The organism is Aeromicrobium sp. REDSEA-S38_B2, from assembly GCF_001628525.1.
In the GTDB taxonomy this organism is placed as follows: Bacteria; Actinomycetota; Actinomycetes; order Propionibacteriales; family Nocardioidaceae; genus Aeromicrobium; species Aeromicrobium erythreum.
Map to the genome: position 1 here is coordinate 1 of NZ_LUNH01000005.1, position 57218 is coordinate 57218.

Here is a 57218-nt window from a genome sequence, read left to right on the forward strand (position 1 = left end):
GGACGGTATAGTGTAGGTCGTGGTCCGGGCGCTGCCCGGACCGTTCCACGTCCGCCGAGAGGAGGCCCCGCCATGACCACCATCGACCCCCGCTTCGACGACGCTCGTCCGTCGAGCCCCCACGCATCGGCACTGCCCGAGGTGCCCCCCGTGCGCGCGGGCCTGCGCGAGTGGTGCGCCCTCGCCGTCCTGATGATCCCCGTGCTGCTCGTCTCGGTCGACAACACCGTGCTGAGCTTCGCGCTGCCGTCGATCAGCACCGAGCTGCGCCCGACCGGCTCCCAGCTGCTGTGGATCGTCGACGTCTACGCCCTCATGCTCGCGGGTCTGCTCATCGCGATGGGCAGCATCGGCGACCGCGTCGGTCGGCGCCGGCTGCTGGTGATCGGCTCGATCGGCTTCGGCGCGGCCTCCCTGGTCGCCGCCTACGCGAGCAGCGCCGAGATGCTGCTCACGGCTCGTGCACTGCTCGGCTTCTTCGGCGCCACGCTCATGCCGTCGACGCTCTCGCTGCTGCGCAACGTCTTCCACCACGCCCACGACCGCCGGCTCGCCATCGCCGCGTGGGCGGCCATGTTCTCCGGCGGCGCGGCCCTCGGGCCGGTGCTCGGCGGCTACCTGCTCGAGCACTTCTGGTGGGGCTCGGTCTTCCTCATCAACGTGCCGCTGATCGTGCTGCTGGTGCCGCTGGCGCTGTGGCTCGTGCCGGAGTCGAAGGACCCGAACCCGGGCCCGCTCGACCCGACGTCGATCCTGCTCGCCGTGGTCGCGATGCTGCCGGTGGTCTACGGCATCAAGCACCTCGCGAAGGCCGGCCTCGACGACGTGACGCTCGCATCGTTCGGGCTCGGTGTGGCCGCCGGTGTGCTGTTCGTGCGTCGTCAACGGCGCAGCGTGTCGCCGATGCTCGACCTCACGCTGTTCCGGAACCCGGTCTTCAGTGGGGCGCTCGCCGCGAACCTGCTGAGCCTCATGGGCCTCACCGGCTTCCTGTTCTTCGCAGCCCAGCTGCTGCAGCTGGTGCTGGGGCTGTCGCCGATGATGTCGGCGATGGTGCTGCTGCCCGGTCTGCTCGTCACGATGGCGTGCGGCTTCGTCGCGGTGCGGCTGGTGCGCCGCTTCCCGGTGCGCGTGCTCGTGAGCCTGAGCTTCGTCGCGTCGTCGCTCGGCTACGCCGTGGCGGCGTTCACGGGGCACCCGACGGTCGTGAGCGTCCTCGTCGCCTTCGCGGTGATGGGCGTGGGCATCGGACTGGCAGAGACCCTGACGAACGACCTCGTGCTCGCGGCCGTCCCGCCGCACAAGGCAGGGTCGGCGTCGGCGATCTCCGAGACCGCCTACGAGATCGGCGCCGTGCTCGGCACGGCGGTGCTGGGCAGCATCCTCACGGCCACCTACCGGGCCGAGCTGACCGTGCCGGCCATGCTGCAGCACGGTGAGCGCGACCACGCCTTCGAGACGCTCGGCAGCACGTTGACGATGGCCGACCGGTACCCGAACGAGATGGGTGCGGCGCTCGCGGAGTCGGCGCGTGCCGCCTTCGACCTCGGCGTCCAGCGGACGTCGGGTCTGGCGATCGGCGTGGCTCTGCTGGCCGCCCTCGTCTCGTGGCGCACGCTCAAGCACGCTCCGTCGGTGGAGAACGTCTCGCACTGAGGACGGCTGCGTCCCCGTTCATCGGGGACGCGGTCGCCCAAAGTTCCAGACCAGGAAGAGGACGAGCGTGCCCAGGAGCACGATCGACCCGGCACGGTCCCAGTCCGGTGTCGGGTCGACGCCCACGAGGTGTCGGGCGTACACGTAGGCGAGCGCGAGCAGGGTCATCTCCGTCCAGTGGACGAGGATGCGGGGGATCGTGGTCCAGCTGCGGGCGGGGTAGCGCACGGATACCTCCGGTGGTCAGTCGTGGTGATCGCGGTGGGGGCGTCGGTAGATCGCTCCGAGGACGGACGCGAAGGTCGTGAACAGCACGAGCTGGCCGAAGAGGCTCCAGTTCATGACGGGGTCGACGTCGAGCGCGCGGCGTCCGGCGACGAAGACGAGGGCGAGCACGGCCAGCGCGACCGCCTGGGCGACGAAGCCCAGGACGACGCGGCGGCGTGGCGAGGTGGAAGGCATCGGGTGGTCCTCTGGATCGTCGATGACTCGACCCTCTCGACGTCCGTGGTCGAGGACCAGACCTCTTCACGATGTCGGTGGATGGGGTTGACAGCGGGAGGAAGGGGTGTGGAGAACCTTCCGAGAGGTCGGGACCGGCGGGTCAGGAGATGGCTGCGACGAGGGCGTCGCGGAGGGCTCGGCGCGCCGGGTTGCCGGTGGTCGCGCGTCGCCAGACGAGGCCCACGCGGCGCTCCGGGACGGGGTCGACGACCGGCACGCACACCACGTCGTCGGGCAGCGGGCCGCGACCCAGGCGCGGCACGAGCGCGACCGCCACGCCCGCAGCGGCCAGCGCCACGTGCGACGCGTACTCGTTGTCGGTGAAGCGCAGGTCGGGTCGCAGGCCGTGCCGCGCGAACATGACGAGCAGCCAGTCGTGGCACAAGGTCCCGGCAGGCGTGCACACCCAGCGCTCCCGGACGAGGTCGCGCGGCGTGACGGTCTCGCGGTCGGCGAGGGCGTGCCCGCGGTGGACGACGAGGTCGGCGCGGTCGAGCAGGAGGTGCTCCTGCTCGACGCCGGGCGGGACGTCGAGGTGCACGCTCTCCCAGTCGTGGACGATCCCGGCGTCGGCGGCACCGCGGGCCACCTGCAGCACGACGTCGCGCGGGTCGGCCTCCGTCACCGTCACGCGCAGCTGCGGCGCCGACGCCTCCAACGCCGCGAGCGCGGGCGCCAGCAGACCGCGGTGCGCGGTGGTGAACGTGGCGACGTGGAAGGAGCCCTGGGGACGGTCGACGTCGTGCCCCAGGTGGCTGAGCGTCTCGAGCTCGTCGAGCACCCCCGCACCGCGCTCGGCGAGGAGGCGGCCGACGTCGGTGAGCACCACGCCGCGGCCGACGCGCTCGAGCAAGGGACGGCCCTGCTGGCGCTCGAGCCGCTTGACCTGCTGCGACACGGCCGACGGCGTGTAACCGAGCGCGTGCGCTGCGGCGACCACGCTGCCGTGCTGGTGCACGGCGAGCAGCGAGCGGAGCGCACTCAGGTCGATCATGCACGAAACGTACATCGAATCGTGAAGAAAGCATCGCTGGACCTACATCGTCGGTCCGACGAGACTGAGCCGGTGACCCGTCGTGACAGCCTCCTCGCCGTGCTCGTGGCCGTGCTGTGGGGGTGCAACTTCGTCGCCATCCACCTGGGTCTGCGCGACGTGCCGCCGTTCCTGTTCCTCGCGATCCGGTTCGTGCTCGTCGCGTTCCCGCTCGTCCTGCTGGTGCCGCGACCGAAGGCGTCGTGGCAGGCGGTGGTCGCGGTCGGCGTCTTCATGAGCCTGGGCCAGTTCGGGCTGCTCTACCTGGCGCTCGCGATCGGCATGCCCGCCGGGTTGGCGTCGCTCGTGCTCCAGGCGCAGGTCGTGCTGACGATGGTCATCGCGTCGCTCGCGCTGGGCGAGCGGGCCACGCGTCGCCAGGTCGGCGGGGCGCTCGTCGGCACGGCCGGTCTCGCGACCGTGGCCGTCGGCTTCGGTGCCGGCGCGTCGATCGTGCCGCTGCTCGTCACCGTCGGCGCAGCGCTCTCGTGGGCGGTCGGCAACGTCGTGGCCCGTGCGGCGAAGGTCGAGTCGGGGCTCTCGCTCGTCGTCTGGTCGGCGCTGGTCGTGCCCCTGCCCTGCCTGGCCGTCTCGCTCGTCGTCGACGGACCTGCCGCGATCGGGGCCGCCCTTGCCGGGTTCGGCTGGACCGCGCTGCTCAGCACGCTCTACACGGTCGTCGGGGCGTCGCTCGTGGGCTACACCATCTTCAACGGGCTCATGGCGCGTCACCCGGCGTCGTCGGTGGTGCCGTACATCCTGCTCGTGCCGCCCGTCGGCATGCTCGCGGCGTGGCTCGCGCTCGACGAGGTGCCGAGCCTCGTCGAGGCCGTCGGGGGGCTGGTCATGCTCGTGGGGGTCGCCGTGGCGGTGACGTCGGCGCGACGTCCCGCGGTGGTGGCGCCGGCGGTGACCGGCTGACTCAGGCGAGGAGGGCGGCGCGGGCCATGCGCGCGAGCAGGGTGCGCAGGGCGTCCTCGCCGATGCGCGCGCTGTGCGGGGTGGAGTTCAGCAGCCCGAAGACCGCCTGGACGACGGCGCGGGCCTCGGCGCGCTGCAGGTCGTCGCGCAACGAGCGGACGACGTCGACCCAGAGGTCGACGTACGCCAGCTGCAGGGTGCGGACCTCCGCGCGCGCGTCGGCGTCGAGCCGCGACCACTCCCGCTCCTGCACGACGATGTAGGCGGGGTGGCTGACGGCGAAGTCGATGTGCCAGTCCACCAGCGCGTCCAGCCGGTCCGACGCGTCGTCGTGCGCCGCGACCCTGGCGCGCCCGGTGTCGAGCAGCTCGGTGCTGATGTCGACCAGCGCCTGCGCCAGCACCTCCTCCTTGCCGCGGAAGTGCTTGTAGATCGCGGGGCCGGAGATGCCCGACGCGGCGCCGACGTCGCCCACGCTCACGCCGTGGAAGCCCCGGTCGGCGAAGAGCTCCACGGCGCTGCGGGCGATCTCGCGACGTCGGGTGCTCATGGCGGCACGATACCGCACGAGGTTAATGGGTGTTAACCTCGCCGCATGACGTCCTCCCCGACGATGCGCGACCTGGTCGACCAGCTGCACGAGCGGCTCGCCGTGGTGCGTCGCGGCGGCAGCGAGGCGTCGCGCGAGCGGCACGTCTCGCGCGGGAAGCTGCTTCCCCGTGACCGCGTGGACCGCCTGCTCGACCCCGGCTCCCCGTTCCTGGAGATCGCGCCGCTCGCCGCGTACGACATGTACGGGGGCGAGGTCCCCTCCGCGTCGCTCGTCACCGGCATCGGCCGGGTGGCGGGCCGCGAGGTGATGGTCGTGGCGAACGACGCGACCGTGAAGGGCGGCACCTACTACCCGCTCACGGTCAAGAAGCACCTGCGCGCGCAGACGGTGGCGCTGCAGAACCGCCTGCCCTGCGTGTACCTCGTCGACTCCGGCGGTGCGTTCCTGCCGATGCAGGACGAGGTGTTCCCCGACCGCGAGCACTTCGGCCGCATCTTCTTCCACCAGGCGCAGCTGTCGGCGCGTGGCATCGCGCAGGTCGCGGCGGTGATGGGCTCGTGCACGGCCGGCGGTGCGTACGTGCCGGCGATGAGCGACGAGACCGTCATCGTGAAGGAGCAGGGCACGATCTTCCTCGGCGGACCGCCGCTCGTGAAGGCCGCCACCGGCGAGGTCGTCACGGCCGAGGACCTCGGCGGTGGCGACGTGCACGCCCGCACCTCCGGGGTCGTCGACCACCTCGCCGACGACGACGCGCACGCGCTCGACATCGTCCGCTCGATCGTCGGCACGCTGGGCCCGGCGCGCACCCACCTCGAGCCGCAGCCCGCCCTGCCGCCGCGCGAGGACCCCGAGACGTTGCTCGACGTCGTGCCTGTCGACGGCCGCACCCCCTACGACGTGCGCGAGGTGATCCGGCGGGTCGTCGACGACTCCCGGCTGCACGAGTTCAAGCCGCTCTACGGCGACACCCTCGTCTGCGGGTTCGCGCACGTCGAGGGCTACCCCGTCGCGATCGTCGCCAACAACGGCATCCTGTTCAGCGAGTCGGCGCTCAAGGGCGCGCACTTCGTCGAGCTGGCCAACCAGCGGGGCATCCCGCTGCTCTTCCTGCAGAACATCACCGGATTCATGGTCGGGCGTTCGTTCGAGAACGGCGGCATCGCGAAGGACGGCGCCAAGCTCGTCACCGCGGTCGCGTCGAGCGTCGTGCCGAAGCTGACCGTGGTGATCGGCGGCTCGTTCGGCGCCGGCAACTACGGCATGTGCGGCCGCGCCTTCGACCCGCGGTTCCTCTGGACGTGGCCGAACGCGCGCATCTCCGTGATGGGCGGCGAGCAGGCCGCCTCCGTGCTCGCCACCGTCCGCCGGGACGGCATCGAGGGGCGCGGCGAGGCGTGGTCGGCCGAGGAGGAGGAGACGTTCAAGAAACCCATCCGCGCCCAGTACGAGGAGCAGGGCAACCCCTACTACGCCACCGCACGCCTGTGGGACGACGGCATCATCGACCCGCGGGAGACCCGGCGCGTGCTCGGCCTCGCCCTGCAGGCCTGCGCGAACGCGCCCGTCCCGTCCTTCGCCGACCGACCCGAGACCGACGCCGGTGCGCCCGGCTTCGGCGTCTTCCGGATGTGAGCCGACCATGACCGAGACCACCGCACGCCCGATCGAGACCGTCCTGGTCGCCAACCGCGGCGAGATCGCGCGCCGCGTCGTGAGTGCCTGCCGGGCCGCGGGACTGCGGAGCGTCGCCGTCCACACCGACCTCGACGTCGCCTCCTTGCACGTGGCCGAGGCCGACGACGCCGTGCGCGTCGGCTCCTACCTCGACGTCGCGGAGGTCGTGGCCGCGGCCGTCGCGTCGGGTGCCGACGCCGTGCATCCCGGCTACGGCTTCCTGTCGGAGAACGCCGGCTTCGCGCGGGCCGTGCAGGAGGCCGGCCTCGTGTTCGTCGGACCGTCGCCCGAGGTGATCGAGCTGATGGGCCGCAAGGACCGTGCCCGCGACGTGGCCGAGCGTGCCGGCGTGCCGGTGACCCCGCGGCACGACGTCGACGACGTGCCGCCCGACGCGTACCCCGTGCTCGTGAAGGCGGCCGCCGGTGGCGGCGGCAAGGGCATGCACGTGGTGCGTCGCCCCGAGGACCTCGCCGGCGCGGTCGCCACCGCCCGACGCGAGGCGGCGTCGTCGTTCGGCGACGACACCCTCCTGGTCGAGGCGTACGTCGAGGGCGGCCGGCACGTGGAGGTGCAGGTCTTCGGCGACACCCACGGCACGGTCGTGCACCTCTTCGAGCGCGACTGCTCCGCCCAGCGCCGCCACCAGAAGGTCGTCGAGGAGGCACCCGCGCCCGACCTCGACCCCGCGCTCCGCGACCTGCTGCACCGCTCGTCGGTGGCGCTCTGCGAGGAGGTCGGGTACGTCGGTGCCGGGACGGTCGAGTTCCTCGTAGCTGGTGCCCCGGGCGACCAGACGGCGTACTTCCTGGAGATGAACACCCGCCTGCAGGTGGAGCACCCGGTCACCGAGCAGGTGACGGGCCTCGACCTCGTGCAGTGGCAGCTCGACGTCGCCGCGGGCCGGCCGCTCCCGCTCACTCAGGACGAGATCACCTGCACCGGCCACGCCGTCGAGGTGCGCGTGTACGCCGAGGACCCCTACACGGGGTTCCTGCCGCAGGCCGGCCACGTGCTCGACGCGCGGTGGGGCGGGCAGCAGGGGCACGAGGTCCACGCGGCGATCGAGGGGGAGGCGCACGTGTCGTCGGCGTACGACCCGATGCTCGCCAAGCTCGTGGCCCACGGCCCCGACCGCGACGCGGCGATCGACACGCTCCTGGACGTCGTCGACGGGTCCGCCGTCGAGGGCATCGCCACCAACCTCGGGTGGGTGCGTCGGCTCGTCGACTCCGCGCCGTTCCGCTCCGGGGAGGTGCACACGGGCTGGCTCGACGCCTACGAGGGTCCGCTCCTCGCGCGACCTGACGTCGCACCCGAGGCGCTGCGTGCGGCCGCGCTGCTGCTCGGCGAGCCCGAGGACACCTCACCGTTCGGCCGGGGCGACGGCTGGCGCTCGGCCGGACCTCCGAACCCCCTCGTCGTGCACGTCGCCGAGCCCGACGGCACGACCCACGCCGTCACCGTGGACCGCGGGCACGAGCACGCCGACGCCACCGCGCGCGGACGTCGCGTCTGGGCCACCTGGCAGGGCCAGACCTGGGTCCTCGAGCAGGCCGACGCCATGCGACGCACCTCGTCGGCCGCGGCCGGCGACGCCGCCGTCGTCGCGCCCATGCCCGGGTCGGTCGTCGCGCTCGACGTCGAGGTCGGCGACGTCGTGGTCGAGGGCCAGCGACTCGGTGCCGTCGAGGCGATGAAGATGGAGCTCGCGCTCGTGGCCCCCCACGCCGGCACGGTCACCCACGTCGGCGCCACGGTCGGCGACCAGGTCGCCATGGGCCACGTGGTCGTGCACGTCGAGGAGTCCGCGTGAGACTCCCCATGGTCGTGCCCGAACCGGGCCTTCCCGACCGGGTGACGATCTACGAGGTCGGACCCCGCGACGGGCTGCAGAACGAGAAGACGGTCGTCCCGCTCGACGTGAAGGCCGCGTTCGTGCGCCGGCTGGTCGCCGCGGGGCTGCCCGTCGTCGAGGCCACGAGCTTCGTGCACCCGCGGTGGGTGCCGCAGCTGGCCGACGCCGCCGACCTCGTCGAGGAGCTGCGCGAGGGTCCCACGTTCCCGTACCCCGTCCTCGTGCCCAACGAGCGCGGCCTCGACCGTGCGCTCAAGGCCGGCTGCGCCCACGTGGCCGTCTTCGCCAGCGCCACCGAGACCTTCGCCGCGAGGAACCTCAACAGCACCGTCGCCGACCAGATGACGATGTTCGCGCCCGTCGTGCGTCGCGCCCTCGACGCCGGCGCCGACGTGCGCGCCTACGTGTCGATGTGCTTCGGCGACCCGTGGGAGGGTCCCGTCGACCCCGACGCGGTGGTGCGGGTCGGGTGCGAGCTGCTCGAGCTCGGCGCGACCCAGCTGTCGCTCGGCGACACGATCGGCGTCGGCACCGCGGGCCACGTCACCGCACTGGTGGAGGCGTTCACGGCGGCGGGCACCGACGTCGACCGCCTCGCGCTGCACTTCCACGACACCTACGGGCAGGCGCTCGCCAACGTCCACGCCGGGCTGCAGGCGGGGGTCACGACGTTCGACGCCTCGGCGGGCGGGCTCGGCGGCTGCCCCTACGCGAGGAGCGCGACCGGCAACCTGGCCACGGAGGACCTCGTGTGGTTCCTCACCGGGCTCGGGATCGGGCACGGGGTCGACCTCGACGCGCTCGTCGCCACCAGCACCTGGATGGCCGAGCGGCTCGGCAAGACGCCCGCCAGCGCCGTGGTGCGCGCGCTCGGCGGCGCCTGAGCGACGCGCTGCATCGTCCGGCCGGTGCGAGGATGAGGACATGACGTCGGCAGTGGTGGTGGGCAGTGGTCCGAACGGTCTGGCGGCGGCGGTACGGCTCGCGCAGGAGGGCCTCGACGTCACCGTGCTGGAGCGGTCGGACCGGGTCGGAGGCGGCACGCGCACGTCGGAGCTGACGGTGCCCGGCCTCCTGCACGACGAGTGCTCAGCCTTCCACCCGATGGGCGTCGCCTCGCCGTTCCTCGGCTCGCTCGACCTCGAGCGGCACGGACTGCGCTGGCTCTGGCCCGAGATCGACCTCGCCCACCCGCTCGACGACGGGCGTGCCGGGGTGGTCAGCCGCGACATGGAGCGCACGGCGGCGTCGCTCGGCGTCGACGCGCGCACCTGGCGTCGGCTGTTCGAGCCGCTCAGCGACGGGTTCGACGACCTGCTCGCCGACGTCCTGCGCCCTGTCGTCCACGTGCCGTCGCACCCGTGGGCGCTCGGTCGGTTCGGGCTCAACGCCGCCCTCCCCGCCACGCTCCTCGCCCGACGCTTCGACGACGAGCCGGCGCGGGCACTGTTCATGGGAGTCGCCGCGCACGTGTTCGGCCGCCTCGACACCCCGCTGAGCGCGTCCGTCGGTCTCATGCTGACCGCCGCGGGCCACCGCTACGGCTGGCCGGTCGCCGAGGGCGGGTCGCAGGCCATCGCGGACGCCCTCGTGTCGCTGCTGGAGGAGCTCGGCGGCACCGTGCGCACCGGGGTGCAGGTGACGAGCCTCGACCAGCTGACCGACGCCAGCGGCGCACGTCCGGACGTCGTCATGCTCGACACCTCGCCGCGTGGCGCCCTCGGCATCGTGGGCGACGCGATGCCGTCGATCGTCGCGCGGGCGCTCCGCGCGTACCGGTACGGTCCGGCGGCGTTCAAGATCGACCTCGCGGTGGAGGGCGGCATCCCCTGGACCAACGACGACGTGCGCCGCGCCGGCACCGTGCACGTCGCGGGTGACGCGGCGGAGGTGGTCGAGGCGGAGGGTCGCACGGCTCGCGGCACGATGCCCGAGCGTCCGTTCGTGCTGCTGGGCCAGCAGTACGTGGCCGACCCCAGCCGCTCGCAGGGCGACGTGCACCCGATCTGGGCCTACGCGCACGTGCCGCACGCGTGGCCCGGCGACGCGACCGAGCAGATCATCGGCCAGGTCGAGCGCTTCGCGCCCGGCTTCCAGGACCGGATCGTGCAGGTGGTCTCGAAGAGCACGGCACAGCTCGAGGCGTACAACCCGAAGTACGTCGGCGGAGACATCGGCACCGGCGCGAACACGTGGCGCCAGATCCCGCTGCGCCCGCGGCCGACGCTCGACCCGTACTCCCTCGGGGTCGAGGGCGTCTACCTCTGCTCCGCCGCCACCCCGCCCGGCGGCGGCGTGCACGGCATGGGTGGCTTCAACGCCGCCGAGACGGCCCTGCGCCGCCTCTGACCCTCCTCTCCCCTCCCCCGCTGAACCCACCCCCGCTGAGTGTGACGTTTGCGGGCCGAGAACCACGCTTTCCGCCCGCAAACGTCACACCCAGCGGGGAGGGGGAAGGGGTCAGCGGCGGGTGGCGACGAGGATGCTGTCGCGCACGACGTGGGCGCCCATGCCGGTGTGGGTGCGCTCGACGACCTCGGCGCGCGCGTCCCACGTCTCGTCGAGCGCGGGCAGCAGAGCCTCGGGCTCGAAGAGGTCGTCGCGTGCCCTGACGCCCGCCGGCACGTCGCCCGGGTGGTGCCCGACGACGAGCAGCGTGCCGCCGGGTGCCACGGCCGACGCGAGCCGGCGCACGACGTCGAGCATCGGCTCCGGAGGCAGGTGGAGGTAGTGCGCCGTGACGAGGTCCCACCGCTCGTCGCCCGGCTCCCACGTGCGGACGTCGCCGACGCGGAACGACGTCCGCTCGCCCACCCCGGCGTCGTGCGCGTGCTGTCGTGCGCGGTCGAGCCCGTTGGGCGAGAAGTCCATGCCGGTGACCTCCCAGCCGTGCTGCGCGAGCCAGATGACGTCGCCGCCCTCGCCGCAGCCGACGTCGATCGCGCGACCCGGCTCCAGCGCCTCCGCCTTCGCCGGCACCTGCGGGTTGACCCGGCCGCTCCAGACGGCCGACGGGGAGCCGTAGCGCTCCTCCCAGGCCTCCGGCTCGCGCATCGCCTCGCGGGCTCGCTCGACCGCGGCCTGGGTGTCCTCCTCGACCAGACCGGCATTGAGGAACGCCCCGGCCTGCACGCCCGCTGCGGCGGCCGCCGCCACCGTGGCCAGGGGCGCTGACGCGTTGCCGACCGCCAGCACGCCGGGCACCGGCGTCACGCCGTTCGCGTCGGCCACGAGCCCGACGGCGAGGGTGGTGCCGTGCATCTCCATCGGCCGGGTCGGCACGCCGAGCAGGTCGGCGACCTCGGTCCGGGCGCGGGGGAACGACTGCACGGCGATCGCGTCGAGCTCGACGGTGGTCCCGTCGGCCAGGCGCACGCCGACCAGGCGGTCGTCGGCGGACAGGACCTCCTCGACCCGGCCCTCGACCACCGCCTGGCCGCGAGCCCGTAGCGGCTCGCGCTCGCCGTGCCCCAGCGCGACGTCGTGCGCGAGCACCGTGAGCTCTTCGGTGAGCTGGCCGAACAGCCCGGCCTGGTGCAGCCCCATCGGCGACGTCAGCAGCACGCCGACGCGCTGGTCGCGCACCTCCCACCCGTGGCAGTAGGGGCAGTGCAGCACGTCGCGTCCCCAGCGGTCGGCGAGGCCGGGCACGCCGGGCAGCTCGTCGACCACGCCGGTCGCGAGCACGACACGACGTGCGCGGAAGCGGCTGCCGTCGTCGAGCGTCAGGCCGAAGCTCGGCACGTCGCCGGGCAGCGCCTCCGCGTCGACGACCCGACCGGCGACGACCGTCGCGCCGTACGACTCGACCTCCTCGCGACCGAGCCGCGCGAGCTCGAGCGGCGGCGTGCCCTCGCGCCCGAGGTAGTTGTGCATGTGGTCCGCGGGCGCGTTGCGCTGCTCGCCGGCGTCGACCACCACGACGGATCGGCGGGAGCGGGCGAGCACCAGCGCTGTGCTCAGCCCGGCGGCGCCTCCTCCCACCACGACGACGTCGACGGGGGTGCCGGAGGAACGGGGAACCTCGATGTTCGTGCTCATGGGTCGAGCATGCGCTCCGTGGCGTTCAGACGACAAAGAACTTTGCTGTTCTGGCAACCCCGGGGCGCTGCAGCGTCTGGCACGATGGGTTCACGACTTCGGTGCTGCGTGAGCGGCCACACCCTGGGGGAAGACATGACCGACCAGCCAGATGGACGCCGGCAGATTCCGCCGGTGCTGTACCTGCCTTGCCGTCCGACCATCCCGGGCGAGTCCCCGCAGGTCGAGCTCCGCACCCTCGAGGACGGTCGGCTCGCCCTCCTCGCATACACCGCGCTCGACCGCTTGGCGCGCTGCTGCGGGGACCACCAGCCCTGGACGCTGATGGAGACCGGCCACCTCTCCACCCTGCGTGAGCAGGCGCGTTACGACGTCGTGCTGCTCGATCAGGAGCTGCCCGCCGAGGTCCGGCACACCGGAGGTTCCTTGTGAGCGACCTGCGGATCGAGCCCGGTGCCGGCGAGGCGATCCGCGACCTCCACCTCGAGGGAGCCGAGCTGATCGAGGGTACGGGGGAGTCGGCGCCCGGCACCGTCGACGCCGGTCCCGGGTCCTCGGCGATCTCGGCGATCCTGTCGAACGTCATGTCCGAGGCGAGCGACCTCGCGGCCGTCCACCGGGCCGTCGCGACCGTGATGGGCCAGGTCGTCGACCAGTACGACGCCACCGACGAATCCATCCGCGACGCCTTCGACCAGGTCACGCGCGGGCTCCCTGCCGACGAGGGCGGACGATGATCGAGACGAAGCTGGAGGGGGACCCGGCGGCGGTCCGTGCCGCCGCCACGTGGGTCTCGGACACCCTGCGCGCGAAGGTCGGCGAGGCGGGCGAGCGGGGCACCTCGGCCCGGCAGCGCGCCGGTCGCGACTGGGAAGGAGCCGCCGCCGAGGCCTACCGTGACGTCGCGAGCCAGGTGATCGACGCCGGTGACGAGCAGGAGGAGCACCTCGGTCGCGTGGCGGAGAAGTTCCGCACCTACGCCGTCAAGCTGACGCACGCCCAAGAGCACATGGCCGATCGCCGTGCCGAGGCCACGGAGGGCGGGCTCACCGTGGCCGGCACCGTCATCCAGACCCCGCCGGAGCCGCAACGTCCCGCCGACCTGCCCGCCGGGTCGACGGAGGCGGAGCGCACCGCGTGGGACGCGGAGAACGACCGGTTCGAGCAGGCGAACGACAAGGTCGAGCTCTACAACCGGCTGCTGGGGGAGGTCGAGCAGGAGCGCACCACCCTCGATGAGTGGATCGACGCGAACCTCACCCACATCGCGACGGCCGACGACCCGACTCTGCTGTCCTACCTCGTCAAGCAGCTGCAGAAGCTGCCCGCCACGGCCATGCTCTTCACGATCGACCTGCGCAAGGGTCGGCTCGAGGAGCTGGCGAACCATCACGGCAGCGAGGCGGCACGCCTGCGTCGCGAGGCGGCCGAGGCGCGCCGTGCGCAGCGCTCCGGCAACCCCGCCCGACGCGCGGCGGGCGACGCCGTGGACGTCCGCGGCAACCGTCAGGCCGCGCGGGGCCTGGACGCGCTCGCCGAGGGGTCGGAGCGGATCGCCCGGCGACTCCCCATCGTCGGGGGGCTGCTCACCGTCGGCCTCGCGGGCAACGACATCGCCAACGGCGACTCGCCCGGTCAGGTCATCTCCAGCGAGGTGCTCGCGACGGGGGCCGGCATCGCCGCCGGGGCCATCGCGGTCACGGCAGGTGCTCCCGTCCTGGCCGTCGCCGCGGTCGGCACCGTCGCGGCCGTCGGCGTCGGCATGCTGGCGGAGTACGCCTGGGACCACTGGGTCCCCGAGGACGTCACCGAGGCGATCGACGAGGGTCTGCGCGACTTCGGCGAGGGCGTGAAGGACACGGCGAGCGACGTGTGGGACGCGGTGACCCCGTGGTGAGCGGCGCGGAGGCGCGGCCGTCGTCGCCGAGACCGCCGGTGGGCCAGGTGCTCGGCATGGGTGCGGCCGCTGTGCTGCTCGGGCCGGCCCTCCTCGCGGCGTCGGTGCTGCTGCTCACCCGTGGCGACCTGCTCCTCGCCCTGGCCGGTGCCGCCATGGCGGCGACCGCCGTCCTCGCGGTCGGATACCTGCTGCGCTTCCTCGCCACGCCGCGAGGCGCCCACGCGTCGACGCTCGTCGACGCCGCCACCGTGCTCCCGGAGTCGCGCCTGGCGCGGTTCCTCGCGTGGGGCACCACCGGGGCCGCCGTGCTCTTCAGCGCCCTCCTGGTCCTCTCGGCGGTCGCGGGGTCGGGCTCGACGGGGCCGTCGGTCGGGCTCGTCGGTGCGGCGGTCGTGCTGGTCCTCGCCGTGCCGACCGTGGTCGCCGTGCTTGCAGGTCGCCGCCCTCGGGGCGCCCTGGTGCTCACCCCCGACACCGTCCGGTTGCGCACCTGGAGCTCCGAGCGCGAGATCGCGTGGGACGACGTCGTCGAGGTGGTTGCGCTGCGGCAGCCGCGTCGTACGCTCGTCGTCTACGCACGCACGGCGGACCAGGTGCGGGTGCTGCGCGCCCCGACCGGGTTCGGCGAGCAGCAGGCACGACCGATCCCGGAGGCCGAGAGGGCGCTGGCGATCTCGTTCCCGCACCTGAGCGGCGACCCGACCGTCCTCATCGCCGCGCTCGACCACTGGCGTCGTGTTCGCCGTGACCGTGCCGAGCTCGGCACCGAGGCGTCGCTGCGTCGACTGGAGCCCGGCGCATGACCGCCCCCTCCGACCTCGGCGAGGTGCTGGCGGGCGTCGGGCCTCGGCTGCGGCAGCTGCGCCTGGAGCGCGACGCGACCCTCGCCGACGTCGCGGAGCAGACCGGCATCTCGGTGAGCACCTTGTCGCGACTGGAGTCGGGGCAGCGCAGGCCGACACTCGAGCTCCTGCTGCCCCTCGCCGCCGCGCACGGTGTCGCACTCGACGAGCTCGTCGACGCGCCCGAGACCGGCGACCCTCGCGTGCGGGCGCGCCCGGTGGTGCGGCACGGTCGCACGTTCGTGCCGCTGACGCGACGTCCGGGCGGGCTGCAGTCGTACAAGATCGTCATGCCGGTGGAGGCCGACGCCGAGCCGAGCCTGCGCACGCACGACGGCTACGAGTGGATGTACGTCCTCTCGGGGCAGGTGCGTCTGGTCCTGGGCTCGCGCGACCTGACGATCGGGCCCGGCGAGGTCGTCGAGTTCGACACCCGCACCCCGCACTGGGTGAGCAACCCCGGCCCCCACCCCACCGAGGTGCTGGCCATCTTCGGCCCGCAGGGCGAGCGGATGCACGTCCGCACCTGACCTCGCCTCGGGTGCGCGTTTGCGTGGGGGCCCCACCCAAGCGTGCAGATCCGGCGCATCTTTGCGTGGGGGCGAGCCGGTTTGCGTGGGGTCCCACGCAAACGGGCGCTGCCGGTGAGGGTGGGGCGGGCGCTCAGGTCGGCGGCAGCGGCTCGACGGTGGGCGACGTCGCCCCGTGCTCCTCGACGTGCCGGGGCTCGCCGACCTTGACCAGCACGACGCCGGCCAGGACGAGCAGGCCGCCGAGGAGCTGGGCCGTGGTCGGCAGCTCGTCGAGCAGCAGCCACGCGAACAGCACGGCCATGAGCACCTCCGACAGGGCGACGAACGACGCCACGCGCGACCCGAGCCGACGTCCGGCCGCGATGCCCGTGACGTAGGCGAGCGCCGCGGTCACGACGCCCAGCAGACCGACGAGCAGCCACCAGGGGAGCGCGACGTCGCCCAGCGTCGCGTCAGCGGTCGACGCGGTCATCGGCAGCACGCCGACCAGACCGCCGAGACCGAGGGCGGCGCTGCCGACGAGCAGGCCGCCGCCGGCCAGCGCGACCGGCGGCAGCCCGACGCGGTCGTCGGCCGACAGCAGGAAGTAGGTCGCGGCGCCGATCGTCGCGCCGAGGGCCCACAGGACCCCGACCCCGTCGAGGGAGACCCCCGACAGCAGGCCGAGCACGAGCGCGAGACCCGCCATCGCGACGACGGCGCCGGCGACGGTGAGCCTCCCGGGGCGCTCCCCGCGGGCGACCCACAGGAACACCACGACGGCGACGGGCGCCATGTACTCGATGAGCAGCGCCACGCCGACCTGCAGCGTCTGCACGGCGTAGAAGTAGCAGAGCTGCGCGCCGGCGACGGCGAGCAGGCCGTAGAGCAGCACCGTCGGCGCGGCGCGGCGGACCAGGCTCCAGCGACCGCGCATCGCGAGGGCCGTCGGCAGCGCCACGACCGCGGCGGCGACGCCCATCCGGACGGCCGCTGCGGCGCCGGCGCTCCAGCCCGACTCCAGCAGTCCGCGGGCCAGGGACCCGGAGAGCCCGAAGGCCGAGGCCGACACCAGGGCGAACGCGAGGCCCGACGCGGTGCGTCCGCTCCCGGCGTTCGGGGAGCGTCGCGACGGCGCCGAGGCGCCCGCCAGCGATGCTGCGTCAGGAGCGTTGCTGGTCATGGGTCCTGACGATAGGGGCGAATGTCGTAAGGTGTCAACATGGTCTTCGCTCATGACACCGAGGCGAACCTGCTGGCCGCCGTCGAGCTGGCGAACTCGGCCGAGGAGCCCGACACCCTCACCTCCGTGGCGGAGCTCGACGGCTACTACGAGCGGCACGGCTACACCGGCCGGCACGACCGCGACCGCGCGGAGCTCGACGAGGTACGCGCGCTGCGCGCGACCCTGCGTCGACTGATGACGGCCGAGCTCGACGAGGCCGTCGCCGTCGTCAACGACCTGCTCGCCGCGTTCCCCGCGCAGCCCCGACTCGTGAACCACGGGCCCCTCGGCTGGCACCTGCACGTCGTCGACGACGACCGGCCGCTGCACGAGCGGATCGCCCTCGAGACCGCCGTCGCGTTCAGCGAGGTGGTGACCGCCGGCGAGCTGTCCCGCTTCGCGACCTGCGCCGACGACGGCTGCGACGGCATCGTCCTCGACCTCTCTCGCAACCGCTCCCGTCGCTTCTGCAGCACCACCTGCGGCAACCGTCACGCCGCCGCGGAGTACCGGGCGCGCCAGCGCGAGCAGGAGCAGGCGTGACCCTCGACCGCAAGCGCACCCTGACCCACTACCGCGCGCGGCGCGGGGTCTTCGACGTGCTCGAGGTGCCGCCGCTGACGTACCTGGCGGTCGACGGCCAGGGCGACCCCAACACGTCCGCCTCCTACGCCGAGGCGCTCGCCGCGCTCTACCCCGTCGCCTACGCCCTGCGGTTCGCGGGGAAGGCGCGCGGCCACGACGAGACGGTCATGCCGCTCGAGGCGCTCTGGTGGTCCGACGACATGGCCGCGTTCACGAGCGCGCGCGACAAGAGCCGCTGGAGCTGGACCACGCTCGTCCTCGCGCCCACCTGGGTCGACGACGCCGCGTTCGCCGACGCCGTCGCGACCGTGGCGCGCAGGAAGCCGGAGCTCACCGGCCTCGACCGCGTCGACCTGCGGGTGCTGCACGAGGGTCTGTGCATCCAGACGCTGCACGTCGGCCCCTACGACGACGAGGGCCCAGTGCTCGCGCGGATGCACGACGTCGAGATCCCGTCGGCAGGGCTGCGCCTCACCGGCCGCCACCACGAGGTCTACCTCGGCGACCCCCGGCGCACCGCCCCGGAGCGCCTGCGCACGATCCTGCGCCAGCCCGTCGCGCCGGTCGAGTCCTGACCCGCGGTCACCAGTCAGGCCGCTGATTCCCATGAGGTCATGGGAATCCCCCACTCACCCTCGGAATGATTCGCAGGTGAGTGAGGAAGAACCATGGTCAGATGCTGGTTCCCATCAACTGATGGGAACCAGTGACGGGCTGCGCGGCTAGGCCTGCCGCTTCGGGATGTTGCGGTCCTTCAGCTCGCGCGCGGCGTACTGGCCGATCTGCCGCGTCGACCAGCCGTCGGACCCGCCTGCGACGGCACCGCCGATGAGCGGCACGCGCCGGGCGACGAGGGTGACGGCGCGGCGGCCGACGGTGCGGGTGATGAGCTCGGCGGTGACCTCGTGGGAGATGATCCGGTCGAGCTCCGGGGAGTGCACCGGCGACGTCGCGAGCGTCATCGGCGGCGACGGCAGCTTGCCCGACTTCAGCAGGTCCTTCACCGCGTCCTCGCCGAGCATGCAGACGAGGATCGCGTTGCGCACCCGCGGGTCGGTGAGGTCGTAGCCGCGGAGCGCGGCCACCCCCGCGACCATGTGCGCCTGCACCAGCGTGACGCCGACGACGTTCGCCGGCACCGACACGGCCACCGCCGCGATGCCGCCCAGGTTCGTCACGAACCCCTGCGCGCCGGCCAGCGCCGTGTGGCGTCGCACGAGACGCGTGATCGCGGCCTCGACGTCGCCATCGGTGTCGACCAGGTGGGCGTCGGCGGCCTTGCGCGCCGACGGGAGCGGCCCGACGCCGTCGATCGCGCGGTCCAGCACCTGGCGGACGAACCCGCCTGCCACCTGGGGAGCGAACTTGTTCGTCGCCGCCACCGCGGCCCTGCCTCGAAGTCCAGCCATGCCCACAATCCTAGGGACGCGCTCGAGGTCCGCCCCCCGAACGGCGGCGGGCCCTACGCTCAGCGCATGGACGAGGCGTTCAGCCGGCAGGTCACGTCGCCGGGCTGGCTCGAGGAGGCGCACGCCTGGATCCACGCCCGCGCCGAGGAGGCGGGGCACGCGCTCGCCGGCCCGATCGAGCAACGTCGGGTGCGACCGTGGTCGACGCAGCTGGTCGTGCCCACCGACCGCGGGCGCCTCTGGTTCAAGGCGAACTGCCGGTCGATGGCGTTCGAGCCGGCGCTGCACGCCCTGCTGGCCGACGTCGCGCCCGACCAGGTGGCCGCACCGCTCGCGGTCGACCCCACACAGGGGTGGATGCTCACCGCCGACCGTGGCGTGACGCTGGGCGACTCTCGCGAGCCCACCCTCGCCGACTGGCGCGGCGTCATGATCGCGACCGCGCGCCTGCAGCGTCGCCTCGTCGACCGTCGCGACGCCGTGCTCGCCACCGGCGTCCCCGACTGCTCGCCCGAGACCGTCCCGGCCCGTTTCGACGCCCTGCTCGAACGCCTCGCGACGCTGCCCGCCGAGCACCCCTCGGCCCTCGACCACGCCGGCGCCACCGCGCTCGCCGGACGTCGCGACCAGCTGCTCGAGGCCGTCGCGCGTCTCGCGTCGTCGAGCGTCCCGGTCACCGTGCAGCATGGTGACGTGCACCCCTGGAACGCCTTCGCCGACCTGCGCGTGTTCGACTTCGGCGACCTGCAGTGGTCCCACGCGCTCGAGGTCCTGAGCGTGCCCTACGGCTGGATCACGACCCGCAGCGCGCTGGCCTGGGACGACGTGCTCGCCACCTACTCCGAGATGTGGTCCGACGTCGCCGACCCGCGCGACCTCGCCGAGCTGCGCGCCGCCACGGCCTTCACGCAGCCCGTCAACCGTGCCCTGACCTGGTGGGACTCCCTCGAGGGGGCCACCGACGAGGAGTGGCGCGAGTGGGGCGAGATGCCCGCGCACCACCTGAGCCGCGTGCTGGAGGCCTGACGTGCCCGCCGTCCCGCTGCCGCCGTCCCCCTGGGAGTTCCGGCCCGAGCTGTGGCCGCGGTCCGACTGCGTCGCGGCCGGAGCCGACCTCGAGCCGTCGACGGTGGTCGAGGCCTACCGGCACGGTGCGTTCCCGATGCCGGACGAGGGCGACCTGCTGTGGTGGTCGCCGATCGAGCGTGGCGTGCTGGAGCCGTCGGCGCTGCGGGTCTCACGGTCGCTGCGCCAGGCGGTGCGCCGGCTGACGGTCACCGTCGACACCGCGTTCGCCGAGGTGGTCGACGCGTGCGCCGACCCCCGTCGGCCCGGCGCCTGGATCGACCGCGGTATCCGCGACGCGTACGTGCGCCTGCACGAGCTCGGCTGGGCGCACTCCGTCGAGACCCGCGACGCCGACGGGACCCTCGTCGGCGGGCTGTACGGACTCTCGGTCGGACGCCTGTTCGCGGGGGAGTCGATGTTCCACCACGCACGCGACGCCTCGAAGGTGGCCCTGGTGGCGCTCATCGACGCCGTCGGGCCCGAGGGGCTCGTCGACGTGCAGTGGGCGACCCCGCACCTGGAGTCGCTGGGGGTCGTGCGGTGGCCGAGGGAGCGGTACCTGGAGGCGCTGCGGGGGCTCATCGACGCTCCCGGCCCCGACTGGGACGCCCTCCGAGGCCCGATATCACGGGCAGAAGGCACGCCGTAGGGGCCGGGGTGCACCGGAATGTCGGGGTTTCCTGCCTAGACTGCTGAGCGCACAACATCCGAACTCTCTAGGAGTCCCCGTGGCTATCTCCCGCAGCGACCTCGTCTCGGCCCTCGCCGAGAAGGCCGACACCACCAAGTCCACCGCCGACGACGTCCTCAGCGCGCTGGCCGACGTCCTGATCGACGCCGTCAGCAAGGGCGAGAAGGTCGCCATCCCCGGCATCCTCTCGGTCGAGCGCGTCTCGCGCGCCGCTCGCACGGGCCGCAACCCCGCGACCGGTGAGACCATCGACATCCCCGCCGGCTACGGCGTGAAGGTGAGCGCCGGCTCGAAGCTCAAGGCTGCCGCCAAGTGAGCTAGGCCCCTCAGCCACGGAGAGGCCCCCCGGACCACACGGTCCAGGGGGCCTTTCCGCGTCCAGGGACGCTCAGCTCACGGTGGGTCGGCCCGCCGCCTCCCACGCGTCCATCCCGCCGGCCAGGTTGACGACGTCGTGGCCCTGCTGCCCGAGCCACGCCGTGGCCCGCGCCGAGCGACCGCCGAGGTGGCAGACGACGAGCGTGCGTGCTTGCGGGTCGAGCTCACCGACGCGCGTCGGGAGGTCGCCGAGCGGCACGTGCACGGCGCCCGGGACGTGCCCCGCGTCCCACTCGTGGGGCTCGCGAACGTCCAGCACGACGAGGTCGTCGGGCAGCGGGTCGGGCAGGTCGGCAACGGTCGTCGTGGGCACGTCCACAGGGGGCTCCTGGAAGGTCTGGCGCCCGTGCGGAGCGGGTCTCACGCGGCGTCCGCGGCGGGAGGTGGGCCACACGGGCTGGATTATCGGCTGCTGACTGGTTACTTTGGACTATATGCACCCGGGCGGAGAACAGGTCGACGGCAACGCCGCAGCGACCACCCGTCCGTCCGCGACCGTGCGTCTGCCGTTCGAGCCGTCGACGCCGAGCATCGCCCGCACCAAGCTCGCCGGCTTCCTCACCGTGCACCGTGCCTCGTCCAGCGTCATCGACGACGCGCTCATCGTGATGAGCGAGATGGTCGCCAACGCCGTCGCGCACGGCCAGCCGTCCGACGACGGCACGATGGAGCTGGCGTGGACGATCGACCCCGAGCGGCAGCTGCTCGAGATCAGCGTCCACGACGACGGCCAGGGCGGGTCGCTCAAGCCGATCGACTTCGACGAGGACTCCCTCAGCGGCCGCGGGCTCTCGATCATCAACCGCGTCGCCGATCGCTGGTGGGTCGACATGTCCGCCGGCACCCGCGTCGGCGCCGAGCTGCCGCTCGCCCGCTGACTCGATCGGTCAGGAGCGACCCTGCGGCCTGCCGCCGCCCGCACCTCTGGCTAGGGTGCGACCCATGGGAAAGAAGTCGCGCCGCACTAAGGCGCCGAAGCCGGCCCGCATGCCCTTCGTCGCCCGCACCTTCGAGGGGCTGCCGCACGAGGGTGACTGGATCGCGCTGCGCGAGTTCGTGCCGTCCGCGACCGCCACGGTCACGCTCACCGACGGCGAGCGGGTGCGCGTGTGCTCGCTGCTGCCCGGTGGTGGCGCCGGCATCCGTCGCCCCGACGGCGAGATCTGGCTCGGCCTGCAGGTGCTGCACAACTACGGCGACGTGAGCCGCGACCTCGCCGGCGCCATCGAGGCCGCCCGCGAGACCGAGCCCGGCAACCCGGTGCGCCTGACCGACCCGGGCGTGGGCGACCGGCTGCAGCAGATCGTCGATCCCGCGTCGTCGTTCGACGTGGAGGTGCACGACGGCTTCGACTTCTGGGTCGAGGGCACCGACGCCGAGGGCTCCGACGCGCTGGCCGCCGCCAACGAGTCCATCGCCCCCACCGAGCGGCTGACGTCGGTCGAGGCGGCCTACTGGGTGCGCATGGGCGACAAGCGCTACCTGCGCTGGGTCGTCACGCAGAGCGAGGCCACGGTGCTCGACGGCTTCGCCCGTCTCGCGGCCGCCGGCGAGGAGACCCTCGGCGAGGGCACGAAGCTCATCGGCATGTTCCGCGCCCACGGGCTGCTGGTGCCGGTGTGGGAGATGGACCCCGCCGTCGTCGACGACGGCGCGGCCGCGCTCGAGGAGCCCGTCGCGGCCCTCGCCCAGCGGCTGGAGGCTGCGATCGCCGACGACGCGCCCCTCACCCAGGAGCAGCGCAACGCCCGCGCCAACCTCACCAGCCGTCAGCTCACCATCCGGTGACCCCGGCCCGTTTGCGTGGGGCCCCACGCAAACGGGCTCGCCCCCACGCAACGGTGCGCATGATCCGCACGTTTGCGTGGGGGAGACGCGCCGCCCCCGACGTGGGACGCTGACCCCATGAGCGAGCTGGACGCGGTCCGACGGGCCGGCATCGAGGTCACCGGCATCGAGATCGTCGACGAGGCGGAGCGCACCGCGAAGCCGTCCGACCTCTTCTGGCCGTGGTTCGCCGCGAACGTGTCGGTGTTCGGCATCTCCTACGGCAGCTTCGTGCTCGGCTTCGGGCTCTCGCTGACGCAGGCGGTGCTCGTGACCGTCCTCGGTGTCGTGGTGTCGTTCGCGGCCTGCGGCCTGGTCGCGATCGCCGGCAAGCGCGGCTCGGCGCCGACGATGATCCTCAGCCGCGCACCGTTCGGCGTCGTCGGCCAGAAGCTGCCCGGCGTCTTCAGCTGGCTGATCTCGATCGGCTGGGAGACGTTCCTGGCCATCACCGCGACCCTGGCCACCGCCACGGTCCTGCGCGAGCTCGGCTGGGGTGGTGGGACGGCCACGAAGGTCGTCGCCTGCGCCGTCATCGCGGCCCTGATCGTCGCCGCGTCGGTCGCCGGGTACCACGTGATCATGCGGATGCAGTCGGTGCTGACCTGGCTCACCGGCGCCGCCACCATCGGCTACATCCTGCTCACGTTCGACCAGATCGACCTCGACCGCGTCACGTCGCTGCCCGGCGGGTCCGGCCAGGCCGTGGTCGGGGCGTTCGTCATGGTGATGACCGGGTTCGGCTTCGGCTGGATCAATATCGCCGCGGACTGGTCGCGGTACCAGCGGCGCGACACGTCGGGCGCGCAGATCGTCGCGTGGAACACGCTGGCCGGGGCGCTCGCACCTGTCGTGCTCGTGGTCTACGGCATCCTGCTCGCGGGCTCGTCGGACACCCTCAGCGCGGGGATCGTGAACGACCCCGTCGGCACGCTCGCGTCGGTCCTGCCGACCTGGTTCCTCGTGCCGTTCCTCGTCGCGTCGGTGCTGGCGCTCGTGTCGGGCGCCGTGCTCGGCATCTACTCCTCCGGCCTGACGCTCCTGAGCCTCGGCGTGCGCATCCCGCGCCCGGCGGCCGCCCTCGTCGACGGCGTCATCCTGACGGCCGGGACGGTGTACGTCGTGTTCGTCGCACAGACGTTCCTCGGGCCGTTCCAGAGCTTCCTCATCACGCTCGGCGTCCCCGTCGCCGCGTGGGCCGGCATCATGATCGGCGACATCGCCCTGCGGCGTCGCGACTACGACGAGGCGGCGCTGTTCGACGCGTCGGGACGCTACGGCGCAGTCGCGTGGACGTCGGTGGCGACGATGGTCGTCGCGTCGGTCGTGGGCTGGGGCCTCGTCGTCAACCAGATCTCCGGGACCGCGTGGAACGACTGGCAGGGCTACCTGATCGAGCCGTTCGGGCTCGGCACCCGTCTGCCTGACGGCGCCGGCTGGGACGGTGCGTGGCCGTACGCGAACCTCGGCGTGCTGGCCGCGTTCGCGATCGGGCTGCTCGTCACCCTCGTCGCGCGACGGTCGGCCGTGCGTCGCCAGGAGGCCGGTGCCGCGTGAGGGTCGGGGCATGACGCGGACCTGGCTGGTCGTCGTCGACCCGCAGCGGGTCTTCGCCGACCCCGGCTCGCCCTGGGGATCGCCCATGTTCGCGGCGACCCTCGAGCCGGTGCGCGCGCTGGCGGCGAGGCTGCCGACGATCGTCACGCGCTGGGTGCCCGCGCCCGACGCCGAACGGGTCGGCTCGTGGCGTGCCTACTTCGACGCGTGGCCTTTCGCCGACCGCCCGGCCGACGACCCGATGTTCGAGGTCGTCCCCGAGCTGGCCGACGTCGCGGCCGCGGCGACCGTGGTCGACGCGCCGACGTTCGGCAAGTGGGACGTCGTGAGGACGGTGACGGGCGAGGCGCCCGACCTCGTCGTCGCCGGCGTCTCGACCGACTGCTGCGTCCTGTCGACCGTGCTCGCCGCCGCCGACGCGGGAGCGACCGTGCGGGTGGCCGTCGACGCGTGCGCCGGCTCGACGCCCGAGAACCACCGTCGCGCCCTCGACGCCATGGCCCTCTACGCGCCCCAGGTCACCCTCGCCTGACCCTCACCCTTGGGGTGGGGCCCCACCCCAAGGGTGACCTCCCACCCCAGCGCTGGGGTGGGACGCATCCTCTGGGTGGGGCCCCACCCAGAGGATGGCCGCCCGTTGTCCGCCGGGGGCTGACCGACGTCACCACCGACCGTCGCCCCCACCCGAAGGATTCACCCCACCTCAGCGCTGGGTGGGTGAGTCACCCTTTGGGTGGGGCCCAACCCCAAGGGCGGCGAGGGGGGAGGGGCGGGTCAGTCGCGGAGGACGGGGCAGGACATGCAGCGGGGGCCGCCGCGGCCGGAGCCGAGCTCGGAGCCGCTGATGGCCACGACCTCGATGCCGTGCTCCTCCAGGCGGGCGTTGGTCTGCTCGTTGCGCTCGTAGGCGACGGCGAGGCGGGCGTCGATGGCGAGGGTGTTGTTGCCGTCGTCCCACTGCTCGCGCTCGGCGGTCACCGGGTCGAGACCGGTGTCAATGCGGTGCAGGCGCTCGATGCCCATCGCGTCGGCCGCGGCGTCGAAGAACGACCGCTCCGGCGCCACCGACAGCGAGCCGTCCGCGTCGAGCGTGACCGCCAGCGCCCGCAGCTCGTCGGCCATGTTCGGGTAGATGACGACGGTGTCGACGTCGACCATCGTGACGATCGTGTCGAGGTGCATCGTGGCGCGTTCCTGGGCGATGGGCACCGCCAGCACCGACTCGGCCAGACCGGCACGCAGTGCGGTGGCCGCGAACCGCTCGAAGCCGGCGGGAGTCGTCCGCTCCCCGACGCCGACCGCGACGACACCGGGCGCGAGCAGCAGCACGTCGCCGCCCTCGAGGTGCTCCAGGTGCGGACCGTGGACCCGTTCGACGCCCGCGAAGCGCGGGTGGTGGGCGTACACGAGACCGGTCAGCTGCGTCTCGCGGACGCGCGCCGGCATCGCCAGGCTCGTGACGGCGACCCGGTCGAGCAGCCACACGGAGGAGTCGCGCGTGAAGAGCAGGTTGGGCAGCGGGTCGACGAGGAAGTCGTCGGGGCGCAGCAGGCTCGTGACGATGCTGCGGTGCGCGACCTCGTCGTTGCGCAGGCCGGCCGTCACGACGGCGGCGAGGTCGGCGGGGGCGAGGTCCGACAGCGCGGCCACCAGGTAGCGACGCAGGCTGTCGCCGAGGTGCAGCGTCGACGTCGTGCTCTCGACGATCTCGGCCCGGGCGTCGGCCTGCTCGAGCGTCTCGGTGAGCAGCTCGACGAGGTACAGCACCTCGACGTCGTGGTCGCGCAGCGCCTGCGCGAACGCGTCGTGCTCGTCCTGCGCGCGCCCCAGCCAGGGGATGCCGTCGAACAGCAGCGAGTCGTTGTTGCGCGGCGTCAGCCGCGCGAGCTCCTGGCCCGGCCGGTGCAGCAGCACCGTCCGCAGGCGGCCGACCTCGCTCGAGGCACCCCACGTCGTCATGGGGCCCACCCTAGGTGGCGTCGGGCTCCAGCCAGAGGACCCCGGCCGGGGGCAGCTGGACGAGGGCTGACGCCGCGAACCCGTGGTGCGGGATCCCCTCGGCCTCGACCGACCCCAGGTTGCCGACACCCGAGCCGCCGTACGCCTGCGCGTCGGTGTTCAGCACCTCGCGCCACCGGCCCAGGAGCGGCAACCCGACGCGGTAGTCGTGGTGCGGCGCTCCGGAGAAGTTCGCCAGGCAGGCCAGCTGCGACCCGTCGCTGCCGATCCGCAGGAAGCACACGACGTTGCCCGCGACGTCGGAGGCGTCGATCCAGCGGAACCCGTCGGGGGTGGTGTCGGCCGTGTGGAGCGCGGGGGTCGCGCGGTACGTCTGGTTCAGGTCGGCGACCAGCTCGAGGACGCCCGCGTGCAGCGGGTCGCGCAGCTCGTCCCAGTCGAGCCCGCGGGCCTCCGCCCACTCGCCCTCCTGCCCGAACTCACCGCCCATGAACAGCATCTGCTTGCCGGGATGGGCCCACATGAACGCCAGCAGGGCGCGCACGCCGGCCGCCTTGTTCCACGCGTCGCCCGGCATCCGGCCCCACAGCGAGCCCTTGCCGTGCACGACCTCGTCGTGCGACAGCGGCAGCACGAAGTTCTCGGTCCAGGCGTAGTCGATGGCGAACGTCATCTCCCCGTGGTGGTACGAGCGGTGCACGGGGTCGTGGCTCAGGTAGGAGAGCGTGTCGTGCATCCAGCCCATGTTCCACTTGAAGCCGAACCCGAGGCCGCCCGCGTCGGTGGGGGCGCTGACGCCCGGCCAGGCCGTCGACTCCTCGGCCACCATCATCACGCCGGGGTGGTGCTTGTAGACCGTCGCGTTGAGCTCCTGGAGCAGCTGCACGGCCTCGAGGTTCTCGCGGCCACCGTGCTTGTTGGGCACCCACTCGCCGTCGTTGCGCGAGTAGTCGAGGTAGAGCATCGACGCGACGGCGTCGACGCGCAGGCCGTCGAGGTGGAACTCCTCGAGCCAGAACAGCGCGTTGGCGACGAGGAAGTTGCGCACCTCCGGACGTCCGAAGTCGAACACGTAGGTGCCCCAGTCGGGCTGCTCGCCGCGGCGCGGGTCGGGGTGCTCGTAGAGGGCGGTGCCGTCGAAGCGGGCCAGGGCCCACTCGTCCTTCGGGAAGTGCGCAGGCACCCAGTCGACGATGACGCCGAGGCCGCGCTGGTGCAGCTCGTCGACGAACCAGCGGAAGTCGTCGGGGGAGCCGAACCGCGACGTCGGCGCGTAGTACGACGTGACCTGGTAGCCCCAGGAGCCGCCGAAGGGGTGCTCGGCGACGGGCAGCAGCTCGACGTGGGTGAAGCCCATCTCGAGGAGGTAGTCGCCCAGCTCCTCGGCGAGCTCGCGGTACGTCAGCCCGGGACGCCACGACCCGAGGTGCACCTCGTAGATGCTCACGGGGGCCTCGGCCCAGCGGGTCGCGTCGCGCTGCTCCACCCAGGCGTCGTCGCGCCAGCGGTGCGTCGGCTCGACGACGACCGACGCCGTCGCGGGCGGCACCTCGGTGCCGAACGCGAGCGGGTCGATCTTCTCGTGCCAGACGCCGTCGGCGCCCTCGACCCGGAACTTGTACCGCGCGCCGGCGCCGACGCCCGGGACGAAGAGGTCCCAGACACCCGGGCCGCCGAGCGGTCGCATGGCGTGCGCACCGCCGTCCCAGCCGTTGAAGTCGCCGACGACCTGCACGCTGCGGGCGTTCGGCGCCCAGAGCGCGAACGAGGTGCCCGCGACGGGCCCGTCGGTGCCGTCGTGGGTGCGGACGTGGGCGCCCAGCACGTCCCAGAGCCGCTCGTGGCGGCCCTCGCCGATGAGGTGGAGGTCGAGCTCGCCGACCGCGACGGGCCAGCCGTCCGCCGGCTCGGCGCCCGTGGCCGCGCTGGGGGTGGGGGTGTCGTCGGACGTCATGTCAGGCCTCCTCGGTGAGGATGCGGGCGATGGAGCCGAGCGGCACGTCGGTCCAGTCGGGCCGGTTGGCGTGCTCGTAGCCCACCTCGTAGACCGCCTTGTCGAGCTCGAGCCCGCGCAGCAGCACGGACTCGTCGCGGGGGTCGTGCCCGGCCGCCTTGGCGTAGCCGTCGCAGAACGCCGTCCGGTTGTGGACGGCCCAGGCGTCGGCACGCTCGCGGCGGGCGTCGTCGTGGGGCTGGCCGACGAGCAGCTGGTGGGCGGCGTAGTCGAAGGAGCGGAGCATGCCGGCGACGTCGCGCAGCGGCGACCGCAGCGCCGAGCGCTCCGCGAGGCTGGCCGCGGGCTCCCCCTCGAAGTCGAGGACGAGCCACCCGGAGACGGTGCGCAGCACCTGGCCCAGGTGCAGGTCGCCGTGGACGGGCTGCAGCGGCAGCCTGAGCTCGACGTCGACCACGGCGCGGAACGCGTCGCGGATCCCGTCGGTGTGCTCGCGCAGGGCGGGCACGGCCGCGGCCACGCGGTCGAGCCGGCGCTCCATGGCCTCGACCGTGCGGGCGAGGTCGTCGCCGGCAGCCGTCTCGGTGCCCAGGGCGCGGGCGAGGTCGGCGTGGACGTCGGCCACGGCGCGACCCAGCCGGTAGGCCTCGCCCGCGAAGTCGCCGCCGAGGTCGCCGGGCGGCAGCCCCGCGTCGTCGGCCATGTAGTCGCGGACGCTCGTGGTGGCCATGACCCAGCCGTCGGCCGCATCGGGCAGGAAGCGCTGCAGCATCGCGAAGGTGACCTCGTCGTCACCGAGCGTGCCGCTGATCGCGCCGAGCGGCTCGGCGACGTGCGACGACCCGACCTCGCGCAGCGCCCGGTGCAGCACGAGGTCCTTGTTGGTGCCGGGCGTGAGCCGACGGAAGAGCTTGAGGATGTACTGGCCGCCGTAGACGAGGGAGGTGTTGCTCTGCTCCGACGTGATCGGGTGAGCGCGGAGGCCCGTCACGAGCTCGGCGCCCGGCTCCGGCTCGAACCGCAGGTCGCCGACCACGTCGCCGGCGGCCACGTGGTCGAGCAGCACGCCGGTGAGGTCGGCGTCGCCGCTGGCCTCGTACCAGACGGGGCCGTCCTCGACCCCGATCGCGGCGGTCGCCGGGACGTCCGGCAGTCCGTCGCTGCGCCGACCCAGCAGGAGCTGGTACGGCTCGGTGCGGTCGTCCTGCCCGACCTCGACGACGAGGTGGACGAGGGCGGGGTCACCGTCCTCGACGACCGTCCAGTCGAGGGCGCGGACGGAGGTGACCGCGCGGTCCTTGCCGCCGAACCACCGCTGGGAGGGCAGCCACCCGGGCAGGGCGGCCGCGACCTGGTCGACGTCGTGCTGGGTCACGGGCTGGCTCACAGCATGCTCCTTCGTTCGCCCTCGTCGCCGAGCTCGACCAGCTGGAACCAGTAGAAGCCGTGACCCGGGAGGGTCAGCAGGTAGGGCAGCTCCCCGACGCGCGGGAAGCGCACGCTGCCGGTCAGCTCGACGGGGGTGCACCCCTCGTGCTCGCCGAGCTCGAGCTCGACGGGCTGGGGGAAGCGGGACAGGTTGTTGACGCACAGCACGACGTCGCGCTCGCCGTCGGGACGGGTCCAGACGCGCTGGTAGGCCAGGACGCTCGGGTTCGAGCCGCCCAGGTCGACGAAGTCGCCCTCGGCGAAGGCCAGGTGCTGCTTGCGGACCTCGATCATGCGCCGCGTCCACGACAGCAGCGACGCGGAGTTGCCCATCTGCGCCTCGACGTTGACCGCCTCGTAGCCGTACGTCGGGTCCATGATCGGCGGCAGGTAGACGCGACCGGGGTCGGAGCGCGAGAAGCCGGCGTTGCGGTCCGGCGACCACTGCATCGGCGTGCGGACCGCGTCGCGGTCGCCGAGCCAGATGTTGTCGCCCATGCCGATCTCGTCGCCGTAGTAGAGCACCGGGGAGCCCGGCAGGCTCAGCAGAAGCGCGGTGAACAGCTCGAGCTGGTTGCGGTCGTTCTCCAGCAACGGCGCGAGCCGCCGCCGGATGCCGATGTTGGCCTTCATCCGCGGGTCGCGCGCGTACTCGCGGTACATGTAGTCGCGCTCGTCGTCGGTGACCATCTCGAGGGTCAGCTCGTCGTGGTTGCGCAGGAAGATGCCCCACTGGGTCCCGGCCGGGATGGGCGGCGTCTGCGCCAGGATCTCCGAGATCGGGAACCGCGACTCGCGGCGCACCGCCATGAAGATGCGCGGCATCAGGGGGAAGTGGAAGGCCATGTGGCACTCGTCGCCGCCGACCTCGGGGTCGCCGAAGTACTCCACGACGTCCGACGGCCACTGGTTCGCCTCGGCGAGCAGCACCCGGCCGGGGTACTCGCGGTCGATCGTCGCGCGCACCTCCTTGAGGTACTCGTGGGTCCGCGGCAGGTTCTCGCTGCTTGTGCCCTCCTCCTCGAACAGGTAGGGCACGGCGTCGAGCCGGAACCCGTCGATGCCGAGGTCGAGCCAGAAGCGCAGCACGTCGAGCATCGCCTCGCGCACGGCCGGGTTCTCGAAGTTCAGGTCGGGCTGGTGGCTGAAGAAGCGGTGCCAGAAGAACTGGCCGCGCACCGGGTCGTACGTCCAGTTCGACGTCTCGGTGTCGACGAAGATGATGCGCGCGTCGCTGTACTCGGTGCCGGTCTCGCTCCACACGTAGAAGTCGCCGTAGGGACCGTCGGGGTCCTGGCGCGACGCCTGGAACCACGGGTGGGCGTCGGACGTGTGGTTGAGCACGAGGTCGGTGATCACGCGGATGCCGCGTCGGTGCGCCTCCTCCAGCAGGTGGACGAAGTCCTCGACCGTGCCGAACTCCGGCAGGACGGCGCGGAAGTCGCTGATGTCGTAGCCGCCGTCGCGCAGTGGCGAGGCGTAGAACGGGGGCAGCCAGAGGCAGTCGACGCCGAGCCACTGGATGTAGTCGAGCTTGTCGGCGAGGCCGCGCAGGTCGCCCGTGCCGTCGCCGTTGGAGTCGTTGAACGCCCGGACCAGCACCTCGTAGAACACGGCGCGCTTGAACCACTCCGGGTCCGAGGGCGCCTGCTCGGCGTGATCGAAGTCGTCGGCGCTCGGCTCGGAGAGCGTCCCGTCGGCGGCGACGTCGTCGCCGGTGTGGGGGGTGTGCTCGAGCCCGTCGAGCGCAGCGTCGGGTGCTGTCGCCTCGGGTGGTGCGTCGGCCATCTGGTCTCCTCCCGGGAGGGGGCGCGGGGTCATCGGGGGGTCACGTGCAGGATGTGCGCGGGTGCGCGGGCGGGGTCGAGGCGCACGTACGTGGCCGCACCCCACGGGAAGGTCTCGCCGGTCACCTCGTCGTGCGCGACGAGCTCGGTGTCGGGCGACAGGCCGATCGCGTCGAGGTCGAGGAAGACCGTGCCCTCGCGGGCCTCGTGCGGATCGAGCGAGAGGACCACGACGACGAGGTCGCCGGTCTCGGGGTCCTGCTTCGACCAGACGAGCAGCGCGTCGTGGTCGACGTGGTGGAAGTGCAGGGTGCGCATCTGCTGCAGGGCCGGGTGGGCCCGACGGATCTCGTTCAGACGGGTGATCCACGGCTCCAGCGAGCGGCCCTCGGCCAGCGCCGCGGCGTAGTCGCGCGGACGCAGCTCGAACTTCTCCGAGTGCAGGTACTCCTCGGCGCCGGGGCGGAGCGCCTCGGCCTCGAACAGCTCGTAGCCGGAGTAGACGCCCCAGGTGGGGGCGAGCGTGGCCGCGAGCGCCGCGCGCAGCGCGAACATGCCCGGACCACCGACCTGCAGGTGCTCGGGGAGGATGTCGGGCGTGTTGACGAAGAGGTTGCCGCGACCCTCGTCCCAGTGGTCGCGCAGGTCCTCGCCGAACTCGACGATCTCCTCCTTCGTCGTGCGCCACGTGAAGTAGGTGTAGCTCTGCGTGAAGCCCAGCCGCGCGAGCCCCCAGAGCCGCGCGGGACGCGTGAACGCCTCGGACAGGAACAGCACGTCGGGGTGGCGCTCCTTGACCTCGGCGATGAGCCACGCCCAGAAGCTCGGCGGCTTCGTGTGCGGGTTGTCGACGCGGAAGATGCGCACGCCGCGCTCGACCCAGTGCAGCGTCACGCGCAGCACCTCGGCGTAGATGCCGTCGGGGTCGAGGTCGAAGTTCAGGGGGTAGATGTCCTGGTACTTCTTCGGCGGGTTCTCGGCGTAGGCGATGGTGCCGTCGGGCAGCGTCGTGAAGAAGTCGGGGTGCTCGCGGACCCAGGGGTGGTCGGGCGCGGCCTGCAGGGCGAGGTCGAGAGCCACCTCGAGCCCGAGCTCCTCGGCCCGTGCCACGAAGGCGGCGAAGTCGGCGTCGTCGCCGAGCTCGGGGTGGATCGCGTCGTGCCCGCCCTCGGCGGCGCCGATGGCCCACGGCGAGCCGACGTCGTCGGGGCCGGGGGTGAGCGTGTTGTTCGGGCCCTTGCGGTTCTCGCGCCCGATCGGGTGGATCGGCGGCAGGTAGACGACGTCGAACTGCATGGCGGCCACCCGGTCGAGCGCGTCGGCGGCCGTGCGGAGCGTGCCGTGCACCGGGCGTCCGTCGGCATCGACGCCGCCCGTGGACCGCGGGAAGAGCTCGTACCAGGACCCGAACGCGGCGCGTCGACGGTCGACCCACACGCGACGGACGGGGCCACGGGTGAGGAGCTGGCGCACGGGGTGGTCGTGCATGACCGCGCGGACGGCTGCGTCGAGCGCGGGACCCACGCGGGCGCCGAGCGGGAGGGTGTCGTCGCGCAGCGCCGCGGCGGCACCGCTGAGCGTGCCGGCCTCGGCGCGACGGTCGCGGCGGGCTGCGACCTCCTCGAGCAGCCGGGCGGCGATCTCGAGGTCGTTGGCCAGCTCGGCGGGGGTCTGGCCCGCCGCCAGCTTCGCCTCGAGGGCGTGCACCGCGGTGGCCCACGGGTCGCTCCAGGCGTCGACGCGGAAGGTCCAGAGCCCCGGGGCGTCGGGGACGATCGTGGCGGCGAAGAGGTCGAGGCCGGTGCCCTGCTCGTGCATCCGGACGGTGCGGTCGCGCCGTTCCCCGGGACCACGCCAGGCGACGGTGGCCGCCACGGCGTCGTGGCCCTCGCGCCAGACCGTCGCCTGCACGGGGACGTGCTCGCCCACGACCGCCTTCGACGGGTAGGTCCCGTCGCCGGACAAGGGTCGGACGTCGTCGATGCCGATCCGGTCCGTCATGCGGTGCACTCCCGTCGCTCGCGTCGGACGACTGGTCCGTCGTCGTCTCGAACGTACCCAGGATCGAGGGGTCGCGCGATCCGCCGACGCCTCAGTCCTGGCGCGGGGCCTTCAGCAGCAGCAGCGATCGGCCCTGCACCGTCAGGCGCCCGCCGGCCGGGAGCGGGTCTGTCGTGGCGGGCGACCCGTCGGGCGACGTCGTGTCGAGGGTCGGCTCGAACGTCTCCCCGAACTCCGGCCCGGGCAGGACGACCTCGAGCGGGTCCGCGCCGGCGTGCAGCAGGAGCAGCCAGGAGTGGTCGGTGAGCAGCTCGCCGTCACGGGTGCGGGACTGGCTGTGGGAGCCGTCGATCCACATGCCCAGGGTGCGCCGCTCCGGGTCGAGCCAGTCGGGCTCGGTCATCTCCTGGCCGTCCGGTCGCAGCCAGATCAGGTCCGGTCGTCCGCTCGGCGTCGTACGGCCGTCGAAGAACTCCGCCTGCCGCAGCGCAGGGCTGTTGGCGCGCAGGTGCACGACGCGTCGGGCGAAGGCGAGCATCGCGTCGCTCTCGGGCGTCGACGTCCAGTCGACCCACGAGGTCGCGTCGTCGAGGCAGTAGGCGTTGTTGTTGCCGCCCTGCGTGCGCCAGCGCTCGTCGCCGGCGACGAACATCGGGGTGCCGGTCGACAGCAGCAGCGTGGCCAGCAGGTTGCGCGCCTGACGCGCCCGCAGCGTCCGGACCTCGGGGTCGTCGGTCTCGCCCTCGACGCCGTGGTTCCAGGAGCGGTTGTCGTCGGTCCCGTCGCGGTTGTCCTCGCCGTTGGCCTCGTTGTGCTTGTGGTCGTAGGAGACGAGGTCGCGCAGGGTGAACCCGTCGTGGGCGGTGACGAAGTTGATCGACTGCCAGGGTCGGCGCAGGGTGTGGTCGTACAGGTCGGAGGAGCCGGACAGCCGGTACGCGAGCTGGTCGACCCCGCCCGACGCGCCGCGCCAGAAGTCGCGCACCGTGTCGCGGTACATGCCGTTCCACTCGGCCCACTGCGCGCCGAACGCCCCGACGCGGTAGCCCTCGCCGGTCGCGTCCCACGGCTCGGCGACGAGCTTGCACCGGGCGAGCACCGGGTCGGTCGTGATGGCGGTCAGCAGGGTGCTGTCGCGGTCGAACGCGCCGCCGCGCGGGCGGCCCATCGTCGAGGCGAGGTCGAAGCGGAACCCGTCGACGCCGAGCTCGGTGGTCCAGTACCGCAGCGAGTCGGTCACGAGCCGGACCACCGCGGGCGACCCCGCCTCCAGCGTGTTGCCGCAGCCCGTGATGTCGGCCATGTGCCCGTCGTCGTCGTGCAGGTAGTAAGCCGGGGCCTCGAGCCCGCGCAGGCTGAGCGTGGGCCCGTCCGGGCCGCCCTCGCAGGTGTGGTTGTAGACGACGTCGACGAGGACCTCGATGCCCGCGGCGTGCAGCGCGGCGACCATCGTCCGGAACTCCTCGACCTCGCGTCCCGTCTCGCTCGCGTAGCCGGGGTGCGGCGCGAAGTAGCCGAGCGGGGAGTAGCCCCAGTAGTTGTGCCGACCCGCGGCCACGAGCGACGGCTCGTCGGTGAAGGCCTGCACGGGCAGCAGCTCGACGGTGGTGACGCCGAGGCGCAGCAGGTGCTCGACCACGGCGGGGTGGGCGAGGCCGAGGTAGGTGCCGCGCAGGTGCTCCGGGACGTCGGGGTGCTGCTGCGTGAAGCCCTTGACGTGCAGCTCGAGGACGACGGTCTCCTCGAACGGCACCTCGGGCTTCGTGCCGGTGTCGGGCCCGCCGGGGCTCGTGACGACGGCGAGCGGCACGTGGCCGAGGGAGTCGACGGTCGACATCTCGACCCCCTCGGGGTCGTCGGCCCACCCGCGGGCGGCCTCCATGTCGGTGAGCGCGCCGGTGACGCGGCGGGCGTAGGGGTCGAGGAGGATCTTGTGCGGGTTGCAGCGCAGACCGGTCTTGGGCTCGTAGGGGCCGTGCACGCGGTAGCCGTACGTCTGCCCGGGGAGCACGCCCTGGACGAGGCCGTGCCAGACGCCGAAGGTGCGCTCGGTCAGCTCGACGCGCCGCTCGCTGCCGTCGGGGTCGACGAGGCACAGCTCGACCCGCTCGGCCACGCTGCTGGCGACGGCGAACCGGACACCTCCCGCCTCGGGGTGGGCCCCCAGCGGGAACGGGCGGCCGGCGAGCACGGGCAGGTCCTGCGGGCTCGACAACGTCATGCGCCCCAGTGTCTCAGGCGGTGGGTCCGGTGCAGGCTGGATCGCCCGCGGACCATCGTCCCCTCCGGCCCTGGGAGGTAGGTGGCGCGCGCTACGACCACCCTGGGAGGTAGGTGGCGCGCGGAAACGCTGGCGGTTGGCGCGGGTGGCCTACCGCCGGGGCGAGGTCCCGCGCGCCACCTACCTCCCGGGGGGCCGGTGCGGGGGCTCAGGTGTAGGGGCCGGAGAACGGGGCGGGGGCGTCGGGGTCGTCGACGTCGCCCTCGAGGCCCGGGTCCTGCTTCTTGTGCTTCTGGTCGTCGTCCCAGTCCTCGCGCTTGCGCGGGTCCTCGCTCGGCATGTCGCTCATGCCTCAGTGTGCGGCGGGCGCGACGTCAGCGCTCGTCGGACGACCAGACCACCTCGTCGCCGCGCCGCACCTCCGCCCGCTCGGCGTCGAGGTCGACGTCGACGACGTACGGGCCGCGGTGCAGGAGCACGCGGCGGTCGTCGTCGGAGACCTCGACCCTCGTGTCGACGAGGGACGGGTCGCGCAGCTCGGGGTGGGCGCGGCGCAGCGCGACCAGCGAGCGGTAGACCTCCAGCACGCCTCGGTGCCGGGGCTCGTCGAGCTCGTGCCACCGCAGCGTCGAGCGCTCGAGCGTCGCCGGGTCCATCGGGTCGGGCACCTCCGACTCGCCCCAGCCGTGGCGGCCGAACTCGCGCCGACGTCCGGTGCGCACGGCCTCGGCCAGCTCGGGGTCGGGGAACGAGGCGAAGAACTGCCACGGCGTGCTCGCGGCCCACTCCTCGCCCATGAAGAGCATCGGCGTGAACGGTCCGAGCAGCACCAGCGCGGCGCCGCAGGCCAGCAGGTCGGGCGAGACGGAGTCGGAGATGCGGTCGCCCGTGGCCCGGTTGCCGACCTGGTCGTGGTCCTGCAGGTAGGTCACGAACGCGTGGCCCGGCACCGCGTGGACGTCGACCGGGCGACCGTGGGTGCGGCCGCGGAACGACGACCACGTGCCGTCGTGGAAGAACGCGCCGCGCAGCACCTTGGCCAGCGCGCCGGGCTCGGCGAAGTCGGCGTAGTAGCCGTCGGTCTCGCCGGTGAGCGCCACGTGCAGCGCGTGGTGCACGTCGTCGGCCCACTGCGCGTCCATGCCGAGACCGTGCTGGTCGCGCGGGACGACCGTGCGCGGGTCGTTGCGGTCGGACTCCGCGACGAGCGACAACGGACGGCCGAGCCGCTGCGACGCGCGTTCGGTCTCGAGCGACAGCTCCTCGAGGATGGTCAGCGCCCGCGCGTCGGACAGCGCGTGGACGGCGTCGAGGCGCAGCGCGTCGACGTGGAAGTCCTCGAACCACGAGATCGCGTTGTCGAGCACGTAGCGCCGCACCTCGTCGGAGCCCTCGCCGTCGAGGTTGAGGCCCGGGCCCCAGTCGTTCTCGCCGGCGAAGTACGGACCGAAGCGGTCGAGGTAGGCCCCCGAGGGCCCGAGGTGGTTGTAGACGACGTCGAGCACGACGCCGAGGCCCCGTGCGTGGCAGGCGTCGACGAAACGCTTGAACCCGTCGGGTCCGCCGTACGGCTCGTGCACCGCACCCCACAGGACGCCGTCGTAGCCCCAGCCGTACGGGCCGTCGAAGCTGTTGACCGGCAGCACCTCCACCAGGTCGACGCCGAGGTCGACGAGGTGGTCGAGCCGCTCGACGGCGGCGTCGAACGTCCGGCCGGGCGTGAACGTGCCGACGTGCAGCTCGTAGACCACGGCACCGCGCAGGGCGCGGCCCTCCCAGGCGTCGTCGGTCCACGCGAACGCGTCGTGGTCGTAGGTGCGCGACGCCGCGTGCACGCCCTGCGGCTGCCAGACCGAACGGGGGTCGGGCAGCGGCGTGTCGTCGTCGCCCAGCAGGAACGCGTAGTCGGTGCCGGGCGCGACGTCGACGTCGTGCCACCACCACCCCGAGCGCGCCTCGCCCGGCTCCCACGCCTGCATGCGGTGCTCGACGCCGTCGATCCGCACGCGGACGCGGTCGTGGTCGGGGGCCCAGAGGGTGACGGCCACGCTCAGACCACCCGCGTGGGCGGCGACGCCGTCTTGCTCGGGTCGGTCGTCGGGATGCTGCCCAGCACCTCGTCGATCCTCGCGAGCACGTCGTCGTCCAGGGTGATCCCGCTCGCGGCGGCATTCGACTCGACCTGTTCCGGGCGCGAGGCGCCGACGATCGCGCCGGCCACGTCGTCGTGCGCGAGCACCCAGGCGATGGCGAGCTGGGCCATCGTGATGCCGAGGTCGTCGGCGACCGGGCGCAGCCCCTGCACGGCGGTGAGCACCTCGTCGTCCAGGAAGCGCTTGATCATGTCGGCGCCGCCCTTCTCGTCGGTCGCGCGGCTGCCCTCGGGCGGCGCGGCGCCGGGCTCGTACTTGCCGGTGAGCACACCCTGCGCGATCGGCGACCACACGATCTGCGACAGCCCCAGCTCGCGGCTCGCGGGCACGACCTCGCCCTCGATGACGCGCCAGAGCATCGAGTACTGCGGCTGGTTCGAGACGAGCCGGAAGCCGAGGTCGCGGGCGAGCTCCTGCCCGGCGCGGATCTGGTCGGCGGTCCACTCGCTGACGCCGATGTAGTGCGCCTTGCCGGCGCGGACGACGTCGGCGAACGCCTGCATCGTCTCCTCCAGCGGCGTCTCGTGGTCGTAGCGGTGCGCCTGGTAGAGGTCGACGTAGTCGGTCTGGAGCCGCTGCAGCGAGCCGTCGATCGACTCCATGATGTGCTTGCGGGAGAGTCCGGTGTCGTTGGGTCCGCCGGGGCCGGTGGGCCAGTAGACCTTCGTGAGGATCTCCAGCGACGCGCGGCGCTCGCCCTTCAGCGCCTCGCCGAGCACGCTCTCGGCCTTGCCGTTGGCGTACACGTCGGCGGTGTCGAACGTCGTGATGCCGGCGTCGAGCGCGGCTCGCACGCATGCCGTGGCTGCGTCGTTCTCGACCTGCGACCCATGGGTCAGCCAGTTGCCGTAGATGATCTCGCTGACCTTGAGGCCGCTGTTCCCGAGGTACCTGAACTCCATGCTCCGAGCCTAGGCGCGCTGCGCCGTCGCGCGACCCGGCCGAGCACCTCGCTGGTCGAGTAGTCGACGCCCGCGAGGAACGAGCGTGGCGGAGACGTATCGAGACCAGTCTCGGCGGATCAGCGTGGGCCGCCTTGCGCTGAGCCGTTACCGGGTGGTCTCGATACGCGGCCACGTCGCTCGTTCCGCCCCCGCAAGCGGGAGGTGCCCCCAGCGTGGCCGCTACTCGACCAGCGGGGGGCGGGTGAGCAGGGCGACGGGGTAGGTGGCGAGGAGGTCGGCGAGCCGGACGTCGCCGCCGTCGAATCTCTCGCCGGTGAGGGCGTCGGTCCACGTCCCGGAGCCGAGCGGCAGGGTGGTCCCGCCCCAGCCGCCGCGATGCTCGAGCCCGACCGGGAGGCGGGTCGCGACGGCGACCAGGTCGTCGCTGCGACCGAATGCGACGGCGTGGTCGGCGGCCTCGCCCGAGGCCGCCAGCGGCGTGTACCCGCGGAACAGCTCCGGCCGGTCGCGACGCAGGGTCAGCACCCGACGCACGAGCGACGTCTTCGCGGCACCGGACGCGTCGACGTGCGGCAGCCAGCCGTCGTCGAGGCGACGCAGCAGGGTGCGGAACGCCTCGTGGTCGACGGGGCGACGGTTGTCAGGGTCGACCAGCGAGAAGTCCCAGCCCTCCGTGCCCTGGTAGACGTCGGGGACGCCCGGGCCGGCCAGCTGCAGCAGCTTCTGCGACAGCGACACCGTCCAGCCGAACGCCTGGACCCGCCCCACCAGCGCCTGCACCTGCGGACCGAGCTCGGCCCGCACGCGCGCCGGCCACGCCGCGACGGACTCCTCGAACGCCTCGTCGGTCTCGGTCCACGTGGTCCGGACCTTCGACTCGCGTGCGGCCTTCAGCAGGTAGTCCGACAGCCGCTCGTCGCTGATCGGCCAGGCGCCGAGCAGCGTCTGCCACGCGAGCAGGTCGAGCGCGGGCTCGTCGATGCCGCAGCGCGCCGACCAGTCCGCGACCGTCGACGTGACCTCCTCGCCCAGCTCGGCGAGCGTCAGCATCCGCGCACGGGTGTCCTCGGACCGCTTCGTGTCGTGCGTCGTCAGGGCGGTCATGGCCGTCGGGTGGTCGGCCTCGCGCGCCGCGGCCAGCGCGTGGAAGCCGTCGACGTCGACGCCCCAGACGTCCGGGGAGCCGCCGACCTCGTTGAGCGCCGCGAAGCGGGTGAAGCGGTAGAAGGTGGTGTCCTCGGTCCCCTTGGCGACGACCATCCCCGACGTCTGCTGGATGCGGGTCGCGAGCTCGCCGGTGGGCTCCTCGGTCACCTGCGCGTCGAGGGCGCGGATGGCCGGGTCGACGTCGGGCCGACGCGTGCGCGCGCGCTCGATCGCTGCGTCCCACGCCTCGCGTCCCGCCTCGGGCAGGTAGGACCGGTACACGCCGAACGCGACCATCGTCTCGGCCACGGCGGTCCGCGCGGCGTCCTGGTGGACGTCGCGCACCAGGGCAGCGATACGACGCACCTCGGCCACGAGCACCTTCCGGGTGACCATGCGTCGGGCGTCCTCCTCGACCGCCGCGTAGTCGGCGGGCGCGCCGAGCCGCTCGGTGAGCGTCTGCCAGGGCGCCTCGCCGCCCCGCCCGTTCCCGCCACGGTCGAGCAGCACACCGGCGACCTCGCGCATCGCGTCGTAGCCGGTGGTGCCGTCGACCGGCCAGGTCGTCGGCAGCTCCTCGCCCGGGTGCAGGATCTTCTCGACCACCAGCCACGCGTCGGGGGCGGCCTCGTGCAGCCGGCGCAGGTAGCCGCCCGGGTCGGAGAGCCCGTCGGGGTGGTCGATGCGCAGACCCGTGACCCGCCCTTCCTCGACCCAGCGCAGCACCTCGCGGTGCGTGTCGTCGAAGACCTGCTCGTCCTCCACCCGCACGGCCGCCAGGGTCGTGATGTCGAAGAAGCGTCGGTAGTTCAGCTCCGCCCCGCCCCGTCGCCAGCCGACCAGCTCGTAGTGCTGGCGGTCGTGCACCTGCTGCGGCGTCATCGAGGCGAACGACGGGTCGGCCAGCGTGCCGGCGTCGATCGGGAAGCGGTGGTCGTCGTACGTCAGCTCGTCGCCGTCGAGCGCCAGCTCGGCGACGTCGGCGTCGTCACCGAGCACCGGCACGAGCAAGCGACCGCGCGACCAGTCGACGTCGAAGTGGCCCGCCCACGGCGACGCCTCGCCCTCGGCCAGCACCGACCACCACCACGGGTTCGCGCGGGGCACCTCGACCGACATGTGGTTCGGCACGACGTCGACGACGAGGCCGAGCCCCGCCTCGCGCACCGTCGCCGTGAACGCGTCCCAGCCCTCCGGGCCACCCAGCTCGGGGCGGGCCTGCGTGGGGTCGGTGACGTCGTAGCCGTGCGTCGAGCCGGGCGTCGCGTCGAGCACGGGCGAGACGTACACCGCGCCGACGCCGAGGTCGCGCAGGTAGGGCACGAGGGCCTGCGCCTCGGCGAAGCCGAACCCTGGCCGCAGCTGCAGGCGGTACGTCGAGCTGGGTGCGCTCACGACTCGACCCGCTGCAGCACCACGAGCGAGCGGGCCGTCACGTCGAGCGTCGCCCCACCGGCCACGAGCTCGTCGCCGGGCTCGTGCACGCTGCCGGTGGCCGTGTCGACGACGAGGGCCCACGTGCTCGCGTACTCGCCGTCGGGGACGGTGAACGTGATGTCCTCGTGGTGGGCGTTGAAGGCGAGCAGGAAGGAGTCGTCGACGACCCGCTCCCCGCGCTCGTCGCGCTCGTCGATCGCCCGGCCGTTGAGGAACACGGCGATCGCCCGGCCGAAGTCGTCGTCCCAGTTCTCGTCGGTCATCTCCTCCCCGGCCGGCGTGAACCATGCGATGTCGCGCAGCTCGTCGGCCCTGCGGACCGGCTTGCCCTGGAAGAAGCGACGCCGACGGAACACGGGGTGCGCCGTGCGGAACGCCGCGAGCGCCGACGTGAAGCCGAGCAGGGCGTGCTCGTGCTCGTCGAGGTCCCAGTCGACCCAGGACGTCTCGTTGTCCTGGCAGTAGACGTTGTTGTTGCCGCCCTGGGACCGGCCGAGCTCGTCGCCGTGCAGCACCATCGGCACGCCCTGCGAGAGCAGCAGCGTCGCCAGGAAGTTGCGACGTTGGCGGCGGCGCAGGTCGAGCACCTCGGGGTCGTCGGTCGGCCCCTCGACGCCGCAGTTCCAGGAGCGGTTGTCGTCGGCGCCGTCGCGGCCGTCCTCGCCGTTGGCCTCGTTGTGCTTCTGCTCGTAGGAGACGAGGTCGTCGAGCGTGAACCCGTCGTGGGCGGTGACGAAGTTGATCGACGCGTAGGGCCGGCGGCCGGTGTCCTGGTACAGGTCCGAGGAGCCGCTGATGCGCGACGCGAACTCGCCGAGCGTCGCCGGCTCGCCGCGCCAGAAGTCGCGGACGGTGTCGCGGTACAGGCCGTTCCACTCGGTCCAGAGCGGCGGGAAGTTGCCTACCTGGTAGCCGCCCGGGCCGACGTCCCACGGCTCGGCGATGAGCTTGACCTGGCTGACCACCGGGTCCTGCTGCACGAGCTCGAAGAACGTCGCGAGCTTGTCGACGTCGTAGAACTCGCGCGCGAGCGTGGCGGCGAGGTCGAAGCGGAACCCGTCGACGTGCATCTCGGTCACCCAGTAGCGCAGCGAGTCCATGATGAGCTGCAGCGGGCTGGGGTGGCGCACGTTCAGCGAGTTGCCCGTGCCGGTGTAGTCCATGTAGTGCTGCGGGTCGTCCTCGACGAGCCGGTAGTACGCCTGGTTGTCGATGCCGCGCATCGAGAGCGTCGGGCCGAGGTGGTTCCCCTCCGCCGTGTGGTTGTAGACGACGTCGAGGATCACTTCGATGCCGGCCGCGTGCAGCTCGCGCACCATGCCCTTGAACTCCTGCACCTGACGTCCGGGGTGCGAGGCGTAGGCGTCGTGCGGGGCGAAGAAGCCGATCGTGTTGTAGCCCCAGTAGTTCGTCAGGTCCTTCTCGACGAGGTAGTGGTCGGTGACGAACTGGTGCACCGGGAGCAGCTCGATCGCCGTCACCCCGAGTCCGGTCAGGTGCTCGACGATCGCCGGGTGCGCGAGGGCGGCGTACGTGCCGCGCAGCTCCTCGGGCACGTCGGGGTGCGTCATCGTCAGGCCTCGTACGTGCGCCTCGTACACGATCGTCCGGTGGTACGGGTGGTGCGGCAGCCGGTCGTCGGCCCAGTCGAAGTACGGGTCGACGACGAGCGAGAACGGCACGTGACCCGCGGAGTCGTCGTCGTTCGGCTCCTCGGGCGAGCCCATCTCGTAGGCGAAGAGGGACGGGTCCCAGTCGGGCTGGCCCTGGACGGCCTTGGCGTAGGGGTCGATGAGCAGCTTCTGCGGGTTGCAGCGCAGGCCCTGCTCGGGGTCCCAGGGGCCGTGCACCCGGTAGCCGTAGCGCTCGCCCGGACCGATGCCGGGCAGGAACCCGTGGTGCACGAAGCCGTCGACCTCCTCCAGGCGGACGCGGGTCTCGGTGCCGGACTCGTCGAAGAGGCAGAGCTCCACGTGGTCGGCGACCTCGGAGAACAGCGCGAAGTTGGTGCCGGTGCCGTCGTACGTGGCGCCGAGCGGGTAGGGCGATCCGGGCCAGGTGCGCACGGGGGTCTCCTCGTTTGGGGGGATGGAGCGGGTCAGGGGGTCGGCCGGGCGGCTCGCAGGGGCGCCACCGCTGCTCGTACCCGGTCGTGGTCGAAGAACGCGTCGAGGTCGACGGGCAGGCGCACCCGCCAGTTCGGGTACTCGTCGACCGTGCCGGGCAGGTTCGGCTGGCGCACCTGCCCCACGGCGTCGGCGGGCGAGCTGAGCACGAGCCGCGAGGCCGCCGGCGCGATGACGGCGTGCAGCGCGACGAGCAGGTCGTCGGTGTCGATGCCCTCCTCGCGCAGCAGCGCGAGCAACGCCTCGCGGTCGGACGCGGCGGTGGCGAGCGCGTCCTCGACGGGCTCGCCGAGGAGGTCGAGGTCGGCCTGCACGCGGATGCGCTCGTCGCGCAGCCACCCCTCGACGGTCGGGAGGTCGTGCGTACTGATGCTCGCCATCGTCTCCGGCTCCCACGCGCGGGGCGGGACGTGCGGCTGCCCGGGGGCGTCCCAGTCGCGCTCGAACCAGAGCACGGCCGAGCTGAGCAGCCCGCGCTCGTGCATGGTCGTCGTGACGACGTCCTCGACGGTCCCGAGGTCCTCGCCGACCACGACGGCGCCGGCGCGGGTGGCCTCGAGCAGCAGCACCGCGAGCATCACGTCGGCGTCGTAGTGCACGTAGGCGCCGCGGTGGGCCGGCTCTCCCGGCGGGATCCACCACAGCCGCCACAGCCCGGCGACGTGGTCGACGCGGATGCCGTCGCCGTGGCGCAGCACGCTGCGCACCACGTCGCGGAACGGGGCGTAGCCCGTCTCGAGCAGGCGGTCGGGCCGCCAGGGCGGCAGGCCCCAGTCCTGGCCGAGCGGGTTGAACGCGTCGGCGGGGCAGCCCACGCGGACGTCGGAGGCGAACACGTCCTGCAGCGCCCACGCGTCGGCGCCGCCCGGGTGCACGCCCACGGGCAGGTCGTGGACGAGGCCGACGGCCATGCCGGCGTCGTGCGCGGCGTCGCGGGCGGTGTCGAGCTGCTCGCGGCACAGGTGCTGCAGCCACGCGTGGAACGCAACGCGGTCGGCGAGGTCGGCGCGGCTGCGTGCCACGGCGTCCGACGTCGGGTCGCGCAGCTCCTCCGGCCACTCGCGCCAGTCGGCTCCGTGCCGCTCGGCGAGGGCGGAGAACGTCGCGAACGCGGCGAGGTCGGGCTCGGCCTCGAGGTCGGGGTCCTCGTCGGGCGCGGCGAAGGGTCGCAGCAGCTCGAGCGCCTGGCGCTTGGCGTCCCACACGGCGTCGTGGTCGAGCAGGTCGTCGGCCGGCTCAGGGTCGGGCGCGAGCCCCAGCACCTCCTCGCGGGTGGCGTCGTCGGCGGCGGCGAAGGCGGCCACGTCGGTGACGCGCAGGTAGAGCGGGCTGGCGAAGCGTCGGCTCGACGGCGAGTACGGCGAGCGGACGAGCGGCGTCGACGGCACGAACGCCTGCACGGGATTGACGAGCAGGACCCCCGCGCCCTGCTCGGTCGCGGCGCGCCGGGCCAGCTCGGCGAGGTCGGCGAGGTCGCCCATCTGCCACGAGCCCGACGAGTGGACGGAGTACAGCTGCAGCATCCAGCCCCAGGTCCGCGGCACCTCCGGCAGCCGCGCCGGCGCCACGACGACCGTGACCTCGTCGCGGTCGTCGGTGACGAGGCGGTGCCAGCCCAGGGGCAGGTCGGCCGGCAGCGTGCCGTCGACGTCGAGGGTGGTGCCGTCCTCCAGCTCGATCCGACCGTGCACGCCGAGGTCGCGGGCCTGGCCCTGCACCACGGCCACCGTGCCGGGCACGGGCGAGCGGGTCGACCGGACGGCGTCCAGGGCGCTCGCGACCGACTCCGGCGTGCTCGCGTCGACACCGAGCTCGGACAGCACCGCGACGACCACGTCGGGGTCGACGTCGACCGGGCTGCGGTCGGACCCCTCGTAGGACACGGCCACGCCGTGGGCCGCGGCGAGGGCGGCGAGGTCGTCGTCGGGGAAGGCCATGACGCCCAGCATGGTCGCGACCGGCCCCGCCCACCACTTCGGCGAGGTCCGTGTGTCCCGACGCACGCGTGGGACGGGTCGCCAGCGCCTGCGCCGACGGCACGCAAGAGTCTGCATCCGTGCTCCGACGCGAGTCGCGGCCCGCGCACCTCGACGAGCGCGAGCGCCGCCAGCTCCGCGCCCGAACTCGACACCGTTCACGTGGCCGACACGAGACCCGCCTACGCTTCTCGCGTGGACTGGAGCGACTACGACGCGGCCCTCTTCGACCTCGACGGCGTGATCACGCCGACCGCCGAGGTGCACCGGCGCGCCTGGGACAAGATGTTCAACGACGTGCTGAGCGAGCGCGGTGTCGAGGAGCCGTACACCGACGACGACTACTACCGCTACGTCGACGGCAAGCCGCGCTACGACGGCGTCCGCTCCTTCCTGGAGTCGCGCGGCATCGAGCTGCCCGAGGGCACGCCCGACGACGCGCCCGAGGAGGAGACGGTCGGCGGGCTCGGCAACCGCAAGAACGTCCTCTTCGAGGAGATCCTCGACCGCGACGGCGTCCAGGCCTACCCCGGCTCCGTCGCCCTGCTCGACGCACTCGCCGAGCGCGGCACGCGCGTGGCCGTCGTCTCCAGCTCGCGCAACGCCCCGAAGGTCCTGCGCGCCGCCGGTCTCATCGAGCGGTTCCCGATCATCGTCGACGGCGCCGTCGCCGCCGACCGGCAGCTGGCGGGCAAGCCGGCACCCGACACCTACCTGTTCGCCGGGCAACAGCTCGACGTCGAGCCGTCGCGAGCCGTGGTGCTCGAGGACGCGACGTCGGGCGTGGCGGCGGGTCGGGCCGGACGCTTCGGTCTCGTCGTCGGGGTCGACCGCGGGGCGGGCGCCGACGCGCTGCGCGAGCACGGCGCCGACGTCGTCGTCGACGACCTGCAGGAGCTCGTCTGATGTCGCCGCTGGACCAGCCCACCGAGCCCGTCGACGAGGACCGTGGCCTCGGACCGTCGCACGAGGCGCCGCCCGTGCGCGACTTCCTCGACCGCTCGCGCTGGCCCGCCGACGAGTGGCGGCTCACCGAGCGTCGCTACGACGCCGGCGACCTCGGCCTCACCGAGACGCTGTTCGCCGTCGGCAACGGCTACCTCGGGCTGCGCGGCAACGTCGAGGAGGGCCGCGACTCCCACACGCACGGCACCTTCGTGAACGGCTTCCACGAGACGTGGCCCATCCAGCACGCCGAGGAGGCCTTCGGGTTCGCGCGCGTCGGTCAGACGATCGTCAACGCCCCGGACGCGAAGATCATCCGGCTCTACGTCGACGACGAGCCGCTGCTGCTCTCGGTCGCCGACCTGCACGAGTACGAGCGCTCGCTCGACCTGCGCGACGGCGTGCTCCGACGTCGGCTGCTGTGGCGCACCCCGTCGGGCAAGCGGGTGCTGGTGGAGTCGACGCGCATGGTCAGCCTCGAGCAGAAGCACCTTGCGGTGATGACGTTCGAGGTGACGCTGCTCGACGACCCCGCCCCCGTGGCGATCTCCTCGCAGATCCTCAACCGTCAGGACGGCGAGGACGAGTACCACGTCCGGCACAAGGCCATGGGCGAGGGCAGCGACCCGCGCAAGGCCGAGCAGCTCACCCGTCGGGTGCTGGAGCCGCAGACGAACGAGGGCGACAGCGACACCGGCCGGGTCGCGCTCGGCTTCCGGTGCGCCGAGAGCGGCATGACGCTCGGCGTGATGGCCGACCACGACATCGTCACCGAGAACGAGTTCACCAGCCGGGTCGTCACCGGCGACGACCTCGCGAAGACCACGTACCGGGTCGCCGCGCAGCCCGGCGTCCCCGTCCGGCTGACCAAGACGGTCGCGTACCACACGTCGCGCGGCGTGCCGTCGCGCGAGCTGCTCGACCGCTGCCGTCGCACCCTCGACCGCGCCCGCGACCTCGGCGTGCCCGAGCTGCGCGCCGAGCAGCGCACGTGGCTCGACGCGTTCTGGGCGCGCGCCGACGTCGAGGTGCCCGGTCAGCCGGAGGTGCAGCAGGCGATCCGCTGGAACCTGTTCTCGATCATGCAGGCCGCGGCCCGCGCGGAGGGCCAGGGCATCCCGGCCAAGGGCGTCACCGGCTCCGGCTACGGCGGCCACTACTTCTGGGACACCGAGGTCTACGTCATGCCGTTCCTGACGTACACCACGCCGCGGGCCGCGCGGAACGCGCTGCGCTTCCGCTACTCGCTGCTCGACGCGGCACGTCGCCGTGCCGGCCAGCTCGCGCAGAAGGGCGCGCTGTTCCCCTGGCGCACCATCAACGGCGAGGAGGCGTCGGCGTACTACGCGGCCGGCACCGCGCAGTACCACATCGACGCCGACATCGCGTACGCGCTGAGCCAGTACGTCGGGGCCACGGGCGACGTCGAGTTCCTCGACCGCGAGGGCATCGACGTGTTCGTGGAGACCGCCCGGCTCTGGGCCGACCTCGGCTTCTGGCGCAGCGAGGAGGGCAGCACCTTCCACATCCACGGCGTCACGGGGCCCGACGAGTACACGACGGTCGTGAACGACAACCTGTACACGAACGTCATGGCGCGCTTCAACCTGCGCCGCGCGGCCGAGGCGGTGCGCACGCTGCAGCACTCGAATCCCACGGCGTACGCCGACGCGAAGGCGCGCCTCTCGCTCACCGACGAGGAGGTCGAGGAGTGGGGTCGCGCGGCCCGCAACATGAGCATCCCGTTCGACGAGCACCTCGGCATCCACCCGCAGGACTCGCACTTCCTCGAGCGCGAGATGTGGGACCTCGACCACACGCCGCTCGACAAGCGTCCGCTGCTCCTGCACTACCACCCGCTCGTCATCTACCGGTTCCAGGTGCTGAAGCAGGCCGACGTCGTGCTGGCGCTGTTCCTGCAGGGCGAGGACTTCACGCCCGAGCAGAAGCGCGCCGACTTCGAGTACTACGACCCGATCACCACGGGCGACTCGACGCTGTCGGCGGTCGTGCAGTCGATCATCGCCTCCGAGGTCGGCTACCACGACCTCGCGTACCGCTACTTCCTGTCGGCGCTGTTCGTCGACCTCGCCGACCGGCACGGGAACACGTCCGACGGCGTGCACGTCGCGTCGACCGGCGGGGTGTGGAGCGCCGTGGCCGCCGGGTTCGGCGGCTTCCGCGACCTCGGCGCCGGGCAGTGGACGATGGACCCGCGCCTGCCCGACGACTGGGAGTCGCTCACCTACCGGCTCACGCTGCGCGGCACCCGCGTGCGCGTGACCGTGCGCCCCGACGAGCTCGAGCTCGTGGTCGAGGACGGCACCGGGCACCTGGCTTTCGAGGTGCGGGGCGCCGAGGTCGTGGTCGGGCCCGACGCCCCCGTCACCGTGCCGCTGGACGGCCAGGGTCCGCGCCTCGAGGGCGAGCCGCCCAGCCCGATCGGCACCCGCCGCTCCGACGGCACGATCATCTCCGCCATCGTCCCCGGCGCCTGACCCATGGGTCGCCCGTGAGGCCCGTTTGCGTGGGGCCCCACGCAAACGGGCTCTCCCCATCGCAAACGTGCGGGGTTTCTGCAGGTTTGGGTGGGGCCCCACGTAACCGGGCGCAGGCGGGGCGGTCCGTCGCGCGGGACCTGTCGGACCCGCCCTAGACTGCGGGGTGTGTTGATCGTCAGGTACGAGGTCAGTGACGGCAGGTCCGGGGAGGACGTCGTCCTCGTCGACCAGAAGTGGTCGTTCGGGCGGGTCGGCGGCGACGAGGCCCCGACCGTCGAGACCGACGACCGACGCGTCAGCCGCGGTGCGCTCGTCATCCGCGACAGCGGCCCCGGTCCCGTCGTCTTCCGCGGCCAGCGCGGCGAGCAGGCGCGGGTCGGCCTGGTCAGCGACGACGGCAGCACCGAGTGGCTCGCCGAGGGCAAGGCCGGCAACCTCACCGCGACCGCGCGGCGGGTGACCTTCGACCTGCAGGACGAGAACGTGCTCTCGCTCGAGGTCGAGTTCGCCGACCGGGGCAGCGTCGTCGAGCGGCAGCAGGCCGCGCAACCGCACCTCACCCTGGTGCCGGACCCCGACGACACCACCGAGCAGCCGTGAGCGGGCCGCAGGACGTCGAGTCCGTCGACCTCGCGTTCCTGCAGGGCCTGCCGAAGGCGGAGCTGCACGTGCACCACGTCGGCTCCGCGTCCGTCGAGGCCGTCGCCGAGCTGGCGGCCCGGCACGAGGGCAGCACCCCGGTGCCCACCAATCCCACCGCGCTCGCCGACTACTTCCGCTTCACCGACTTCGCGCACTTCGTCGAGGTGTACCTTTCGGTCGTCGACCTGCTGCGCACCCCCGACGACATCTGGACCCTCACGCACCAGGTCGGCACCGACCTCGCCGCGCAGAACGTCCGCTACGCGGAGCTGACGCTCACCCCGTACACGTCGATCGTCCGCGGCATCCCCGTCGAGGCCTACCTCGAGGCCGTCGAGGACGCGCGACGTCGGGTCGAGGCCGACACCGGCCTCGTGCTGCGCTGGATCTTCGACATCCCCGGCGAGTCCGGCCTGGAGGCCGCCGACGTCACGCTCGACGTCGCCCTGAACCATGCGCCCGACGCGCTCGTCGGCTTCGGCCTGGGCGGGCCCGAGATCGGCGTGCCCCGTCCACAGTTCGCGGAGCACTTCGCCGCGGCGCGCGCCGCCGGGTTGCACAGCGTCCCGCACGCCGGGGAGTCGACCGGGCCCCAGACCATCCGCGACGCGATCGAGCACCTCGGGGCCGAGCGCATCGGGCACGGCATCGCGGCCGCGCAGGACCCCGCGCTCATGGCGCTGCTCGCCGAGCGCGGCATCGTGCTCGAGGTGTGCCCGACGTCGAACGTCTGCACCCGCTCGACGCCCTCGCTCGACGAGCACCCGCTGCCGACGCTCGTCGCCGCGGGCGTCCCGGTCACGATCAACAGCGACGACCCGCCGATGTTCGGCACGACCCTCACCCGCGAGTACGCGGTGGCGGCCGACCTGCTGTCGCTCGACCGCCCCGGCGTCGTCGACCTCGCGCGGGCGGCGGTCGACGCGTCGTTCGCGCCCGACGCGGTGAAGACGTCGATCCGCGCCGAGCTCGACGCCGTCTGACCCGCTCGGTCTGCGTCAGCCCTTCTGCACGGTCGGGGCCACCGGCACCCGCACCAGCAGCACGCCGGGGCGGACCTCGGCGGTGATCTCGGTGCCCTCGTCGACGGGGTCGCCGTCGAGCTGCATCGGGGTCGGGCCGGTGGCCTTCACGTGCACCCGGCGCCCCGTGAACCGGTCGAGACGGTCGTTGGTGCGCTTGCGGCGCGTGATCACGCGGACCGCGATCGAGACCCACCCGAAGAACCGGCGCGGCGCGATCACCACGACGTCGAGCTCGCCGTCGTCGATCTGCGCCTCCGGCAGCAGCGGGAGCCCCGCCTGCAGGTAGCCGACGTTGCCGATGACGACCGTGCGGGCGCGGAACGTGCGCGGCTCGCCGTCGTCGACGGTGATCGTGACCTTGGTGCCGGAGTAGCGCAGCGCCTTGACGCCCGAGACGACGTAGGCGACCCAGCCGACCTTCTTCTTCAGCTCGTCGTTGACGCCGGTCATGATCATCGCGTCCATGCCCAGGCCCGCCATGACGAGGAAGCTGGTCTCGACGCCGGCGTCGGTGCTGAACCGGGCGAGGTCGATGGCCTTGTCCTGCCCGCCGAACGCCACCTCGAGGGCGTCGCGCGGGTTGAGCGGGATGCCGAGGTTGCGCGCCAGCAGGTTGCCGGTGCCCTGCGGGATGATGGCCACGGCCACGCCGGTGCGAGCGGCCTCCTCGCACACCGCACGCACGGTGCCGTCGCCGCCGGCGGCGATGATGAGGTCGGCGTCGGCCTCGAGCGCCGCCTCGGTCTGGCCGTAGCCCGGGTCCTCCACCGTCGTCTCGAACCAGGCCGGCTCGTTCCAGCCGTGCTGGCCGGCGACCAGCCGCACGAGGGTCTTGAACTCCTCGACGTCGGTCAGCTTGGAGGGGTTGAGGACGACCGCCACGCGCTTGCGGCCCGTGCCCGTGACCACCGCGAGCTCGGGCGGGAGCCGGGTCGCGTCGGTCGCGACCGCGAGCCACAGCACGACCGTCACCAAGGCGCCGAGGGTCAGGCCGGCGGTGACGTCGGAGAGGTAGTGCACGCCGAGGAGCACGCGGTCGGCGGCCGTCACCAGCGCCAGCAGGACCCACAGCGTGATCAGCAGCCGACGGCGCCACCCACGGCCGGTCAGCACGATCGTCAGCAGCGCGAGGACCGTGAACAGCACACCGGCGCCGGCGGAGTGCCCGCTCGGGAAGGAGTAGCCGCCGATCTCGTGGATCGGCTCCTCCCACGCGGGCCGCGGACGCTGGAACACGAGCTTGACCAGGGCGTTGCCGCCGATGCCGACCACGCCGCTGAGCGCGATCCAGGTGGCGATGCGCCACTCGCGCCGTGCCAGCGCCACGCCGGCCAGGAGGGCCAGGACGATGCCGACGCCGACGTTGGACAGCACGACCGCCAGCACCTCGAGCACGTCGACCAGCCACGGTCGCGCGACGCTCACGTCGAACGCCGCCCGGGCCACGCCGTCGTCGACGTCCTGCAGCCAGGCGGCGTCGGTGCCGACGAGGAACGCGAGCAGGGCGAGCAGCGTCACGAGGACGACGAGCACGGTCGCGTACACGCCGTCGCGGCCGGGCTCGGCGCGACGCAGGTCGATCGACACAGGCGTCCTTCCGGTCGGGGTCTGGCCGGGTTCAGCGTAGTGCGGACCGGGCCCGGACGCGCCGAGGCGGTGTCGCCGGGCTCCCAGGGGGAGGACCGGGCGACACCGCCTCGGTGTCACGCAGGGTCGCGGGTCAGCGCTCCTCGGTGCCGGAGATGAAGGCCTCGAGGCGCTGGCGGCCGACGTCGTCGGGACGCTGCTCCGGCGGGCTCTTCATCAGGTAGGACGACGCGCTCAGCAGGGCACCGCCGACGCCGCGGTCCTTGGCGATCTTCGCCGCGCGGATGGCGTCGATGATGATGCCGGCGGAGTTGGGGGAGTCCCAGACCTCGAGCTTGTACTCCAGGTTCAGCGGCACGTCGCCGAACGCGCGACCCTCGAGGCGCACGTAGGCCCACTTGCGGTCGTCGAGCCACGCCACGTAGTCCGACGGGCCGATGTGCACGTTGCGGTCGTCGGCGCCCACGCCGGCCAGCGAGCCGGTGAGGTTGGAGGTGACGGCCTGCGTCTTCGAGACCTTCTTGGACTCCAGACGCTCACGCTCGAGCATGTTCTTGAAGTCCATGTTGCCGCCGACGTTCAGCTGGTAGGTGCGGTCGAGCGCGACGCCGCGGTCCTCGAACAGCTTCGCCATGACGCGGTGCGTGATCGTCGCGCCGACCTGGCTCTTGATGTCGTCACCGATGATCGGGACGCCCGCGTCCTCGAACTTCTTCGCCCACTCGGGGTCGGAGGCGATGAAGACGGGCAGCGCGTTGACGAACGCGACCTTCGCGTCGATCGCGCACTGCGCGTAGAACTTGTCGGCCTCCTCCGAGCCCACCGGCAGGTAGGAGACGAGCACGTCGGCCTGCGTGTCCTTGAGCACCTGGACGACGTCGACCGCGGGGGCGTCGGACTCCTCGATGGTCTGGAGGTAGTACTTGCCGAGACCGTCGAGCGTGTGACCGCGCTGCACGGTGACACCGGTCGGCGGGACGTCGGTGATGCGGATCGTGTTGTTCTCGCTGGCCGTGGTGGCGTCGGCGAGGTCGAAGCCGACCTTCTTCGCGTCGACGTCGAACGCGGCCACGAACTCGATGTCGCTCACGTGGTAGTCGCCGAACTGGACGTGCATGAGTCCGGGGACCGTGCCCGCCGGATCAGCGTCCTTGTAGTACTCGACGCCCTGGATCAGGGAGGTGGCGCAGTTGCCGACGCCGACGATGGCGACGCGGATCTGGTGGTTCGCCGAACCCATGGGTTCTCCTTCAGGTGGGTGGTTGGTTGCTCGTGCTCGGTGGAAGAGGGTCAGGGGGACCCGGGCCGCTCGGCCGGGTCGGGGTGGGGGTTGCGCTCGCGCTCGATCAGGTCGGTGAGCCAGCGCACCTCGCGCTCGACGGACTCCAGGCCGTGGCGCTGGAGCTCGCGGGTGTAGGCGTCGGCGCGGTCGCGGCCGCGCTGGTTGGCCTCGCGGACGTGCTCGAGACGCTCCTGCAGCCGGCTGCGCCGGCCCTCGAGGATGCGCACGCGGACGGCCGACTCGGTGCGGCCGAAGAACGCGAACCGCACGCTGAACGTCTCGTCGTCCCAGGTGGCCGGTCCGGAGTCCTCCATCGCGGTGGCGAAGTGCTCCTTGCCGGCGGCGGTGAGGTGGTAGACGATCCGGTTGCGGCGTCCGCGCACCTCGACGTCGCGGTCCTCGTCGGCCTCGATGAAGCCGGCGCGGACCAGCGTCTTCAGGCAGGGGTAGAGGGTGCCGTAGGAGAGCACCCGCCCGAGCCCGAGCAGGCTGATGAGCTCCTTGCGCAGCTCGTAGCCGTGCATCGGCGTGTCGTGCAGCAGGCCCATGACCGCCAGCTCGAGGGTCGCGCCACGACGTGCCATCGAACCCTCCCCGCTGCTCGGTGGGGCGCCCGGCGACGACCCGCTATATCGGGACGATACATCAGATCGGCAGTTCATGTCAGCCCATGTCAGGTGCTGGTGTCAGGTCATGTCAGGTCCTGTTGTCCGGTCATGTCCGGTCCGCGGCGGGTGTCGCGGGGATCCGTCGGAACCGCCGCCCGCTCCAGCGGAGGATCCCGCTGGTCGAGTAGCGGCACGGGCGACGAAGGAGCTCCGTGCTGCGTATCGAGACCACCCGGCAACGGCTCAGCGCGGGCCGACCCTCAGCGACCACTGGGCAACGGGTCGGCGGGGGCCGGTTCCCAGCGTCTGCTTGGGGTGGTCTCGATACGCCCGGAGCACGCTCCTTCGTCGCGGCCCCGCGCTACTCGACCAGCGAACCCCTCCGCTGGTCGAGTAGTCAGGACGAGCTTGCGAAGTCCTGACGTATCGAGACCACTCGGCAACGGCTCAGCGCGGCCCGACGCCCAGCGAGAGGTCTTGCGGTGAGCGTCGCGGGCGGTGCCGCGGGGGATTCGACGGAACCGCTGCCGGGTCCGGCGTCGACCCGCCATCCTTGGGTTCTCAGGATGATCGGGCACACTGGAGCGATGCCGCGCCGTGTCCCGGGCGCACGCACAGCACCACGCCCTGCCCGCAGGGCCGAGACGGAGGAAGTGGTCCGTGGCCACCAGCACGCACCGAACCAAGCCGAAGAGCACGCCCCGCAAGCCCGGTCTGTTCCGCCGCATCGGCGGTGACGGACCGCGCTGGAAGCGGGTGCTCCGCTGGCTGGCGCTCCTGCTGGTGCTCGGCATCCTCGCAGCGGCGCTGCTCTTCTTCGTGCTCTACCGGATCATCTCGATCCCCGACGCGAACGCCGACTTCCAGACGCAGACGACGAAGGTCTACTACTCCGACGGCAAGAGCGAGCTCGGCACCTTCGCGATGCAGGACCGCGAGAGCATCCCGCTCGACGAGGTGCCCTCCGTCATGCAGGCGGCTGTCATCGCCGCGGAGGACCGCACGTTCTACGAGAACCAGGGCATCGACTTCAAGGGCATCCTGCGGGCCGTGCGCGACAACGCCACGAGCGGTCAGATCACCAGCGGTGGCTCGACCATCACGCAGCAGTACGTGAAGGTGCTCTACCTGAACCAGGAGCGCTCCTACAAGCGCAAGGTGCGCGAGGCGATCCTCTCGATCAAGATCCACAACCAGCTCTCCAAGCAGGAGATCCTCGAGGGCTACCTCAACACCATCTACTTCGGCAACGGCTCCTACGGCGTCCAGGTCGCCGCGCAGACCTACTTCGACCGTCCGGCCTCCCGCCTGAACTACGCCCAGGCCGCGCTGCTCGCCACCATCATCAACAGCCCGAGCTACTACGACCCGTACGCCGAGGGGGCGAAGGAGCGGATCCTCCCGCGCTACCGCTACGTGCTCGACGGCATGGTCAAGTCGGGTGCGATCACCGCCGACGAGGCCGCGAAGTACCAGGACCAGCTGCCGCGGGTCGTCCGCAAGAAGAACAGCAACCGGTTCCGGGGCACGAGCGGCTATCTGCTCGAGCTGGTCCGCACCCAGCTGCGCCAGGCGGGCTTCTCCGACAACGAGATCGACGGCGGCGGCCTGCGGGTCACGACGACGTTCGACCGTCGCCTGCAGCGCGACGCGGTGAACGCGGTGCGCACGATCATCCCGCAGAACCTGAACGAGCTCAACGTCGGACTCGTCTCCGTCGAGCCGGGAACGGGCGACGTGAAGGCCATGTACGGCGGGCGCGACTACCTCAAGAGCCAGCTGAACTGGGCGATGCAGAGCGTCCAGCCGGGCTCGACGTTCAAGGTGTTCGCCGTGATCGCCGGCCTCGAGGACGGCTACGGCCTGCGCACCACGCTGAACGGCAGCTCGCCGCTGCGCATCGGCAACAGCATCGTCGGCAACCAGGGCGACAGCGGTGGACGCTCGTTCGGCCCCGTCACGCTCGAGATGGCGACGCAGGAGTCGATCAACACCGCGTTCGTCGACCTCACGCAGCAGATGAGCGGGGGCGCCGAGGCCGACGCGAGCATCGGCGCGCGCAAGATCCTCAAGGCCGCCAACCAGGCGGGCATCCCGCGCTCGGTGACCGACAAGATCAACCCGGTCGCGGTCACGTCGCTCGGCTTCGCCGGCGTCCCCGCCGTCGACATGGCCAACGCCTACGCGACCATCGCCGCTGGTGGCGAGCGCGCCCAGTGGCACGTCCTGAAGAAGGTCACCGGCTCCGGGGGCAACGACCTCGAGCTGCCGAAGCGCGAGACGCGGCGCTCGATCCCTGAGGACGTCGCGGGCGACACGGTGGCGGCGCTGCAGAAGGTGACGTCGGTCGGCACGGGAACCAACGGCCGCACCATCTGCCCGACGATCGGCAAGACGGGTACCGCCACGGCGGGCAAGAACGACGCGGACCAGCACGTCTCGTCGTCGTGGTTCGTCGGCGCGACGCCCAAGCTGGCCACGGCCGTGACGTTGAGCCGCGGCGTGGGCAACGAGGACATCGAGGGTTACCTGGTGCCGTTCTTCGGCGGCCAGTACCCGGCGCGCACGTTCAAGGCGTTCATGGACCCTGCCCTGCAGGGCACCGAGTGCGGCAGCTTCCCGCCGCCCGGCAACATCCAGGCCGACAAGGGCCGCACCTACGTGCCGCCGGCGCCGACGGCGACCCCGTCGCCCACGCCGACGCCCACGCCGTCGCGGACCCCGCGTCCCACGCCGACGCCGACGCCGACGCCCACGCCGTCGCCCACGCCGACGGCGACGGAGCCGAGCCCGCCGGCGGAGACGACGCCGCCGACGTTCCCGTAGCGGCAGGACGACGACGCGGCGGCCACCCCGAGGGGTGGCCGCCGCGTCCGCGTCGTGGGCGGGAGGTCAGTCCAGGACGACCCGGTCGAACGTGGCCGTCGTGAACCGCACGGCGCAGCGCACGTCGTCGCCGACGGCCGGCGCCGTGGCCGACGCGGGCAGCAGCACCTGCGACGCGTGCATGTGCGGGGGCTCGGCGAACCAGCGCTGCCGGCCGTCGACCGTGAACGGGCTGAGCATGAGGCCGGCGGCCTCGAGGCTGCCCTTGGCGAGGGTCTTGCCCCGCTGCACCACGCCCGCGCTGGAGCGCGGCGCCTCGAGCCCGACGCCGTGGCTGGTGCCGCCGGAGATCACCAGCAGGTAGCCGTCGCGGGGGACCGCCCGCTGCCGGTAGCCGACCCGCTCGCCGCGGGAGATCCGGTGCACGTCGAGCACCTTCGCGCGCACGTCGAGGGCGCCGAGGTCGCCGAGC

The 57218-nt window shown here is 72.7% G+C and carries 49 protein-coding genes (1 of these 49 running past the window's edge); 25 read left to right on the forward strand and 24 right to left on the reverse strand.

Annotation, left to right across the window (positions count from 1 at the left end; all coding sequences use genetic code 11):
* The first annotated feature begins 72 nt into the window (after positions 1-72).
* The gene (locus A6Q81_RS00915; protein WP_286689205.1) at positions 73-1656 is read left to right on the forward strand and encodes an MFS transporter; all 1584 of its coding nucleotides are present in this window, start codon (positions 73-75) and stop codon (positions 1654-1656) included.
* Positions 1657-1674: 18 nt separating this feature from the next.
* On the opposite strand, the gene A6Q81_RS00920 is transcribed toward A6Q81_RS00915, so the two are convergent.
* From A6Q81_RS00920 to A6Q81_RS00930, 3 genes are all read right to left on the reverse strand, one after another.
* Entirely contained in the window at positions 1675-1884 is a 210-nt protein-coding gene (locus A6Q81_RS00920; protein ID WP_286689206.1) for a hypothetical protein, read from the reverse strand.
* A gap of 15 nt (positions 1885-1899) precedes the next feature.
* Positions 1900-2118: a hypothetical protein gene (locus A6Q81_RS00925; protein ID WP_286689207.1), complete on the reverse strand. Its 219-nt coding sequence runs from the start codon at positions 2116-2118 to the stop codon at positions 1900-1902.
* Between the two features lie 142 nt (positions 2119-2260).
* Positions 2261-3154 (reverse strand): LysR family transcriptional regulator, encoded by an 894-nt coding sequence (locus tag A6Q81_RS00930; protein ID WP_067860812.1) that lies wholly within the window; start codon positions 3152-3154, stop codon positions 2261-2263.
* Positions 3155-3226: 72 nt separating this feature from the next.
* On the opposite strand from A6Q81_RS00930, the gene A6Q81_RS00935 reads away from it, so the two are divergent.
* On the forward strand, positions 3227-4114 hold the full coding sequence (locus A6Q81_RS00935; RefSeq protein WP_286689208.1) for an EamA family transporter: 888 nt from the start codon (positions 3227-3229) through the stop codon (positions 4112-4114).
* A 1-nt stretch (position 4115) separates the two neighbouring features.
* Here A6Q81_RS00935 and A6Q81_RS00940 read toward each other — a convergent pair whose 3' ends face one another.
* The gene (locus A6Q81_RS00940) at positions 4116-4664 is read right to left on the reverse strand and encodes a TetR/AcrR family transcriptional regulator (RefSeq protein ID WP_067860808.1); all 549 of its coding nucleotides are present in this window, start codon (positions 4662-4664) and stop codon (positions 4116-4118) included.
* Positions 4665-4709: 45 nt separating this feature from the next.
* On the opposite strand from A6Q81_RS00940, the gene A6Q81_RS00945 reads away from it, so the two are divergent.
* From A6Q81_RS00945 to A6Q81_RS00960, 4 genes are read left to right on the forward strand one after another with little or no spacing between them, the layout of a single operon-like run.
* On the forward strand, positions 4710-6302 hold the full coding sequence (locus tag A6Q81_RS00945) for a carboxyl transferase domain-containing protein (protein WP_286689209.1): 1593 nt from the start codon (positions 4710-4712) through the stop codon (positions 6300-6302).
* A gap of 7 nt (positions 6303-6309) precedes the next feature.
* A complete protein-coding gene (locus tag A6Q81_RS00950) occupies positions 6310-8160 on the forward strand; it encodes an acetyl/propionyl/methylcrotonyl-CoA carboxylase subunit alpha (protein ID WP_286689210.1) in 1851 nt (616 codons plus the stop codon).
* Positions 8157-9086: a hydroxymethylglutaryl-CoA lyase gene (locus tag A6Q81_RS00955; RefSeq protein ID WP_286689211.1), complete on the forward strand. Its 930-nt coding sequence runs from the start codon at positions 8157-8159 to the stop codon at positions 9084-9086. The genes A6Q81_RS00950 and A6Q81_RS00955 overlap by 4 nt, the downstream gene beginning before the upstream one ends.
* A 40-nt stretch (positions 9087-9126) precedes the next feature.
* A complete protein-coding gene (locus A6Q81_RS00960; RefSeq protein WP_286689212.1) occupies positions 9127-10551 on the forward strand; it encodes a phytoene desaturase family protein in 1425 nt (474 codons plus the stop codon).
* A 111-nt stretch (positions 10552-10662) separates the two neighbouring features.
* Here A6Q81_RS00960 and A6Q81_RS00965 read toward each other — a convergent pair whose 3' ends face one another.
* Positions 10663-12243, reverse strand: coding sequence for a bifunctional NAD(P)/FAD-dependent oxidoreductase/class I SAM-dependent methyltransferase (locus A6Q81_RS00965; protein WP_286689213.1), 1581 nt, complete (start codon positions 12241-12243; stop codon positions 10663-10665).
* Between the two features lie 135 nt (positions 12244-12378).
* Here A6Q81_RS00965 and A6Q81_RS00970 point away from each other — a divergent pair, with 135 nt between their 5' ends.
* From A6Q81_RS00970 to A6Q81_RS00990, 5 genes are read left to right on the forward strand one after another with little or no spacing between them, the layout of a single operon-like run.
* Positions 12379-12675 carry an SAV_915 family protein gene (locus A6Q81_RS00970; protein ID WP_067860796.1) on the forward strand — a complete coding sequence of 99 codons (297 nt, stop codon included), beginning with the start codon at positions 12379-12381 and terminating at the stop codon, positions 12673-12675.
* A complete protein-coding gene (locus A6Q81_RS00975) occupies positions 12672-12980 on the forward strand; it encodes a hypothetical protein (RefSeq protein ID WP_067860794.1) in 309 nt (102 codons plus the stop codon). Before A6Q81_RS00970 ends, A6Q81_RS00975 begins: the two co-directional genes overlap by 4 nt.
* Positions 12977-14140: a WXG100 family type VII secretion target gene (locus tag A6Q81_RS00980; RefSeq protein ID WP_253021409.1), complete on the forward strand. Its 1164-nt coding sequence runs from the start codon at positions 12977-12979 to the stop codon at positions 14138-14140. The genes A6Q81_RS00975 and A6Q81_RS00980 overlap by 4 nt, the downstream gene beginning before the upstream one ends.
* A gap of 56 nt (positions 14141-14196) precedes the next feature.
* The gene (locus A6Q81_RS00985; RefSeq protein WP_286689214.1) at positions 14197-14946 is read left to right on the forward strand and encodes a hypothetical protein; all 750 of its coding nucleotides are present in this window, start codon (positions 14197-14199) and stop codon (positions 14944-14946) included.
* A complete protein-coding gene (locus A6Q81_RS00990) occupies positions 14943-15515 on the forward strand; it encodes a helix-turn-helix domain-containing protein (protein WP_067860788.1) in 573 nt (190 codons plus the stop codon). Before A6Q81_RS00985 ends, A6Q81_RS00990 begins: the two co-directional genes overlap by 4 nt.
* A 133-nt stretch (positions 15516-15648) precedes the next feature.
* Here A6Q81_RS00990 and A6Q81_RS00995 read toward each other — a convergent pair whose 3' ends face one another.
* Positions 15649-16680 carry an EamA family transporter gene (locus A6Q81_RS00995; protein WP_286689215.1) on the reverse strand — a complete coding sequence of 344 codons (1032 nt, stop codon included), beginning with the start codon at positions 16678-16680 and terminating at the stop codon, positions 15649-15651.
* A gap of 39 nt (positions 16681-16719) precedes the next feature.
* Between A6Q81_RS00995 and A6Q81_RS01000 the strand changes: the two genes are divergently transcribed.
* Together A6Q81_RS01000 and A6Q81_RS01005 are read left to right on the forward strand one after the other, a co-directional pair.
* A complete protein-coding gene (locus A6Q81_RS01000; RefSeq protein ID WP_286689216.1) occupies positions 16720-17265 on the forward strand; it encodes a CGNR zinc finger domain-containing protein in 546 nt (181 codons plus the stop codon).
* The gene (locus tag A6Q81_RS01005) at positions 17262-17882 is read left to right on the forward strand and encodes a GyrI-like domain-containing protein (protein ID WP_286689217.1); all 621 of its coding nucleotides are present in this window, start codon (positions 17262-17264) and stop codon (positions 17880-17882) included. The genes A6Q81_RS01000 and A6Q81_RS01005 overlap by 4 nt, the downstream gene beginning before the upstream one ends.
* 147 nt (positions 17883-18029) lie before the next feature.
* On the opposite strand, the gene A6Q81_RS01010 is transcribed toward A6Q81_RS01005, so the two are convergent.
* Entirely contained in the window at positions 18030-18716 is a 687-nt protein-coding gene (locus tag A6Q81_RS01010; RefSeq protein WP_286689218.1) for an EcsC family protein, read from the reverse strand.
* A gap of 66 nt (positions 18717-18782) precedes the next feature.
* Between A6Q81_RS01010 and A6Q81_RS01015 the strand changes: the two genes are divergently transcribed.
* The 3 genes from A6Q81_RS01015 to A6Q81_RS01025 all read left to right on the forward strand — a co-directional run bounded on the left by A6Q81_RS01015 (position 18783) and on the right by A6Q81_RS01025 (position 20791).
* Complete coding sequence (locus tag A6Q81_RS01015) at positions 18783-19742, forward strand: phosphotransferase family protein (RefSeq protein WP_286689219.1); 960 nt, start codon at positions 18783-18785, stop codon at positions 19740-19742.
* A gap of 1 nt (position 19743) precedes the next feature.
* The gene (gene aat, locus A6Q81_RS01020; RefSeq protein WP_502692797.1) at positions 19744-20433 is read left to right on the forward strand and encodes a leucyl/phenylalanyl-tRNA--protein transferase; all 690 of its coding nucleotides are present in this window, start codon (positions 19744-19746) and stop codon (positions 20431-20433) included.
* A gap of 79 nt (positions 20434-20512) precedes the next feature.
* Positions 20513-20791, forward strand: coding sequence for an HU family DNA-binding protein (locus tag A6Q81_RS01025; RefSeq protein ID WP_067860776.1), 279 nt, complete (start codon positions 20513-20515; stop codon positions 20789-20791).
* Between the two features lie 72 nt (positions 20792-20863).
* Here the strand turns inward: A6Q81_RS01025 and A6Q81_RS01030 are convergent, their stop codons facing one another.
* The gene (locus tag A6Q81_RS01030; RefSeq protein ID WP_253021399.1) at positions 20864-21172 is read right to left on the reverse strand and encodes a rhodanese-like domain-containing protein; all 309 of its coding nucleotides are present in this window, start codon (positions 21170-21172) and stop codon (positions 20864-20866) included.
* 115 nt (positions 21173-21287) lie between these two features.
* Here A6Q81_RS01030 and A6Q81_RS01035 point away from each other — a divergent pair, with 115 nt between their 5' ends.
* The 4 genes from A6Q81_RS01035 to A6Q81_RS01050 all read left to right on the forward strand — a co-directional run bounded on the left by A6Q81_RS01035 (position 21288) and on the right by A6Q81_RS01050 (position 24769).
* On the forward strand, positions 21288-21731 hold the full coding sequence (locus A6Q81_RS01035) for an ATP-binding protein (RefSeq protein WP_286689220.1): 444 nt from the start codon (positions 21288-21290) through the stop codon (positions 21729-21731).
* Between the two features lie 64 nt (positions 21732-21795).
* Entirely contained in the window at positions 21796-22641 is an 846-nt protein-coding gene (locus tag A6Q81_RS01040; RefSeq protein ID WP_286689221.1) for a DUF5926 family protein, read from the forward strand.
* A gap of 117 nt (positions 22642-22758) precedes the next feature.
* Complete coding sequence (locus tag A6Q81_RS01045; RefSeq protein WP_067860768.1) at positions 22759-24237, forward strand: purine-cytosine permease family protein; 1479 nt, start codon at positions 22759-22761, stop codon at positions 24235-24237.
* 10 nt (positions 24238-24247) lie between these two features.
* Positions 24248-24769 carry a cysteine hydrolase family protein gene (locus tag A6Q81_RS01050; RefSeq protein ID WP_286689222.1) on the forward strand — a complete coding sequence of 174 codons (522 nt, stop codon included), beginning with the start codon at positions 24248-24250 and terminating at the stop codon, positions 24767-24769.
* A gap of 242 nt (positions 24770-25011) precedes the next feature.
* Here the strand turns inward: A6Q81_RS01050 and A6Q81_RS01055 are convergent, their stop codons facing one another.
* From A6Q81_RS01055 to malQ, 12 genes are all read right to left on the reverse strand, one after another.
* Positions 25012-26196, reverse strand: a complete 1185-nt coding sequence (locus tag A6Q81_RS01055) for an arginine deiminase (RefSeq protein ID WP_286689223.1) — start codon at positions 26194-26196, stop codon at positions 25012-25014.
* 10 nt (positions 26197-26206) lie between these two features.
* Positions 26207-28150 (reverse strand): 1,4-alpha-glucan branching protein GlgB, encoded by a 1944-nt coding sequence (gene glgB, locus A6Q81_RS01060; RefSeq protein ID WP_286689224.1) that lies wholly within the window; start codon positions 28148-28150, stop codon positions 26207-26209.
* 1 nt (position 28151) lies between these two features.
* A complete protein-coding gene (locus A6Q81_RS01065; RefSeq protein WP_286689225.1) occupies positions 28152-29537 on the reverse strand; it encodes a maltokinase N-terminal cap-like domain-containing protein in 1386 nt (461 codons plus the stop codon).
* Complete coding sequence (treS, locus tag A6Q81_RS01070; protein ID WP_286689226.1) at positions 29534-31366, reverse strand: maltose alpha-D-glucosyltransferase; 1833 nt, start codon at positions 31364-31366, stop codon at positions 29534-29536. Before treS ends, A6Q81_RS01065 begins: the two co-directional genes overlap by 4 nt.
* Before the next feature lie 29 nt (positions 31367-31395).
* Positions 31396-33366, reverse strand: coding sequence for a maltotransferase domain-containing protein (locus A6Q81_RS01075; RefSeq protein ID WP_286689227.1), 1971 nt, complete (start codon positions 33364-33366; stop codon positions 31396-31398).
* A gap of 91 nt (positions 33367-33457) precedes the next feature.
* Positions 33458-35587, reverse strand: a complete 2130-nt coding sequence (gene glgX, locus A6Q81_RS01080) for a glycogen debranching protein GlgX (RefSeq protein WP_286689228.1) — start codon at positions 35585-35587, stop codon at positions 33458-33460.
* Positions 35588-35795: 208 nt separating this feature from the next.
* A complete protein-coding gene (locus A6Q81_RS01085) occupies positions 35796-35936 on the reverse strand; it encodes a hypothetical protein (protein ID WP_286689229.1) in 141 nt (46 codons plus the stop codon).
* Between the two features lie 25 nt (positions 35937-35961).
* Complete coding sequence (treZ, locus tag A6Q81_RS01090; protein ID WP_286689230.1) at positions 35962-37635, reverse strand: malto-oligosyltrehalose trehalohydrolase; 1674 nt, start codon at positions 37633-37635, stop codon at positions 35962-35964.
* Between the two features lie 2 nt (positions 37636-37637).
* On the reverse strand, positions 37638-38642 hold the full coding sequence (locus A6Q81_RS01095; protein ID WP_286689231.1) for an aldo/keto reductase family protein: 1005 nt from the start codon (positions 38640-38642) through the stop codon (positions 37638-37640).
* Positions 38643-38864: 222 nt separating this feature from the next.
* Entirely contained in the window at positions 38865-41186 is a 2322-nt protein-coding gene (gene treY / locus A6Q81_RS01100; protein WP_286689232.1) for a malto-oligosyltrehalose synthase, read from the reverse strand.
* Entirely contained in the window at positions 41183-43294 is a 2112-nt protein-coding gene (glgX, locus tag A6Q81_RS01105; protein WP_286689233.1) for a glycogen debranching protein GlgX, read from the reverse strand. The genes treY and glgX (A6Q81_RS01105) overlap by 4 nt, the downstream gene beginning before the upstream one ends.
* A gap of 32 nt (positions 43295-43326) precedes the next feature.
* Positions 43327-45291 (reverse strand): 4-alpha-glucanotransferase, encoded by a 1965-nt coding sequence (malQ, locus tag A6Q81_RS01110; RefSeq protein ID WP_286689234.1) that lies wholly within the window; start codon positions 45289-45291, stop codon positions 43327-43329.
* A 234-nt stretch (positions 45292-45525) separates the two neighbouring features.
* On the opposite strand from malQ, the gene A6Q81_RS01115 reads away from it, so the two are divergent.
* The 4 genes from A6Q81_RS01115 (at position 45526) to A6Q81_RS01130 (ending at position 50401) form a co-directional block, all read left to right on the forward strand.
* Positions 45526-46236, forward strand: coding sequence for an HAD family hydrolase (locus tag A6Q81_RS01115; RefSeq protein ID WP_286689235.1), 711 nt, complete (start codon positions 45526-45528; stop codon positions 46234-46236).
* The gene (locus tag A6Q81_RS01120; RefSeq protein WP_286689236.1) at positions 46236-48773 is read left to right on the forward strand and encodes a glycoside hydrolase family 65 protein; all 2538 of its coding nucleotides are present in this window, start codon (positions 46236-46238) and stop codon (positions 48771-48773) included. Before A6Q81_RS01115 ends, A6Q81_RS01120 begins: the two co-directional genes overlap by 1 nt.
* Positions 48774-48941: 168 nt before the next feature.
* Positions 48942-49376 carry a hypothetical protein gene (locus A6Q81_RS01125; RefSeq protein WP_067860746.1) on the forward strand — a complete coding sequence of 145 codons (435 nt, stop codon included), beginning with the start codon at positions 48942-48944 and terminating at the stop codon, positions 49374-49376.
* Complete coding sequence (locus tag A6Q81_RS01130; RefSeq protein ID WP_286689237.1) at positions 49373-50401, forward strand: adenosine deaminase; 1029 nt, start codon at positions 49373-49375, stop codon at positions 50399-50401. The genes A6Q81_RS01125 and A6Q81_RS01130 overlap by 4 nt, the downstream gene beginning before the upstream one ends.
* A 15-nt stretch (positions 50402-50416) precedes the next feature.
* On the opposite strand, the gene A6Q81_RS01135 is transcribed toward A6Q81_RS01130, so the two are convergent.
* From A6Q81_RS01135 to A6Q81_RS01145, 3 genes are all read right to left on the reverse strand, one after another.
* Positions 50417-52030, reverse strand: coding sequence for a bifunctional phosphatase PAP2/diacylglycerol kinase family protein (locus A6Q81_RS01135; RefSeq protein WP_286689238.1), 1614 nt, complete (start codon positions 52028-52030; stop codon positions 50417-50419).
* A 133-nt stretch (positions 52031-52163) separates the two neighbouring features.
* On the reverse strand, positions 52164-53270 hold the full coding sequence (locus A6Q81_RS01140) for an inositol-3-phosphate synthase (RefSeq protein ID WP_067860740.1): 1107 nt from the start codon (positions 53268-53270) through the stop codon (positions 52164-52166).
* Positions 53271-53320: 50 nt separating this feature from the next.
* The gene (locus A6Q81_RS01145; protein ID WP_067860738.1) at positions 53321-53896 is read right to left on the reverse strand and encodes a PadR family transcriptional regulator; all 576 of its coding nucleotides are present in this window, start codon (positions 53894-53896) and stop codon (positions 53321-53323) included.
* A gap of 684 nt (positions 53897-54580) precedes the next feature.
* Between A6Q81_RS01145 and A6Q81_RS01150 the strand changes: the two genes are divergently transcribed.
* Positions 54581-56746 (forward strand): transglycosylase domain-containing protein, encoded by a 2166-nt coding sequence (locus tag A6Q81_RS01150; RefSeq protein ID WP_286689239.1) that lies wholly within the window; start codon positions 54581-54583, stop codon positions 56744-56746.
* A gap of 66 nt (positions 56747-56812) precedes the next feature.
* Here A6Q81_RS01150 and A6Q81_RS01155 read toward each other — a convergent pair whose 3' ends face one another.
* Positions 56813-57218, reverse strand: the end of a protein-coding gene (locus A6Q81_RS01155) for an alanine racemase (RefSeq protein WP_286689240.1). The gene runs 641 nt beyond the window's last position; 406 of the gene's 1047 nt are visible here — the last part of the coding sequence; the start codon falls outside the window, past its right edge — the gene reads right to left on this strand; its stop codon occupies positions 56813-56815.

Bases quoted from the DNA above. Each gene is read 5' to 3' on its own strand.
- A6Q81_RS00970 (WP_067860796.1), top strand. From the start codon at position 12,379: ATGACCGACCAGCCAGATGGACGCCGGCAGATTCCGCCGGTGCTGTAC.
- A6Q81_RS00960 (WP_286689212.1), top strand. From the start codon at position 9,127: ATGACGTCGGCAGTGGTGGTGGGCAGTGGTCCGAACGGTCTGGCGGCG.
- A6Q81_RS01010 (WP_286689218.1), bottom strand. From the start codon at position 18,716: ATGGCTGGACTTCGAGGCAGGGCCGCGGTGGCGGCGACGAACAAGTTC.
- A6Q81_RS00980 (WP_253021409.1), top strand. From the start codon at position 12,977: ATGATCGAGACGAAGCTGGAGGGGGACCCGGCGGCGGTCCGTGCCGCC.
- A6Q81_RS01140 (WP_067860740.1), bottom strand. From the start codon at position 53,270: ATGGGTTCGGCGAACCACCAGATCCGCGTCGCCATCGTCGGCGTCGGC.
- A6Q81_RS00950 (WP_286689210.1), top strand. From the start codon at position 6,310: ATGACCGAGACCACCGCACGCCCGATCGAGACCGTCCTGGTCGCCAAC.
- A6Q81_RS01035 (WP_286689220.1), top strand. From the start codon at position 21,288: ATGCACCCGGGCGGAGAACAGGTCGACGGCAACGCCGCAGCGACCACC.
- A6Q81_RS01050 (WP_286689222.1), top strand. From the start codon at position 24,248: ATGACGCGGACCTGGCTGGTCGTCGTCGACCCGCAGCGGGTCTTCGCC.
- A6Q81_RS01055 (WP_286689223.1), bottom strand. From the start codon at position 26,196: ATGACGACGTGGGGTGCCTCGAGCGAGGTCGGCCGCCTGCGGACGGTG.
- malQ (WP_286689234.1), bottom strand. From the start codon at position 45,291: ATGGCCTTCCCCGACGACGACCTCGCCGCCCTCGCCGCGGCCCACGGC.
- A6Q81_RS01145 (WP_067860738.1), bottom strand. From the start codon at position 53,896: ATGGCACGTCGTGGCGCGACCCTCGAGCTGGCGGTCATGGGCCTGCTG.
- A6Q81_RS01040 (WP_286689221.1), top strand. From the start codon at position 21,796: ATGGGAAAGAAGTCGCGCCGCACTAAGGCGCCGAAGCCGGCCCGCATG.
- glgB (WP_286689224.1), bottom strand. From the start codon at position 28,150: ATGACGTCCGACGACACCCCCACCCCCAGCGCGGCCACGGGCGCCGAG.
- A6Q81_RS00940 (WP_067860808.1), bottom strand. From the start codon at position 4,664: ATGAGCACCCGACGTCGCGAGATCGCCCGCAGCGCCGTGGAGCTCTTC.
- A6Q81_RS00930 (WP_067860812.1), bottom strand. From the start codon at position 3,154: ATGATCGACCTGAGTGCGCTCCGCTCGCTGCTCGCCGTGCACCAGCAC.
- A6Q81_RS00915 (WP_286689205.1), top strand. From the start codon at position 73: ATGACCACCATCGACCCCCGCTTCGACGACGCTCGTCCGTCGAGCCCC.
- A6Q81_RS00945 (WP_286689209.1), top strand. From the start codon at position 4,710: ATGACGTCCTCCCCGACGATGCGCGACCTGGTCGACCAGCTGCACGAG.
- A6Q81_RS01095 (WP_286689231.1), bottom strand. From the start codon at position 38,642: ATGGAGTTCAGGTACCTCGGGAACAGCGGCCTCAAGGTCAGCGAGATC.
- A6Q81_RS01000 (WP_286689216.1), top strand. From the start codon at position 16,720: ATGGTCTTCGCTCATGACACCGAGGCGAACCTGCTGGCCGCCGTCGAG.
- glgX (WP_286689228.1), bottom strand. From the start codon at position 35,587: ATGACGTTGTCGAGCCCGCAGGACCTGCCCGTGCTCGCCGGCCGCCCG.
- A6Q81_RS01045 (WP_067860768.1), top strand. From the start codon at position 22,759: ATGAGCGAGCTGGACGCGGTCCGACGGGCCGGCATCGAGGTCACCGGC.
- treS (WP_286689226.1), bottom strand. From the start codon at position 31,366: ATGGCCGACGCACCACCCGAGGCGACAGCACCCGACGCTGCGCTCGAC.
- A6Q81_RS00985 (WP_286689214.1), top strand. From the start codon at position 14,197: ATGGGTGCGGCCGCTGTGCTGCTCGGGCCGGCCCTCCTCGCGGCGTCG.
- A6Q81_RS00925 (WP_286689207.1), bottom strand. From the start codon at position 2,118: ATGCCTTCCACCTCGCCACGCCGCCGCGTCGTCCTGGGCTTCGTCGCC.
- A6Q81_RS01015 (WP_286689219.1), top strand. From the start codon at position 18,783: ATGGACGAGGCGTTCAGCCGGCAGGTCACGTCGCCGGGCTGGCTCGAG.
- A6Q81_RS01085 (WP_286689229.1), bottom strand. From the start codon at position 35,936: ATGAGCGACATGCCGAGCGAGGACCCGCGCAAGCGCGAGGACTGGGAC.
- A6Q81_RS01120 (WP_286689236.1), top strand. From the start codon at position 46,236: ATGTCGCCGCTGGACCAGCCCACCGAGCCCGTCGACGAGGACCGTGGC.
- A6Q81_RS01075 (WP_286689227.1), bottom strand. From the start codon at position 33,366: ATGACGGACCGGATCGGCATCGACGACGTCCGACCCTTGTCCGGCGAC.
- A6Q81_RS00990 (WP_067860788.1), top strand. From the start codon at position 14,943: ATGACCGCCCCCTCCGACCTCGGCGAGGTGCTGGCGGGCGTCGGGCCT.
- A6Q81_RS00995 (WP_286689215.1), bottom strand. From the start codon at position 16,680: ATGACCAGCAACGCTCCTGACGCAGCATCGCTGGCGGGCGCCTCGGCG.
- A6Q81_RS00965 (WP_286689213.1), bottom strand. From the start codon at position 12,243: ATGAGCACGAACATCGAGGTTCCCCGTTCCTCCGGCACCCCCGTCGAC.